This is a genomic window from Bordetella genomosp. 13, from assembly GCF_007679965.1.
GTDB lineage: Bacteria > Pseudomonadota > Gammaproteobacteria > Burkholderiales > Burkholderiaceae_B > Bordetella.
On the sequence record NZ_VEHL01000003.1, the window covers coordinates 396,746 to 451,670 of the forward strand.

The 54,925-nt window shown below is 69.9% G+C and carries 53 protein-coding genes (2 of these 53 cut by a window edge); 24 read left to right on the forward strand and 29 right to left on the reverse strand.

Going from position 1 to position 54,925, the window contains the following annotated elements; all coding sequences use genetic code 11:
- Positions 1–318, reverse strand: the 5' end (the start) of a protein-coding gene (locus FS845_RS10530) for a benzoate-CoA ligase family protein (RefSeq protein WP_144634057.1). The gene continues 1,242 nt to the left of window position 1, outside the view; only the first 318 of its 1,560 coding nucleotides appear in the window; its start codon is at positions 316–318; its stop codon lies beyond the left edge, outside the window.
- Between the two features lie 90 nt (positions 319–408).
- Complete coding sequence (locus tag FS845_RS10535; RefSeq protein WP_144634060.1) at positions 409–879, reverse strand: DUF4863 family protein; 471 nt, start codon at positions 877–879, stop codon at positions 409–411.
- A 180-nt stretch (positions 880–1,059) separates the two neighbouring features.
- Between FS845_RS10535 and FS845_RS10540 the strand changes: the two genes are divergently transcribed.
- The 5 genes from FS845_RS10540 to FS845_RS10560 all read left to right on the forward strand — a co-directional run bounded on the left by FS845_RS10540 (position 1,060) and on the right by FS845_RS10560 (position 7,766).
- Entirely contained in the window at positions 1,060–1,962 is a 903-nt protein-coding gene (locus tag FS845_RS10540; RefSeq protein ID WP_144634063.1) for a helix-turn-helix transcriptional regulator, read from the forward strand.
- Positions 1,963–2,083: 121 nt separating this feature from the next.
- A complete protein-coding gene (boxC, locus tag FS845_RS10545; protein WP_144634066.1) occupies positions 2,084–3,745 on the forward strand; it encodes a 2,3-epoxybenzoyl-CoA dihydrolase in 1,662 nt (553 codons plus the stop codon).
- 100 nt (positions 3,746–3,845) lie between these two features.
- Positions 3,846–5,273 (forward strand): benzoyl-CoA 2,3-epoxidase subunit BoxB, encoded by a 1,428-nt coding sequence (gene boxB, locus FS845_RS10550; protein ID WP_144634069.1) that lies wholly within the window; start codon positions 3,846–3,848, stop codon positions 5,271–5,273.
- A 50-nt stretch (positions 5,274–5,323) separates the two neighbouring features.
- Positions 5,324–6,574, forward strand: coding sequence for a benzoyl-CoA 2,3-epoxidase subunit BoxA (gene boxA / locus FS845_RS10555; protein WP_144634074.1), 1,251 nt, complete (start codon positions 5,324–5,326; stop codon positions 6,572–6,574).
- A gap of 442 nt (positions 6,575–7,016) precedes the next feature.
- Entirely contained in the window at positions 7,017–7,766 is a 750-nt protein-coding gene (locus FS845_RS10560) for a sulfite exporter TauE/SafE family protein (RefSeq protein WP_144634077.1), read from the forward strand.
- Between the two features lie 43 nt (positions 7,767–7,809).
- On the opposite strand, the gene FS845_RS10565 is transcribed toward FS845_RS10560, so the two are convergent.
- The 3 genes from FS845_RS10565 to FS845_RS10575 form a co-directional block, all read right to left on the reverse strand.
- On the reverse strand, positions 7,810–8,229 hold the full coding sequence (locus FS845_RS10565) for a type II toxin-antitoxin system VapC family toxin (RefSeq protein WP_144634080.1): 420 nt from the start codon (positions 8,227–8,229) through the stop codon (positions 7,810–7,812).
- Positions 8,216–8,452, reverse strand: a complete 237-nt coding sequence (locus FS845_RS10570; protein ID WP_144634602.1) for a FitA-like ribbon-helix-helix domain-containing protein — start codon at positions 8,450–8,452, stop codon at positions 8,216–8,218. Before FS845_RS10570 ends, FS845_RS10565 begins: the two co-directional genes overlap by 14 nt.
- Positions 8,453–8,695: 243 nt before the next feature.
- Entirely contained in the window at positions 8,696–9,982 is a 1,287-nt protein-coding gene (locus tag FS845_RS10575) for an MFS transporter (protein WP_144634084.1), read from the reverse strand.
- Between the two features lie 85 nt (positions 9,983–10,067).
- Here FS845_RS10575 and FS845_RS10580 point away from each other — a divergent pair, with 85 nt between their 5' ends.
- The gene (locus FS845_RS10580; RefSeq protein ID WP_144634087.1) at positions 10,068–11,024 is read left to right on the forward strand and encodes a GlxA family transcriptional regulator; all 957 of its coding nucleotides are present in this window, start codon (positions 10,068–10,070) and stop codon (positions 11,022–11,024) included.
- Positions 11,025–11,455: 431 nt separating this feature from the next.
- Positions 11,456–13,657, forward strand: coding sequence for a DUF6351 family protein (locus FS845_RS10585; protein WP_144634090.1), 2,202 nt, complete (start codon positions 11,456–11,458; stop codon positions 13,655–13,657).
- A gap of 107 nt (positions 13,658–13,764) precedes the next feature.
- Here the strand turns inward: FS845_RS10585 and FS845_RS10590 are convergent, their stop codons facing one another.
- A complete protein-coding gene (locus FS845_RS10590; protein WP_144634093.1) occupies positions 13,765–14,451 on the reverse strand; it encodes a hypothetical protein in 687 nt (228 codons plus the stop codon).
- A 250-nt stretch (positions 14,452–14,701) separates the two neighbouring features.
- Here FS845_RS10590 and FS845_RS10595 point away from each other — a divergent pair, with 250 nt between their 5' ends.
- Positions 14,702–15,115: a GNAT family N-acetyltransferase gene (locus FS845_RS10595; protein WP_144634096.1), complete on the forward strand. Its 414-nt coding sequence runs from the start codon at positions 14,702–14,704 to the stop codon at positions 15,113–15,115.
- A 216-nt stretch (positions 15,116–15,331) separates the two neighbouring features.
- Entirely contained in the window at positions 15,332–15,523 is a 192-nt protein-coding gene (locus FS845_RS10600) for a YqaE/Pmp3 family membrane protein (RefSeq protein ID WP_144634099.1), read from the forward strand.
- Positions 15,524–15,642: 119 nt separating this feature from the next.
- Here the strand turns inward: FS845_RS10600 and FS845_RS10605 are convergent, their stop codons facing one another.
- Entirely contained in the window at positions 15,643–15,990 is a 348-nt protein-coding gene (locus FS845_RS10605; protein ID WP_144634102.1) for a GFA family protein, read from the reverse strand.
- Positions 15,991–16,019: 29 nt separating this feature from the next.
- Positions 16,020–17,459: a DHA2 family efflux MFS transporter permease subunit gene (locus FS845_RS10610; RefSeq protein WP_144634105.1), complete on the reverse strand. Its 1,440-nt coding sequence runs from the start codon at positions 17,457–17,459 to the stop codon at positions 16,020–16,022.
- A 157-nt stretch (positions 17,460–17,616) separates the two neighbouring features.
- Here FS845_RS10610 and FS845_RS10615 point away from each other — a divergent pair, with 157 nt between their 5' ends.
- Both FS845_RS10615 and FS845_RS10620 read left to right on the forward strand, forming a co-directional pair.
- Positions 17,617–18,246, forward strand: a complete 630-nt coding sequence (locus FS845_RS10615) for an LON peptidase substrate-binding domain-containing protein (protein WP_144634108.1) — start codon at positions 17,617–17,619, stop codon at positions 18,244–18,246.
- Positions 18,247–18,301: 55 nt separating this feature from the next.
- Entirely contained in the window at positions 18,302–19,213 is a 912-nt protein-coding gene (locus FS845_RS10620) for a hypothetical protein (RefSeq protein ID WP_144634111.1), read from the forward strand.
- Positions 19,214–19,271: 58 nt separating this feature from the next.
- Here the strand turns inward: FS845_RS10620 and FS845_RS10625 are convergent, their stop codons facing one another.
- From FS845_RS10625 to gorA, 7 genes are all read right to left on the reverse strand, one after another.
- Positions 19,272–20,210 (reverse strand): AraC family transcriptional regulator, encoded by a 939-nt coding sequence (locus FS845_RS10625; protein WP_144634114.1) that lies wholly within the window; start codon positions 20,208–20,210, stop codon positions 19,272–19,274.
- Positions 20,207–22,480 carry a xanthine dehydrogenase family protein molybdopterin-binding subunit gene (locus FS845_RS10630; protein WP_144634117.1) on the reverse strand — a complete coding sequence of 758 codons (2,274 nt, stop codon included), beginning with the start codon at positions 22,478–22,480 and terminating at the stop codon, positions 20,207–20,209. Before FS845_RS10630 ends, FS845_RS10625 begins: the two co-directional genes overlap by 4 nt.
- A gap of 93 nt (positions 22,481–22,573) precedes the next feature.
- Positions 22,574–23,032: a (2Fe-2S)-binding protein gene (locus FS845_RS10635; RefSeq protein WP_144634120.1), complete on the reverse strand. Its 459-nt coding sequence runs from the start codon at positions 23,030–23,032 to the stop codon at positions 22,574–22,576.
- A 147-nt stretch (positions 23,033–23,179) separates the two neighbouring features.
- Positions 23,180–23,551, reverse strand: a complete 372-nt coding sequence (locus FS845_RS10640) for an I78 family peptidase inhibitor (RefSeq protein ID WP_144634123.1) — start codon at positions 23,549–23,551, stop codon at positions 23,180–23,182.
- A 149-nt stretch (positions 23,552–23,700) separates the two neighbouring features.
- Positions 23,701–24,825, reverse strand: a complete 1,125-nt coding sequence (locus FS845_RS10645) for a 3-deoxy-7-phosphoheptulonate synthase (RefSeq protein ID WP_144634126.1) — start codon at positions 24,823–24,825, stop codon at positions 23,701–23,703.
- A gap of 136 nt (positions 24,826–24,961) precedes the next feature.
- Positions 24,962–25,594 carry a LysE family translocator gene (locus FS845_RS10650; RefSeq protein ID WP_144634129.1) on the reverse strand — a complete coding sequence of 211 codons (633 nt, stop codon included), beginning with the start codon at positions 25,592–25,594 and terminating at the stop codon, positions 24,962–24,964.
- Positions 25,595–25,740: 146 nt separating this feature from the next.
- Positions 25,741–27,096 (reverse strand): glutathione-disulfide reductase, encoded by a 1,356-nt coding sequence (gorA, locus tag FS845_RS10655; protein WP_144634132.1) that lies wholly within the window; start codon positions 27,094–27,096, stop codon positions 25,741–25,743.
- Between the two features lie 264 nt (positions 27,097–27,360).
- On the opposite strand from gorA, the gene FS845_RS10660 reads away from it, so the two are divergent.
- The gene (locus tag FS845_RS10660) at positions 27,361–27,663 is read left to right on the forward strand and encodes a hypothetical protein (protein WP_144634135.1); all 303 of its coding nucleotides are present in this window, start codon (positions 27,361–27,363) and stop codon (positions 27,661–27,663) included.
- A 28-nt stretch (positions 27,664–27,691) separates the two neighbouring features.
- The gene (locus tag FS845_RS10665; protein WP_144634138.1) at positions 27,692–28,060 is read left to right on the forward strand and encodes a DUF2784 domain-containing protein; all 369 of its coding nucleotides are present in this window, start codon (positions 27,692–27,694) and stop codon (positions 28,058–28,060) included.
- 112 nt (positions 28,061–28,172) lie between these two features.
- Here FS845_RS10665 and FS845_RS10670 read toward each other — a convergent pair whose 3' ends face one another.
- Entirely contained in the window at positions 28,173–29,153 is a 981-nt protein-coding gene (locus tag FS845_RS10670; RefSeq protein ID WP_260986237.1) for an alpha/beta hydrolase, read from the reverse strand.
- Between the two features lie 158 nt (positions 29,154–29,311).
- A complete protein-coding gene (locus FS845_RS10675; RefSeq protein WP_144634145.1) occupies positions 29,312–30,958 on the reverse strand; it encodes a PLP-dependent aminotransferase family protein in 1,647 nt (548 codons plus the stop codon).
- Positions 30,959–31,025: 67 nt separating this feature from the next.
- On the opposite strand from FS845_RS10675, the gene FS845_RS10680 reads away from it, so the two are divergent.
- Positions 31,026–31,736: a GNAT family N-acetyltransferase gene (locus FS845_RS10680; protein WP_144634148.1), complete on the forward strand. Its 711-nt coding sequence runs from the start codon at positions 31,026–31,028 to the stop codon at positions 31,734–31,736.
- A 54-nt stretch (positions 31,737–31,790) separates the two neighbouring features.
- On the opposite strand, the gene FS845_RS10685 is transcribed toward FS845_RS10680, so the two are convergent.
- The 3 genes from FS845_RS10685 to FS845_RS10695 are packed head-to-tail and all read right to left on the reverse strand — an operon-like array spanning position 31,791 to position 34,332.
- Positions 31,791–32,720, reverse strand: coding sequence for a DMT family transporter (locus FS845_RS10685; RefSeq protein WP_144634151.1), 930 nt, complete (start codon positions 32,718–32,720; stop codon positions 31,791–31,793).
- A 2-nt stretch (positions 32,721–32,722) separates the two neighbouring features.
- The gene (locus tag FS845_RS10690) at positions 32,723–33,061 is read right to left on the reverse strand and encodes a thioredoxin family protein (RefSeq protein ID WP_409929282.1); all 339 of its coding nucleotides are present in this window, start codon (positions 33,059–33,061) and stop codon (positions 32,723–32,725) included.
- A 2-nt stretch (positions 33,062–33,063) separates the two neighbouring features.
- A complete protein-coding gene (locus FS845_RS10695; RefSeq protein WP_144634154.1) occupies positions 33,064–34,332 on the reverse strand; it encodes a Zn-dependent hydrolase in 1,269 nt (422 codons plus the stop codon).
- A 218-nt stretch (positions 34,333–34,550) separates the two neighbouring features.
- Here FS845_RS10695 and FS845_RS10700 point away from each other — a divergent pair, with 218 nt between their 5' ends.
- Complete coding sequence (locus FS845_RS10700) at positions 34,551–36,401, forward strand: phosphoenolpyruvate carboxykinase (GTP) (RefSeq protein ID WP_144634608.1); 1,851 nt, start codon at positions 34,551–34,553, stop codon at positions 36,399–36,401.
- Positions 36,402–36,542: 141 nt separating this feature from the next.
- Here the strand turns inward: FS845_RS10700 and FS845_RS10705 are convergent, their stop codons facing one another.
- The 5 genes from FS845_RS10705 to FS845_RS10725 form a co-directional block, all read right to left on the reverse strand.
- Complete coding sequence (locus FS845_RS10705; protein WP_144634157.1) at positions 36,543–37,373, reverse strand: polysaccharide deacetylase family protein; 831 nt, start codon at positions 37,371–37,373, stop codon at positions 36,543–36,545.
- Positions 37,370–38,236, reverse strand: a complete 867-nt coding sequence (locus tag FS845_RS10710; RefSeq protein WP_222129981.1) for a polysaccharide deacetylase family protein — start codon at positions 38,234–38,236, stop codon at positions 37,370–37,372. The genes FS845_RS10705 and FS845_RS10710 overlap by 4 nt, the downstream gene beginning before the upstream one ends.
- Before the next feature lie 14 nt (positions 38,237–38,250).
- The gene (locus FS845_RS10715) at positions 38,251–39,366 is read right to left on the reverse strand and encodes a C45 family autoproteolytic acyltransferase/hydolase (RefSeq protein ID WP_144634161.1); all 1,116 of its coding nucleotides are present in this window, start codon (positions 39,364–39,366) and stop codon (positions 38,251–38,253) included.
- 47 nt (positions 39,367–39,413) lie between these two features.
- A complete protein-coding gene (locus FS845_RS10720) occupies positions 39,414–40,394 on the reverse strand; it encodes a Bug family tripartite tricarboxylate transporter substrate binding protein (RefSeq protein ID WP_144634164.1) in 981 nt (326 codons plus the stop codon).
- Between the two features lie 67 nt (positions 40,395–40,461).
- The gene (locus FS845_RS10725) at positions 40,462–41,496 is read right to left on the reverse strand and encodes a Bug family tripartite tricarboxylate transporter substrate binding protein (protein WP_186332233.1); all 1,035 of its coding nucleotides are present in this window, start codon (positions 41,494–41,496) and stop codon (positions 40,462–40,464) included.
- Positions 41,497–41,628: 132 nt separating this feature from the next.
- On the opposite strand from FS845_RS10725, the gene FS845_RS10730 reads away from it, so the two are divergent.
- Positions 41,629–42,501, forward strand: a complete 873-nt coding sequence (locus tag FS845_RS10730) for a LysR family transcriptional regulator (RefSeq protein WP_144634170.1) — start codon at positions 41,629–41,631, stop codon at positions 42,499–42,501.
- Between the two features lie 175 nt (positions 42,502–42,676).
- Positions 42,677–43,204, forward strand: coding sequence for a DNA-deoxyinosine glycosylase (locus tag FS845_RS10735; protein ID WP_144634173.1), 528 nt, complete (start codon positions 42,677–42,679; stop codon positions 43,202–43,204).
- A gap of 83 nt (positions 43,205–43,287) precedes the next feature.
- On the opposite strand, the gene FS845_RS10740 is transcribed toward FS845_RS10735, so the two are convergent.
- Together FS845_RS10740 and FS845_RS10745 are read right to left on the reverse strand one after the other, a co-directional pair.
- Positions 43,288–44,139 carry a 3-keto-5-aminohexanoate cleavage protein gene (locus FS845_RS10740; protein ID WP_144634176.1) on the reverse strand — a complete coding sequence of 284 codons (852 nt, stop codon included), beginning with the start codon at positions 44,137–44,139 and terminating at the stop codon, positions 43,288–43,290.
- Between the two features lie 129 nt (positions 44,140–44,268).
- The gene (locus tag FS845_RS10745) at positions 44,269–45,231 is read right to left on the reverse strand and encodes a 3-hydroxyacyl-CoA dehydrogenase family protein (RefSeq protein ID WP_144634179.1); all 963 of its coding nucleotides are present in this window, start codon (positions 45,229–45,231) and stop codon (positions 44,269–44,271) included.
- A 118-nt stretch (positions 45,232–45,349) separates the two neighbouring features.
- Between FS845_RS10745 and FS845_RS10750 the strand changes: the two genes are divergently transcribed.
- Positions 45,350–46,249, forward strand: a complete 900-nt coding sequence (locus FS845_RS10750) for a LysR family transcriptional regulator (protein ID WP_144634182.1) — start codon at positions 45,350–45,352, stop codon at positions 46,247–46,249.
- A gap of 97 nt (positions 46,250–46,346) precedes the next feature.
- Here FS845_RS10750 and FS845_RS10755 read toward each other — a convergent pair whose 3' ends face one another.
- A complete protein-coding gene (locus FS845_RS10755; RefSeq protein ID WP_144634185.1) occupies positions 46,347–48,092 on the reverse strand; it encodes an IlvD/Edd family dehydratase in 1,746 nt (581 codons plus the stop codon).
- A 238-nt stretch (positions 48,093–48,330) separates the two neighbouring features.
- Between FS845_RS10755 and FS845_RS10760 the strand changes: the two genes are divergently transcribed.
- Complete coding sequence (locus FS845_RS10760; protein ID WP_144634188.1) at positions 48,331–49,347, forward strand: tripartite tricarboxylate transporter substrate binding protein; 1,017 nt, start codon at positions 48,331–48,333, stop codon at positions 49,345–49,347.
- Between the two features lie 173 nt (positions 49,348–49,520).
- On the opposite strand, the gene FS845_RS10765 is transcribed toward FS845_RS10760, so the two are convergent.
- Positions 49,521–50,291, reverse strand: a complete 771-nt coding sequence (locus FS845_RS10765) for a M48 family metallopeptidase (RefSeq protein ID WP_144634191.1) — start codon at positions 50,289–50,291, stop codon at positions 49,521–49,523.
- Between the two features lie 224 nt (positions 50,292–50,515).
- On the opposite strand from FS845_RS10765, the gene FS845_RS10770 reads away from it, so the two are divergent.
- The 5 genes from FS845_RS10770 to FS845_RS26490 form a co-directional block, all read left to right on the forward strand.
- Complete coding sequence (locus tag FS845_RS10770; protein ID WP_144634194.1) at positions 50,516–51,133, forward strand: YceI family protein; 618 nt, start codon at positions 50,516–50,518, stop codon at positions 51,131–51,133.
- Between the two features lie 191 nt (positions 51,134–51,324).
- Positions 51,325–51,504 (forward strand): DUF3311 domain-containing protein, encoded by a 180-nt coding sequence (locus FS845_RS10775; RefSeq protein WP_144634197.1) that lies wholly within the window; start codon positions 51,325–51,327, stop codon positions 51,502–51,504.
- Positions 51,504–52,991 (forward strand): monocarboxylate uptake permease MctP, encoded by a 1,488-nt coding sequence (gene mctP / locus FS845_RS10780; protein ID WP_144634200.1) that lies wholly within the window; start codon positions 51,504–51,506, stop codon positions 52,989–52,991. The genes FS845_RS10775 and mctP overlap by 1 nt, the downstream gene beginning before the upstream one ends.
- A 315-nt stretch (positions 52,992–53,306) precedes the next feature.
- Positions 53,307–54,476: a S8 family peptidase gene (locus FS845_RS10785; RefSeq protein WP_144634203.1), complete on the forward strand. Its 1,170-nt coding sequence runs from the start codon at positions 53,307–53,309 to the stop codon at positions 54,474–54,476.
- A 396-nt stretch (positions 54,477–54,872) separates the two neighbouring features.
- Positions 54,873–54,925, forward strand: the 5' portion of a protein-coding gene (locus FS845_RS26490) for a hypothetical protein (RefSeq protein WP_186332235.1). 115 nt of this gene lie beyond the right edge of the window; the window shows 53 of its 168 coding nt (coding positions 1–53); the start codon lies at positions 54,873–54,875; the stop codon falls past the right edge of the window.

A 54,925-nucleotide genomic window follows, 5' to 3' on the forward strand; every position in this document is an offset into this window, starting at 1 on the left:
CGAGCGGCTGTGCTGCAGAATGTAGGCGTAGTCGTCGGGCGTCAGCAGCGTGTTCACCGCCACCGGCACCACGCCCGCATGCAGCGCGCCCAGAAAGGCCACGGGCCAGTCGACCGTGTCGTGCATCAGCAGCAGCACGCGTTCCTCGCGGCGCAGGCCCAGGCCGCGCAGCAGGCCCGCGGCGCGCGCCACGCGCTCGGCCAGTTCGCCGTAGCTGAGCTGGCGCTGATCGTCGATGTAGGCCGTCTTGGACGCGCGCGCGGCATTGAGCGCCGCCAGGTGGCTGGCGAAGTTCAGTTCGGCGGGGCAGTGGTTCATGCGTGTCTCCGGATTTTCTTTTCTGTGTGTGCGCCCGCGCGCCGGTTCGGCCGGTCGGGCCATGCATCCCGTGCGGGACGCGCCCCGCTTCTAGTGGCGGGTGAATTCGATGGCGCCCTGCGGCAGCAGGTACAGCACCAGCGCGCGGCCGCGGCTGACGGTGGGCTGGTGCGCGGATCCAGGGCCGTAGACCAGCCAGCCGGCACCCTGGCCGTCGAAGCGCGCGTCGGCGTCCAGCGGCATGATCAGGTCGATCTCGCCATTGGGATGGGAGTGGTGCGGACCCGCCAGGTCGTCCATGTCGACCACGTCGACGGAGTACCCGCCGAGGTCGTCGGCCGGCTTGATGACGCGGCCGTAGCGGATGCCGCCGCCTTCGCGGTCGCACATCCAGCCTTCGGCGATCGCGGTCTTACAGGTTTGGAAAATGTGCTGGTACTGCGTGCTGTCCGGGCCGAACTCTTGGTTCAGCCTATCTTGCAGGCCGGCATCGAGCGTGGCGCCGGCGATGCGGTCGGTGACTTCGCGGATCAGCGCGCGGAACTGTTCAGGCGAGCTCACAGGTGTCTCCTTTACACTGTGGCGCGGGTTGCCGGGCATGAATTTCAATGCTTCTTTTTGGGCAACCCGCCGTGCGATGTACGTCGGTTGAATGGAAAAATAGTGCTTTGACGATTGTGCGTCAAGCACTATAGTGCATGAAATCGCGATTTAAGGGTTATTGCGGAGCAACGAACACCCATGACTCAAGCGCTTGATCTGGCGCCTGCCGAACCCCAGCGCGAGGCCTTTCTGGTGGCCTTGGGCGAGCGCGTGCGCCGGCTGCGCGCCATCCGGGGCATGACTCGAAAAAGCCTGGCACAGGCAACGGGCGTGTCCGAACGCCACCTGGCCAATCTGGAACACGGGGTAGGCAACGCCTCGGTATTGGTGCTGCTGCAGATCGCGCGTGCCTTCAATTGCGCGCTGGCCGAGCTGGTCGGCGACGTGACCACCGAATCCCCCGAGTGGCTGCTGATCCGCGAACTTCTCAGCGGCCGCGGCGAATCCGACCTGCAACGTGCCCGCGAGGCGTTGACGCAGTTGTTCGGCGCGGGCGGCCAAAGGCCCAACCGCTTCCAGCGCATCGCGCTGATCGGGCTGCGCGGCGCGGGCAAGTCCACGCTGGGCCAGATGCTGGCCGAAGACCTGGGCTACCCCTTCGTCGAACTGAACCGCGAGATCGAACGCGTGGCGGGATGCGGCATCCTGGAAATCCATAATCTGTACGGCCCCAACGCCTACCGCCGCTACGAGCGCCGGGCGCTGGAAGAGGCGGTGCAGCTGTATCCCGAGATGGTGCTGGCCACGCCGGGCGGGCTGGTGTCCGAACCCGCCACCTACAACCTGTTGCTGGCGCACTGCTACACGGTGTGGCTGCGCGCCACGCCCGAGGAACACATGGGCCGCGTCATGGCCCAGGGCGACTTCCGGCCCATGTCGGGCAGCACCGAGGCCATGGCCGACCTCAAGCGCATCCTGGCCGGCCGCGAAGCGTTCTATGCCAAGGCCGATCTCACCTGGCACACCAGCGATCTGGATCTCCAGGAGTGCTTCGCGGGCCTGCGCACGCAGGTGCGCAAGGCGGGCGGGCTGCCGCTGTAGCGCTCGCGGCGCCATGTAGGACATCCAAAACTGCACTTTTCTGCATCTCGGCGTTGACCGGTGAAAAAGACTGCACTATTATGCAGTCGATGCAGTATTTTGCTGGTAGAGGAGACCTCACATGAACAGCAGCGCCCCCGCGCCGGTGGAATTCCGCACCGCCCCGGATCAATACCGCCATTGGCGTCTCAGCGTGGACGGCAACGTCGCCACCCTGGCCATGGACGTGGCCGAAGACGGCGGATTGCGTCCGGGCTACAAGCTCAAGCTCAATTCGTACGATCTGGGCGTGGACATCGAGCTGCACGATGCGCTGCAGCGCATCCGCTTCGAACATCCGCAGGTGCGCACCGTGGTCGTCACCAGCATGAAAGAACGCGTCTTCTGTTCGGGCGCCAATATCTTCATGCTGGGCCTGTCCACGCACGCCTGGAAGGTGAACTTCTGCAAGTTCACCAACGAAACGCGCAACGGCATCGAAGATTCCAGCCGCCACGGCGGCATCAAGTTCGTGGCGGCGCTCAATGGCGCCTGCGCGGGCGGGGGCTACGAGCTGGCGCTGGCCTGCGACGAGATCCTGCTGGTGGACGACCGGTCGTCGGCCGTCGCCTTGCCCGAAGTCCCGCTGCTGGGCGTGCTGCCCGGCACGGGCGGCCTGACCCGCGTCACCGACAAGCGCCGCGTGCGGCACGACCATGCCGACATCTTCTGCACCCTGGTCGAGGGCGTGCGCGGCGAACGCGCCAAGGCCTGGCGCCTGGTCGACGACGTGATCAAGCCCGCGCAGTTCCAGGCCGCCGTGCAGGCGCGCGCGCAGGAGCTGGCCGCGGGCAGCAGCCGCCCCGAACAGGCGCAGGGCGTGGCGCTGCCGCGCCTGGACCGCGCCGACGATCCGGACGGCGTGGCCTATCGCTACGTGGACGTGCGCATCGACCGAGAGAAACGCCTGGCCACCTGGACCGTGCGGGGCCCGCGGGACGGCGTGGCCATCGAGCTGGACGCCATCGTGGCCGCGGGCGCCGATTGGTGGCCGCTGCGCATGGCGCGCGAACTGGACGACGCCATCCTGCACCTGCGCACCAACGAACTGGACATCGGCACCTGGCTGTTCAAGACCGAAGGCGACGTCCAGGCCGTGCTGCAGGCCGACGCCGCGCTGCAGGCCCATGCCGATCACTGGTTCGTGCGCGAGACGGCCGGCATGCTGCGGCGCACGCTGGCGCGGCTGGACGTGACGTCGCGCTCGCTGTTCGCCTGCATCGAGCCGGGCTCGTGCTTTGCCGGCACGCTGCTGGAACTGGCCCTGGCCGCCGACCGCATCTACATGCTGGACGACGGCGAGACCGACACGCCGGCCCGCATCGTCGTGGGCGAGCGCAATTTCGGCGCGTATCCCATGGTCAATGGCCTGTCGCGCCTGCAACGCCGCTTCTACCAGGAGACCGAACCGATGGAAGCGGTGCGCCGCAGCGCCGGCCAGCCGCTGTCTCCGCCCGAAGCCGAGCAGCTGGGCCTGGTCACCTTCGCGCCCGACGAGATCGACTGGGAAGACGAACTGCGCATGGCGCTGGAAGAACGCCGCGCGCTGTCGCCCGACGCGCTGACCGGCCTGGAGGCCAACCTGCGCTTCGGTCCCGTCGAGACCATGGAGACGCGCATCTTCGGCCGCCTGACCGCCTGGCAGAACTGGATTTTCAACCGGCCCAACGCGGCCGGCGAGAAGGGCGCCCTGAAGCTGTACGGCAAGGGCGAGCAGGCCGCATTCGACTGGAACCGCGTCTGATCGCCGGGGCCGCCCGCAATGGCGGCCCGCGCGTTCGGCAAGCCAGCCCGCACAGACACCCGCGCCGCCGGTCCGCCGGACGGCACCCGAGGAGACAAGCATGTCCGGCATCAACTACAGCGAGAAGATTCCCAACAACGTCAACCTGTCCGGCGACCGCGCGCTGCAGCGCGCGCTGGAGCACTGGCAACCCAACTACCTGCAGTGGTGGCAGGACATGGGTCCGGACGGGTCGCATGACTTCGACGTGTACCTGCGCACCGCCGTCAGCGTCGAGCCCGATGGCTGGGCGCACTTCGACCACGTGAAGATGCCCGACTATCGCTGGGGCATCTTCCTGGCGCCGCAGGACGGCCAGCGCAAGATCCATTTCGGCGAGAACATGGGCCGCGACGTGTGGCAGGACGTGCCCGGCGAGCACCGCGCCAACCTGCGCCGCATCATCGTCACGCAGGGCGACACCGAGCCCGCCTCGATCGAGCAGCAGCGCCACCTGGGCCTGACCGCGCCGTCGCAGTACGACCTGCGCAACCTGTTCCAGATCAACGTGGAAGAGGGCCGCCACCTGTGGGCCATGGTGTACCTGCTGCACCGCTATTTCGGCCGCGACGGCCGCGAAGAGGCCGACGCGCTGCTGCAGCGCACCTCCGGCGATGCCGACAACCCGCGCATCCTGGGCGCCTTCAACGAGAAGACGCCCGACTGGCTGGCGTTCTACATGTTCACGTACTTCACCGACCGCGACGGCAAGTTCCAGCTTTGCGCGCTGGCCGAGTCCGGCTTCGATCCGCTGGCCCGCACCACCAAGTTCATGCTGACCGAAGAGGCGCACCACATGTTCGTGGGCGAGTCGGGTGTGTCGCGCGTCATTGCGCGCACCTGCCAGGTGATGAACGAACTGAAGACCGACGATCCCGCGGCCGTGCGCGCGGCCGGCGTGATCGACCTGCCGACGATCCAGCGCTATCTGAATTTCCACTACAGCGTCACCATCGACCTGTTCGGCGCGGACCAGTCCTCCAACGCCGCCATCTTCTACGGCGCGGGCCTGAAGGGCCGCTACGAAGAGGGCAAGCGCACCGACGACCACCAGTTGAAGAACGACACCTACCGTATCCTGTCGGTCGACGGCGGCAAGCTGCGCGAGATCGAGGTGCCCATGTTGAACGCCCTGAACGAGGTGCTGCGCGACGATTTCATCCGGGATTCGATGGCGGGCGTGGGGCGCTGGAACAAGGTCATCGAGAAGGCGGGCATCCCGTTCCGCCTGTCGGTGCCGCACAAGGCGTTCAACCGCCAGATCGGCACCCTGGCCGGGCTGCGCGTGTCGCCCGAGGGCGACGTGCTGACGCAGGACCAATGGAGGGCCAACGTGGACAAGTGGCTGCCCACGCCCGAGGACCGCTCCTTCGTGGCGTCGCTGATGGGCCGCGTCAACGAGCCGGGCAAGTTCGCCAACTGGATCGCGCCCCCCGTCATGGGCGTGAATCGCCAGCCCATCGACTTCCAGTACGTCCGCTTCAACTGAGCCGGCCGGCCGCCCTGGAGCGGCCACCGCCGTAGCCCTGGAAAACCGCCATGAACGCGCCCCTGCCGCCGCAAGTTCTCAAGCAGCACCTGATCGATCCCGAGATCTGCATCCGCTGCAATACGTGCGAAGAAACCTGCCCGGTCGACGCCATCACGCACGACGGCCGCAATTACGTGGTGGACGCCTCCATCTGCAACGGCTGCATGGCCTGCGTGCCGCCGTGTCCCACCGGCTCCATCGACAATTGGCGCATGGTGGTGCGCGATCAGGCCTATACGCTGGACGAGCAGTTCGGCTGGGACGAACTGCCGGGCGAGAAGCCGCTGCCCGCGGAGGATGTGTCCGGTCAGGCCGCCGTGGCCGCCGAGGCGCTGGCGGCAGCCGCCGCATTGGCCGAGCCCGCCGCCGCCTACCTGGCCCCGGGCGCCACCGTGCCGCCATGGTCGGCCGCGCATCCGTACGTCAACCTGTATACGCACAAGGCGCCCATCGCCGCCACGGTGGTGGGTAATTACCGCGTGACGGACGACGACACCGACAGCGACATCCACCACATCGTCCTGGACTTCGGCAAGCTGCCGTTTCCCGTGCTCGAGGGCCAGTCCATCGGCATCCTGCCGCCGGGCGCCGACGCGCAGGGCCGCGCGCATCACGCGCGGCAATACTCGCTGGCCAGCCCGCGCGACGGCGAGCGGCCGGGCTACAACAACCTGTCGCTGACGGTGAAGCGCGTCACCGAGACGCACGACGGCCAGCCGTTGCGCGGCGTCTGTTCCAACTACCTGTGCGACCTGGCCAAGGGCGATTCCGTGCAGGTGATCGGCCCGTTCGGCAACACCTTCCTGATGCCCAACCATGCGCGCGCCAACCTGGTGATGATCTGCACGGGCACGGGCGCCGCGCCCATGCGCGCCATGACCGAGCACTGCCGGCGCCGGCTGGAGCAGGGCGTCAACGGCAGGCTGATGCTGTTCTTCGGCGCGCGCACGCAGCGCGAGCTGCCGTACTTCGGCCCGCTGATGAAACTGCCGCGCGACTTCATCGACATCAACCTGGCGCTGTCGCGCGAGGCCGAGCTGCCGCGCCGCTACGTGCAGGACGCGATCCGCGAACGCGCCGCCGACGTGGCGGCGCTGCTGGCCGACGAGCAGACCTATCTCTACGTCTGCGGCCTGAAGGGCATGGAGGCTGGCGTGCTGCAGGCCTTGCGGGAGGTCGCGGAGCAGGCCGGCCAGGCCTGGGAGCCGCTGCATGCGGCATTGCGCGCGCAGGGCAGGCTGCACCTGGAGACGTACTAGGTCCGGCTACCTGGGCCGCCGCCAGATCAGCGTGGGGTTTTCCTGCATGGGCGTCTCGTCCGCATGGCTGTCCAGCGCCTTGCCGATCCGGTCCATCGCGCCGGCAACCGTATCTTCACGGGCTCCGGGCAGCGGGGCACGGTCTCCTCGACGCCGACGCCGCGTCGGCATGTCCGATATACCCTGGTCCAGGGCCCCGGTCGCCCGTCGATCTTTCCAGGCGCCTGCCCGACCTTGCCCGATGCATCGAACCAGAGTTGTGCGCGCACGTCGAAATTCGCTCGCTGGACGTGCGGGTTGAGCCGTGTGACGCGCGGCGAGTGCACCCAGGCTATGTGGCAGGCCTGCGCAAGCGCCTGAGGCCTTCTCCGTACAATGCCTGCTGGCCATCGCGTGCCGGGCACCCCCGGGGATGGCCGACGACAACAATATGCAGGTGGAGATGGATACCGTTTATTTTGCTGTGGCCGCGGGCGCCGTGCTCGCGGGCTTCGTGCAGGGCCTGTCGGGCTTCGGCTTCAGCCTGGTGTCGATGTCGCTGTGGGCCTGGACGGTCGATCCCACGCTGGCGGCGGTGCTGGCGGTGTTCGGCGGGCTGACCGGCCAGGTGATCGCCGCGGTGTCGATGCGGCGGGGCTTCGACCTGCGGCTGCTGTGGCCATTCCTGCTGGGCGGCCTGATCGGCATCCCGGTGGGCGTGATGGTGCTGCCCATGCTCGAGGTGCACGTCTTCAAGGCCGCGCTGGGCATCTTGCTGGCCGTGTGGTGCCCCATCATGCTGTTCGCGCGCCATTTGCCGCCCATCACCGTGGGCGGTTCGGCCGCCAACGGCGCGGTCGGCCTGATCGGCGGCGTGATGGGCGGGCTGGGCGGCTTCTCGGGCGTGATTCCCACGCTGTGGTGCACGCTGCGCCGCTTCGACAAGGACGTGCAGCGCAACATCATCCAGAACTTCAACCTGGCGACGCTGGGCTTCACGATGCTGGGCTATCTGGTGTCGGGCACCGTGACGCGCGACATGCTGCCGATGTTCGCCATCGTGGCGCCGGCCATGCTGATCCCGACGATGCTGGGCGCGCGGCTGTACCTGGGAATCAGCGACGCCGCCTTCCGCCGCATCGTGCTGAGCCTGCTGACGATGTCGGGCGTAGCCCTGCTGGCCTCGTCGATACCGCATTTCTTCGCGGGGTGACGCGCAGGCGCGGCCAGGCACGGCGTGGGCGCTGGCGCGGCCCTCAGTGCTTGAAGGGATTGAACACGTGCACGCCCAGGCCGGTGAAATCGGCCGTGTTGCGCGTGGCCACCGTCAGGCCGTGGATGAGGGCGGTGGCGGCGATGATCTTGTCCAGCGCGTGTTGCGGCTGTGGCACGCGCATCCGGCCCCAGACCTGCGAGACGTCGGCGTCCATGGACAGGATATGCCGGGCGTAGTCGTGCAGCAATGTGCTCAGCCAGGTCTCCAGCCTTGCGGCCTGGGACGTGTCGCCGCGATGGCGCAGCAGATCGACGCCGCGCCGTAGTTCTCCCACGGTGATGACCGACAGATAGAGCGCCAGGTCGCCCTGGGCGGCGTTGCGGAAGAACGCCCGCACGCCCGAGTCGGCCTTCGCGCCCTTGCGGGCTTCGCTGATGACGTTGGTGTCAACCAAATACATGCGGCGTGCCTTCGGTGTCCTCGTGCCGGGCGAAGTCGGCGTCATCGCCCACGTTGGGCATGGCGGCGAGGACCTCGGCCAGGCTGCGCCGGGCAGGCTGGAGCAGGGCGCGAGCGAGAATGTCGCGGTGTTCCGCCTCGGCGCTGCGGCCATTGGCGGCTGCGCGTTCGCGCAGCGATTGGATCAGGGCATCGTCGATGCCGCGTACGAGAAGACTGGCCATGTACGATCTCCATGTGGTGCTATCAATGCTAGCATCGTTGGGCTCGTGCGGGCCATAGACGTTGTGGGTGTCTGACATCGGGAACTCCTGTAGAAGCAGTGTCGGACGGCATTCTCTGGGCGAATCCGGCTCCTGTCTCCCTTCCATTCTTTCGCGAATAGCCGCTCGACGAAAGCCGAATGATTCCGGCCATGCACATAGCGGCAGAGGCAGCGAACCCGTTCACCCATGTGGCATGCCAGGCTAGGCCGCCGCTTCCTTGCGCCGCTCGGCCCACGCCCACCATGCCGTCATGGCCGCGGCCAGCGCCACGATGGGCAGCATGGCGGCGCTCAGGGCTTCCCAGCCGTAGCGGTCCAGCAACGGGCCGGCGCCCAGCGTGGCCGCCGCCGTGAAGGCGTAGCGCAGCAGCTCGGCCATGCCCTGCGCCCGCGCGCGTTCCGAGGGCCGATACGACTGCGCCAGCAGCGTCGTGCCGCCCACGAACATGAAATTCCAGCCCACGCCCAGGCAGAACAGCGCGGCGTAGAAGGCGGGCAGGGACGGCGAGGACATGGCGATCAGCGAACAAGCCACGTTCAGCAGCATGCCCGCGCCCAGCACCGGGGCCAGCCCCAGGCGCCGGATCAATGCGCCGGCGAAGAAGGCCGGGGCGTACATGCCGACCAGGTGCCATTGCATGATGCCCGCGCCGTCGTCGATGCTGTGCTGGCAGGCCACGGCGGCCAGCGGCGCGGCGGTCATGATGAACATCATCGACACCGATCCGACCACGTTGTTGGCGGCGGCGGCCACGAAGATGGGCTGGCGCGCCACCACGCGCAGCGGGCGCGGCGTTTCATCCGCTGCCGCGGCCTGCGAGGGGGCCTCCACGTCGCGATAGGCCAGCGCCAGCAGCGCGGCGGAGGCCAGGCCCAGCAGGGCCACCATCAGGTAGGCGCCGGCGAACAGCGCCACGGGAAACAGGTCCTTGCTCCAGGCCGCCAGCGCGGGACCTGCCAGCGCCGCGATCACGCCGCCGGCCAGCACCGTGGAGATGGCGCGGCTCTTGGCCGGGGCGGGCACTGCATCGGCCGCGGCCAGCCGGTAGTACTGGGCGAAGGCCTGGAACACGCCCACCAGCGCGGTGCCCGCGCAGAACACCCAGAACAGCGAGTGGAACACCGCCCAGACCGAGATGAGGCCACCCGCGGCCCCGCTCAGCGCGCCCAGCACGAAGCCCGCGCGCCGGCCGATGCGCTGCATCAGTTGCGCGGCGAACCAGGTGACCACGGCGCCCGCCACGGTGATCAGCGCGAAGGGCAGGGTGGCCAGCGCCTTGTCCGGCGCCAGCATGTGGCCCGTCAGCGCGGTCAGCGTCAGGTCGATGGAGATGGCCGCGGTGAACAGGCCCTGGCAGACCGCCAGCACCCAGGCATTGCGCCGGCCCTGCGGAGGTTCGGCCGGGGACGCCGCCGGGCCATCAGGCAGCGCCGCCCGGGAAGCGGCATGTGGCGCTTCGGACGAGGTAATAGACGAGGAATGGGACATGCCGTGAAGTTGCCGCGTGGTTGACACAGCCGACTCTACGCGCCGACACTATGGCACGAATGACATATATCCCTCGATAAACGACATGACTCGCGCGATCGACGTATTGCTCGTGCCGGGCTTCCAGCTGCTGGACATGGCCGGGCCGGTGGCGGTGTTCAACATGGCCGCCGACCTCGCGCCCGCGCGGCGCGGGCCCGCGTATGCCGTCACCCTGGTGTCCGAGCGCGGCGGGCGCGTGGCCTGCACCTCGGGGGTCGAGGTCGTCACCGAGTCCTGGCGCGGCTCGCGGGCCGGCACGCTGATGGTGGCGGGCGGCCGTGGCGCGCGCACCGCGCCGCCTTCGCCCGCGCTGCTCGCGCACCTGGCCGGCTCGGCCGCCGCGGGTCGCCGCGTCACCAGCGTATGCACGGGTGCCTTCCTGCTGGCCGCGGCCGGCGTGCTGGACGGCCGCCGTGCCACCACCCACTGGCGCCACGCGGTGGAACTGCAGCGCCGCCATCCCGCGGTGCGGGTGGACAGCGACCGCATCTTCGTGCGCGACGGCGCCATCTGGACGTCGGCCGGCGTCAGCGCCGGCATCGATCTGGCGTTGGCCATGGTCGAGGCCGACCTGGGCGCCAAGCTGGCGCGCAGCGTGTCGCGCGAGATGGTGGTGTATCACCGCCGCACGGGCGGTCAATCGCAGTTCTCCACGCTGCAGGACCTGGCGCCGCAAAGCGATCGCATGCGCGCCGTGATGGACTACATCGGCGCCAACCTGGCCTGCGCGCTGACGGTGGACACCCTGGCCGACGTGGCATGCCTCGGTCCTCGCCAGTTCATCCGTGCCTTCAAGGCCGAGACCGGGCAGACGCCGGCCAAGGCGGTCGAGCGCATCCGCGCCGAGGCGGCGCGCGCGCGGATCGAGGAGGGCGGCGCGACCATCGAAGCGGTGGCGCGCCACGTGGGGTTCGAGGACGCCGAACGCATGCGGCGCGCCTTCCTGCGCGTGTACGGCCAGCCGCCGCAAGCCGTGCGGCGGGCCGCGCGCGCGGCCTGACGCGCGCCTTCCGGGCAGCATCACGACCCATCTCGCGCGCGGCCGCGCGCACTGCCCTTGGAAACGCCTATCGGCACGCTTCGGCCATGCCGCCCTTGCGCCGCGATCGGGACGTTTTGGATCAGCCTGAAAAATCTCCGTACATTTGCTGACGCGACCTTGCGCTAGAGTAGCCTGCACGTTTGGATTGCCGCCGTCCTAGGCCATATGGCCATATTGCGGCGCGCGGCGCCGAAGGTCAGATTATTCGAACAAGACAATGGGAACGGCGCCGCCACGACGCAGGCGCCGTACGGAAGGAGACACCATGAGGGCATGCGCCCAGGCATGCGCATCGCCGCGGCGGCCATCGGCGCCGCCGCGTGCGTTCGCGCGTGCCCATTCCGTATTCCCGGCGTCCGTTTTTCCCACCGAGACGACAAGAGGAAGACATGCGCAAGAACCATGGAAGACGCGGGTCCTATGGGCAAGCCAGGAATGTGGTGCTGGCGGGGGTCGTGGCGCTGCTGGCCGCCGGGTGCGGCGGCAGCGACGATGACGACGACGAACAGACGACGCCGCCACCCGCCGGCCGATCCCTGTCGATGACGACGGTGTCGTCGCCGCCGGAATACGTCAGCGGCGGCGACGCGCTGGTGCAGGTGCAGCTGCCGGACGGCGTCTCGGGGCCGCCCACCGTCACCCTGAACGGCAACAACGTCTCGCGGGCCTTCGCCGACCAGGGCCAGGGCCGCTGGCAGGGCCTGGTCGAGGGGATCGACCTGGGCGACAACACGTTGGAAGCCAAGGCGGGAGATGCCTCGGGCACGCTGACCGTGACCGGCTATCCCATCACGGGCCCCATGCTGTCGGGGCCGCACCAGCGCCCGTTCGTCTGCACGCTGACGACCTTCGGCCGCCTGGGTGGCGGCACGCTGGACGGTCCGCTGGATGCCGATTGCTCGGCCAATACGCGCATCGACTATTTCTACCGCAGGACCGGCGGCGGTAATGCGCGCTGGAACAACCCGACCACGCATCCCGCCGACATGAGCTATCTGACCATCGACGCGGGCAAGCCGACCGAGCGCCGCGTGGCGTATCTGGTGCGGCTGGAGACCGGCACGATCAACCGCGGTATCTATCAGTCGGCCATGCTGCACGATCCGCTGGTCGACGGCCCCATCGGCCCGAACAAGCATTCGGCCGGCTGGAACGGCAAGCTGATCTACCCGCTGGGCGGCGGCTGCCAGGGCGGCTGGTATACGCAGGGCGACACCTTCGGTTCGCTGATCAACGACGAGTGGATGCAGCGCGGCTATGCGGCGGTCACGTCCACGCTGAACATCTTCGGCTCGAACTGCAACGACCTGCTGTCGTCGGAAACCGTGGCCATGACCAAGGAGCGATTCATCGAGGCCTACGGCGTGCCCACCTATACCATCGGCACGGGCGGCTCCGGCGGGGCGTACCAGAGCTTCCAGACCTCGGACAACTATCCCGGCCTGTTCGACGGCATCATCGTCAACTCGGTGTTCCCGGACGTGACCTCGGCCACGCTGTTCAAGGTGTTCGACTCGCGGCTGCTGCAGAACTACTTCACGCGGCCGGGGGGGCTGGCCTACAGCGACGACAAGAAGAAAGCCATCTCGGGCTATCTGCAGGTCGGCAACATCGCCGCGATGAGCGGCAGCGCCGGGCGCCTGGACCCGCTGGTGTCCTTCCCCGCCAGCTTCCCCGCCGAGCTGAAGTACAACCCGGCCACCAATCCCACCGGGTCGCGCGCCACGGTGTACGACCACACCGTCAACGTGTACGGCAAGGACGAGCGCGGCTTCGCCCTGCGGCCCATCGACAACGTCGGCGTGCAGTACGGCCTGCAGGCGTTCAACTCGGGCGCGATCACGGCCGACGAGTTCCTGGACCTGAACCAGAACATCGGCGGCCTGGACGCCGACTTGAAGCCCACGGCGCAGCGCACCACCGGCGACCTGCCGGCGATCCGGCGCGCCTACCAGTCAGGCCGCATCACCAACGGTGGCGGCGGGCTGGCGGGCACGGCGATCCTGGAGCGGCGCGATTATTTCGACAACGCGGTCGCGGGCGACATCCACAACAAGATCCACTCGTACTCGGTGCGCGAACGGCTGAAGAAGGCCAACGGCAGCTTCGACAACCACGTCATGCTCGGACCGGGCACGGTGCCGGTCAACCTGTTCGACATCATGGATACGTGGCTGATGGCGGCCGTGGACGGAGATCCGGAAACGAGCAAGTCCGAGCGCATCATCGGCGCCAAGCCGGCCGACCTGGTCGACGCGTGCTGGGACGCGGGCGGCGCCAAGATCGAGGAACCGTCCACGCCCTCGGGCGGCGGCCAGTGCAATACGCTCTATCCAGCCGGCACCACGCCGCGCATGGTGGCGGGCGGGCCGTTGGCCGACGACATCGTCAAGTGCCAGTTGAAGCCGATCGATCCCGCGGACTATGCGGTCGTGCTGACCGGACCGCAACTGACGCGCCTTCAGGGCATCTTCCCGGAAGGGGTGTGCGACTGGAGCAAGCCGGGCGTGGAACAGCAGGGGCTGCAGGGCACGTGGCTGTCGTTCGGGCCGTCGACGAAGAAGCAGGTGTTCGACGTGAGCAAGCCGTAGAAAGCGCGCCGTTGTGAATGAACCGACCCCCGAAAGTTGGACGTGGATCCAACCTCCGGGGGTCAGTTCAGGACGCGGCGCGTTTTCTTGGGATACGGATCGGGCCTTCAGCCTGCCTGGCCACCCGCCAGGCAGCTTTGCAGGGCGCGGTTGTAGCTTTCCACGCCCACGCCGGTGGTCCACGCCGACTGGTTGGCCGGGTCGTAGCCGCTGTAGTTCACGGCGTAACGCTGGCACTGGGCCTGATCGGGCGCGTTCGACACGGTACGCGGGGCGGCGGCGGGCTGCCGGGCCTGGGGTTGCGTGTGTTGCGGGTGCTGGTACTGCTGCTGCTGATATTGCGGCTGAGGGGCGGGCGGCGGCGTGTACACCGGCGCCTGGGCCCGCGGCAAGGGTGCGCCCACGTCCGCGGGCGGGTTGTAGCCGCTTTCCGGCACCGAGTACGCGGTGGGCGGGGGCGAGGTGTAGTAGTAGCCGGTCTCGGGCTGCGCGTAGGACGGCTGCGTGTACGAATACGAACCCGACGGCGGATAGTCTGGCGTATCGTCGTTGGCCGCGGCCAGCACCAGGCCCGTGGCCACCAGCGCCAGCGCGCCGCCGATCCACCAGCCATCGGAACTGCCGCCACCGCCGTGATAGCGATGGCCATAGCCGCCGCCGTGATGGCTCCAGCCGCCGCCATGGCGGCCACCGCCCCAGGCGCCGTGGCCGCCGCGATCGGCGAGGGCGGGGGTAGCCAGGGAAACCAGCAAGGCCGCGATGGCGGTGCGGCAAAGAATTCGAGAGGTGCGCATGATCAGGCTCCTGTGCCGGGGCGGCTGCGCCATGCGCGTCCAGCCCGGCTGATGACCCACTTTACCGCGCCTGCAGGGGCCTGTACCGCCTGCGTCGTGTAAAGGTAATGCAATGCGTTTCAGGCCCGGGGCAGTCGGCCTCGGGTAGCATGGCGGACGCGGCCGCCTGGCTGGTTCGGGCGTTCCGGCCCCGATAACTTGCCAGTCGCGCCTGCAGCGAACACGATGTGCGCAGCACGAAGGAACACCCATGACCGCCGCTCTCCAGACACCCACCCTGACCCTGCGCCAGGCCACCGAGGACGACCTGGCCTACCTGCTGGACCTGCGCCGGCGCACCATGGGGCCGCACGTGCGCCAGGCCGGCTTGCCGGACGACGACCAGGCGCATCTGGTGCGGCTGCGCCTGCATTGGGACGCGGCCCGGGTGATCCTGCTGGACGGCCGGCCCGCGGGCCTGTTCAAGGCCTTTCGCGAACCGGATCACTGGTACGTGCAGCAGGTGCAGGTGGACCCTGCCTGGCAGGGCCACGGCGTGGGCGCGCGCGTGTTGGGCGAGCTGCTGGCGGCGGCCGACCGGGACGGGCTGGCGGTGCGGCTGTCGGTCCTGCACGCCAATCCGGCGCGTCGCCTGTACGAACGGCTGGGCTTTCGCATCGCGTAAACGACCGAGTCCGAATACGTGATGCAGCGCGACGCGCGCGCCGCGTAAACGGGAGGGGCAACGGCGCTTCGTGCGCGCCAGGTCCAAGCCATCCGTCCGGGCCGTCCAGCCCCGTGCCGCATTCGCGCTTCCGATATCATGGCGATGGCGCCGGCCACAGGCTGGCCCGCCGGCCCGCGGTGCGCGCCGGCAGCCTCATCACAGCCGATCTCACCTATGCGACTGCTACTGGCGATTTTCCTGCCCTTCATGGTCTTCTTCACGATCGGCCGCCCGATCGCCGGCGTCATCTGCCTGATCCTGCAGATCACGGTGATCGGCTGGATTCCGGCGGCGCTGTGGGCCGTCTACGCGCTCAGCCAGTACAACACCGACAGGAAAATCCGCGAGGCGTCCGCCGGCCGCTGATCCGTACCGGGCGGGCGCATCCAGGCGCCCGCGATTGCGGTTGTCCGGGAATGCGGCGCGGCGTCGATCGTGCCGCAGCCCGGAGGTTGGGGCATACAACCCCGAACCCGGCCCCGAGCCTAAGCTGCGCGTCCGTCGTACTGCCGGACCGCAATCTTCGACAGGTCCAGGCCGTCCAGGCAACGCAGGTTGATCGCCGCCATGGCCGTGCCGTCGGGCATCGCGCCTTCGCCGTACGGATGGATGCCGCACGTCTTGCAGAACTGGTGCTTGATGACGTGCTTGTTGAAGGTGTAGGTGCCGATGGCGTCGGGCGCGGCGCGCACGTGCAGCGCCTGGCGCGGCACGAACCACATCAGCGCGCCCTTGCGCGTGCACATCGAGCAATTGCATTCCATCGCGCCCTGGATGTCGCCGCTGACCTCGAACGAGATCGCGCCGCAGTGACAGCTGCCTTGGTAGTCCATGTCGCTTCTCCTGGGTGGTGCGCGGGGCGTCAGGCCGCCGCGCCGGAATCGGAAGGCGCCGCGAGGCCGCGCGTGCGCACCAGCGCCAGGGCCAGCACGCCGCCCAGCGCGGCGAAGGCCGCGCCCACGCCGAAGGCCAGTTGATAGCCCGCATTCAAAGCCGCCGCCTGCGCGGCGCCGCCGGCCAGCGCCTGGCCGGTGCGCGCCGAGGCCAGGCTGGCCAGCACGGCCAGGCCCAGCGAGCCGCCCATCATGAAGGCGGTGTTCACTACGCCCGAGGCCAGCCCCGATTCGTGGGTGTCGACGTCGCTCATGGCCGCCAGCAGCAGGGGATTGAAGGCGATGCCGCCGCCCAGGCCCAGCAGCAGCATGCCCGGCAGCACGTCCAGCGCGAAGCCACCGTCGGCCGGCGCGCGCGCGAACAGCAGCAGCCCCAGGGCCGCCAGCAGCAGCCCGCCGGCCAAGGGCAGGCGGATGCCCAGCCGCATTACCAGCCGGGCCGACAGGCCCAGCGAGAACACGGCCATGACCAGGTTGGCCGGCAGGAAGGCCAGGCCCACGCCCATGGCGTCGTAGCCCAGCACCAGTTGCAGGTACAGCGCCGAGATGAAGAACCAGGCGAACAGGCCGGCGGCCCACAGCACGCCGATCAGGTTGGCGGCCGCCACGTTGCGCAGGCGGAACAGCGACAGCGGCATCAGCGGCGCCTGCACGCGCGATTCGATCATCAGGAAGGCCGCGAACAGCACGGCGGCCGCGGCCAGGAGGCCGATGGATTGCGCGGACGTCCAGCCGGCCTCGTTGCCGCCCACCACGGCGTAGACGGCCAGCATCAGCGCGGCGGTGATGGTGACCGCGCCGCCCACGTCCAGCCGCGCGCCCGCCGCCTGGCCCTGGCCGCGCGGCAGCAGCATGACGCACATCGCATACACGGCCATGCCGATGGGCAGGTTTACCAGGAAGATCCAGTGCCAGCTGAGGGAGCTGGTGAGCAGGCCCCCCAGCAGCACGCCGATGCTGCCGCCGCCCGCGCAGACGAAACCGTATACCCCCATGGCCTTGGCGCGCTCGGCGGGCTCGGTGAACAGCGTCATGATCAGCGACAGCGACACCGCCGACACCACCGCGCCGCCCAGGCCCTGTACGGCGCGGGCGGCCACCAGCACGTGCTGCGAATTGGCCAGGCCGCAAGCCAGCGAGGCCAGGGTGAACAGCGTGAGGCCCGCCAGGAATACGCGGCGATGGCCCAGCAGGTCGCCCAGCCGCCCGCCCAGCAGCAGGAAGCCGCCGAAGGTGAGCATGTAGGCATTGACCACCCAGACCAGCGAGGTCTCGGTGAAACGCAGGTCGTCGCGGATGGAGGGCAGGGCCACGTTGACGATGGTCGTGTCCAGCACGATCATCAGTACACCCAGGCACAGGACGGTCAGCGCCCACCAGCGTTTGCGGCCTTCGATGCCGTGCGTCATGCAGGTCTCCGTGGGGCCTGTCGACGGGCCCTGATACGGCGCGCCGTCGATCGGCCATGCGCCTGGCAGCATTAGACGGGCGTCGATCCCGAAAGGCAACCCGCCGGCGGACGACGGGGACGCCATCCCCGGGGCGCTTTCATGTCATCATTCCGGCATGGCCGAGATTCCTCTCTTCCCGCTCTCCAACGCGCTGTTTCCGGCTGGCGTGCTGCACCTGCGCATCTTCGAGGTGCGCTACCTCGACATGATCCGGCGCTGCCTGGCCGACGGCACGGAATTCGGCGTGGTGGTGCTGCTGGCCGGCAACGAGGTGCGCACGCCCGAGGGCAGCGAGACGCTGGCCACGGTCGGCACCATGGCGCGCATCGTGCAGTGCGACGCGCCCATGCCCGCCTTGCTGGAAGTGGCCTGCGCGGGCACCACGCGATTTCGCCTGGTGTCGGCGAAGCGGGCGCAGTACGGACTGTGGCTGGGGCAGGCCGAGCCCTTGCCCCAGCCGCCCGAGGCCGAGGTGCCGCACGACCTGCAGCCCAGCGCCGACGCGCTGGGCCAGCTGATCGCCGGCATGCAGCGCGACGGCGTGCCGGCGGCGTCCATGCCGCTGGCGCCGCCGTTCCGGCTGGACGAATGCGGCTGGGTGGCCGACCGCTGGGCCGAGCTGCTGCAGCTGCGGCCGGCCGAGAAGGCGCGGCTGCTGGGCCTGGACGATCCCGTGGCGCGGCTGCGTGCCATCCAGGACGCCCTGCAGGGCCTGTCGCCGGCGCCGGACGACGACGCGGCCTGAGCCTTCCCGCGCGGCGTCTGCACGCGTGGGGCCTGAACGATGACTTTGCTGGACTATGACGACGATACGTATCGAAGAAGAACTGCGCGCCTATATCGAGCCGCTGACCCCGGACGAGTACGCCACGCTGGAGCGCAGCCTGCTGGCCGAGGGCTGCCGCGACGCGCTCGTGTTGTGGGGCGACCTGCTGGTCGACGGCCACAACCGCTACGAGATCTGCACGCGCCACGGCATTGCCTATGGCACCGTGCAGAACGAGCATTTCCGTAGCATGGACGACGTGCGGCTGTGGATGATCGAGAACCACCTGGGCCGCCGCAGCGTGTCGGATTTCCAGCGCGGCGTGCTGGTGCTGCGCAAGAAGGAGATCCTGGAGATGCGGGCGCGGCAGGCGTCCGCGCAGCCGGATGGCGCTTCGGCCGAGCCCGCTGTCGCGGCGCCGGGCGGCGAGCCCCCGGCGCCCTGGGATGAGGGCGAAGGTCCCGCGCCCGCTTCCCGTGCCTTGCAGGCCGCGCGCACGGCCGCCGCCGTGCCGGTGCCGTCGCGCCAGGCCATGGCGCGCGAGGCGCGCCTGAGCAGCATCGCGCTGGGACAGATCGAGAAGATCCGGCGCCAGGCGGCGCCCGAGGTGCTGCGCGCGGTGCAATCGGGCGGCCTGTCCATCAACGCGGCCGCCGCCGTGTCCGGCCTGCCGCCGGAACGCCAGGCCGCGGCGGCCGAGGGCGGCCCCAAATCCCTGCGCGAGGCAGCGCGCGAAGCCCGCGCCATGGCGGCCGCCGCCAGGCCGCTGCCCGAGCCGCCGGAACCGCCGCCGCTGCCCGCGAACGCCGAGGAATATCCCGAGGCCCTGACCCGGCTGGCCCAGCGCGTGGCCGAGCTGACGCAGGAGCGCGATGCGCTGAAGAAGAAAGTGGCGCAGCTGACGGTGGCGCTGTCGCAGGCGCGGCGGGGCGAGGCGCAGTCGTAGGCGCGCTTCCGTGCGCCCCGCGGGCCGGGCCGCTACCCTGGCCGGCTGCGGCGTTCCGCTACCCCGCCCGGCGCAACCTTCCCACGTCCCGCAGCGGCGGCGCGCCGTACAGGCGGCTGTACTCCCGGCTGAACTGCGAGGCGCTTTCGTAGCCCACGCGGTGCGCCGCCGTGCCGGCGTCCAGCATGTCGGCCAGCATCAGCCGGCGCGCCTCGTGCAGGCGCAGCTGCTTCTGGTACTGCAGCGGGCTCATCGCGGTCAGCGACTTGAAGTGGTGATGCAGCGACGAGGCGCTCATGTTCACGCGCTGCGCCAGGTCCTCGATGCGCAGCGGCGCGCAGTAGTTGCGCTTGAGCCAGTCGATGGCCCGGGAAATCTGGTTCATCGCGCCGCAGTCCATCACGATGTGGCACAGCCGGTGGCCCAGTTCGCCCTTTAGCAGGCGGTAGTGGATCTCGCGCTCGACCAGCGGCGCCAGCACCGGGATGTCGTCGGGCGTGTCGAGCAGGCGGGCCAGGCGCAGCAGGGGTTCGGCCAGGTCCTGTTCCATGGGCGCGGTGGCCATGCCGCGCGGCGCCTGTGCACCCTCGGCGCGGCCGGCGTCGCCCATCTGCGTCATCAGGTCGGCGATGCGCTGCGTGTCCAGGTCCAGCGCCATCGACAGATACGGCGTGCCGCTGCTGGCCAGCGTGACGCGCGAGGCGATCGGCAGGTCGACCGAGGTCAGAAGATAGCGCGCGGGGGTGTATTCGTGCACCTCGTTGCCCAGTTCCACGCGCTTGGCGCCCTGCGCCAGCACGCCCAGCGCGGGGCGGTACACGCCGTGCGTCTTCTCGGCCGGCGCCGAGGCGCGGTGGAAAGTCAGGCCCGGCACCGCCGTGGCGTACGAGCCGTCGTCCGGCGTATGGCGGGCGATCACGGCCGCCAGTTCCTGCAGGGCGGGCACGGCGGGAGGCTGTGCGGCGGGCAGCCGCAGGGTGGCGAGTTCGGCGCTCATGATCGGGTCGCTTCGTGCGGGGCCTGCCGCGGCTGCCCCGGCGGGGGCGGCGCGTCGGGCGGGATGGCGGAATTGTCCGCCCTGGAAGGGGATACGCCAAGGGCGGCGCAGAACGGCAGGGCATGCAGGCGCCGCGCCACGGCGGCATACAGGGCATTGCCGACGGCCGGCGCGATGGCGGCGCAGGCCATGTCGGCGGCGCCGCCGGCCGGCGCCTCGGACGAGGGCAGGACGTGCACGTCGACCACCGGCATCTCGTCCATGCGCAGTACCGGGAAATCGTGGAAGTTGCCTTGCTGCACCGCGCCGTCCTTCAGCGTGATGGCGCCGTGCAGGCAGCCGGCCAGCCCGAAGCCGATGCCGCTTTCCACCTGGGCGCGCACCACGTCGGGATTGATGGGCACGCCGCCGTCGACCGCGCACACCACGCGGTCGACCTTGATGCGGCCGGGGCGCACCGTCAGCTCGGCCACCAGCGCCATGGCGCCGCCGGCGCAGGCATGCAGGGCGATCCCACGTCCGCGCGGCGCGTCCGGCGCGCCGCCCGGCAGCGGCTGGCCCCAGGACGATTCCCGCGCCGCCCGCGCCAGCACGCGCCGCAGGCGCGGATGCGCGGACAACAGCGCGTCGCGGTAGGCCACCGGGTCCTGGCCGGCCGCGTGGGCCGCCTCGTCGATCAAGGTTTCGGCCGCGAACACCGCGTGGGTCGCATCGTCGGCCCGCCACGGCGCCGGCATGCCGGCCTCGCGCGGCGCGTGCTGCTCGATGCGCAGGTGGGCGACGGCGTAGGGCACGCCGGCGTGGGTGGCGGCCCAGGCGGGATCGGCCTTCGCCGATGGCGCAGCCAGGGATGCGCCCACCATGCGGGCGTGCCAGGCGGTCGGTTTGCCGGCGGCATCCAGGGCCAGCCGGGCGCGCTGCAGGCGCATCGGCCGGCAGTGCCCGCCGCGCATGTCGTCCTCGCGCGTCCAGACCTGTTTGATGGGCGCGTCCAGCCCCGCGCGGCGCGCCGCCCGGGCGATGGCCACGGCCTCGATCAGGGCGCCGGCCTGCGAGGCGCCGCGTCGGCCGAAGGCGTCCGCCGCGTGCAGCGCGGTCAGGGCGACGCCGCCCACCGGCAGCTTCAGGTAACGGGCGATGGCCAACTGGTCCGCGGCCTGGACGGGCTCGCCGCTCCAGATGTCGCAGCGGCGGTCCTCCAGGCGCACCAGGCAGCTCAGGGGCTCCATGGCCGCCCGGGCCAGGCAAGGCAGATGGAAATCGGCCTCGATGACGCGGGCCGCGGCGGCGAAGGCGGCCTCGACCTCGCCGCGCTGGACCACGACGTCGCCTGCCCGCTGCGCGGCCGCAAGGTGGCCGGCCAGCATCTGGTCGCTGTTGGCCGTATCTGCCTGGCTGTCGTCCCAGCGGACCCGCAGGGCATCGCGGCCGATGTGCGCGGACCAGGTGTCATCCGCCAGCACCGCCACCAGGGCCGGATGCTGCGGCGTGGCCGCGACCTCGACCACGGCGCGCACGCCGGGCAGCGCGCGGGCCGCCTGGCCGTCATAGCTCGCCAGCCGGGCGCCGGGGCGCGGCGGACGCGCCGCCAGGGCGACCAGCATGCCGGGCAGCTTGAAGTCCTGCGCGAACACCGCGGTGCCGTTGGTCTTGGCCGGATTGTCGGCGCGGCCCACGCCTTCCTTGCCGATCAGGCGGAAGTCGGCGGACGGCTTCAGCGCGGAGTCCTGCGGCGCGGGCAGGGTGGCCGCCGCGGCGGCCAGGTGGCCGATGCCGGCCTGGCGCTGGCTGCCCGGGTGCCGCACGATGCCTTCATGCACGACGATTTCCTCGGCGGGTACGCGCCATTGCTGCGCGGCGGCCGACACAAGCATGGCGCGCGCCGCGGCGCCGGCACGCCGCAGGGGCAGGTACGACTCGGCCATGGCGGCCCCGCGCGAGGCGGCGGGCGGGATGTGCGTGCCTTCCACGCGCACCTGGCGCCAGTCGGCGTCCAGTTCCTCGGCCACCAGCGTGGCCAGGCCCGCGTGCACGTCCTGGTCGACTTCCATGTGCCGCGCCAGCACGGTCACCCAGCCGTCCGTGCCGACGCGCACGAAGGCGTTGGGCGAGAAGGCTGCCGTCACCTGGCGGGCATTGGCTGCCGCGGCGGCGCGCGCGCCGGCCGGGCCGATGCTCAGGCCCAGCACCAGGCCGCCCGCCGCCGGCATGAAGCGGCGGCGGCTGACGTTGTGGATGGGGTGTTCCGGCAAGACGACATAGCTGTCCATGCGCGCTCCTGATGCCAATGAGAAAAGTCCGCCGAATGCGGGTACAGGGCCTTGCGGGGTGCCGCCGTCGCGGCCGGGCGGTTTGTCGCGCCGTCAGGCCAGGGCGGCGGCGGCGTGGTGGATGGCGGCCCGGATGCGCACGTAGGTGGCGCAACGGCACAGGTTGCCGCGCATGGCCTGGTCGATCTGCGCGTCGCTGGGATGGGGATGGCGGCGCAGCAGGCCGACCGCCGACATGATCTGGCCGGACTGGCAGAAACCGCATTGCGCCACGTCCAGTTCGCGCCAGGCGTTCTGCACGGCTTGCCCAACCCTGTCGGCGCCCACGCCCTCGATGGTGACGATGCGCTGGCCGCAGACGGCCGAGGCGGGCGTGACGCACGAATGGATGGGCTGGCCGTCGGCATGGACGGTGCAGGCGCCGCAGTGCCCCGCGCCGCAGCCGTACTTGGTGCCGGTAAGGTCGGCGGCGTCACGCAGGGCCCACAGCAGCGGCATCTGCGCGGGCACGTCCAGCGAGGTCGTCCTGCCGTTGAGATCGAGGGTGAGCATGGCGGATTTCCTGTTTCCTGAAAGCGGCCGTTCGGTTGGAACGGTCCGGATAGGATAGGAAATCCGCGTGTTGCACCGCAATGCCGATTACTGCGCGATTCTTGCCTGATCCTGCCAGGCCCGGCTTGCGAAGAGGAAGACGCGGCGTCAGCCGCAGCGCAGCGCGTCGATGGCGCCGCTGGTGTTCAGGATGACGTTGATGCGGCTCTCGTCGTATTCCATGGTCATGACCTGGCCGGGCTTGAGCACCCGCACGTTCTTGGAGCCCGAGCCGCTGCGCACCGACTGTCCCACGCTGTCGGAATAGGACTGGCCCACCATGTTCTGGACCCGCTGGGAGTCGCAGACCTGCCGGGGGGCGCCGGCACCGGAACCGCTGGTGGGAGCGCTGTAGCTCGGCGTGCTGGACGCCGACTGGCCCGAGGATGAGGCCGTCGTGCCGCTGGTGCCTTGCGTGCCGGGGGTGCCGCAGGCGGCCAGGCCGGCCAGCAGGGCGACGGAAATCAGTTTCCGGATCATGGGGAGAGCTCCTTCGTCGTACTGGGGTGAAACCGAATCGTCATCATAAGGGAAGGACGACGGCCCGGCGCTCCCGCCCACGCCCCGGGTGTTACCTTTCGCGACGCGCGTTAGCGACGTGCGTTAGCGACGCGCGTGGCTGACGGTTGTCAGCGAGCCGCCGCGCGGCGCGCCCGCACCGCGGCCGCCAGCTCGTCCAGCACCGGCCCGGTCTGGGCCCAGCCCAGGCAGGCGTCGGTGATGGACACGCCATGGCGCAGCGGCACGCCCGGCTTCTGGTCCTGCCGGCCGCCTTCCAGGTGGCTCTCGATCATCACGCCGACGATGCGGCGGTCGCCCGAGGAAATCTGGCCGGCCAGGTCGCGCGCCACGTCCACCTGGCGCTCGTGCGACTTGTTGGAGTTGGCGTGCGAGCAGTCGACCATGACCTGGGCGGGCAGCCCGGCCTTCTGCAGCGCGGCGCAGCAGGCGTCGATGCTGGCGCGGTCGTAGTTGGTTCCTTGCTTGCCGCCGCGCAGGATGATGTGCGTGTCGTCGTTACCGCGGGTTTCGAAGATGGCCGCCATGCCCATCTTGGTCATGCCCATGAAGGCATGGCTGGCGCGCGACGCCACGATGGCGTCGGCCGCCACCTGGATGCCGCCGTCGGTGCCATTCTTGAAGCCCAGCGGGCAGCTCAGGCCCGAGGCCAGCTGGCGATGGCTCTGGCTCTCGGTGGTGCGCGCCCCGATGGCGCCCCAGGCCACCAGGTCGGCGATGAACTGCGGGCTGAGCAGATCCAGGAATTCGGTGCCCACCGGCAGGCCCAGGCCGCCGATCTCCAGCAGCAGTTCGCGCGCGCGGCGCAGGCCCTCATTGATGCGGAAGCTGCCGTCCAGGCGCGGATCGTTGATGTAGCCCTTCCAGCCCACGGTGGTGCGCGGTTTCTCGAAGTAGACCCGCATCACGATCAGCAGGTCCTGCGACAGCGCGTCGGCCGCCTGCTTCAGGTGGCGCGCGTACTCCATGGCCTGGCCATGGTCGTGGATGGAACAGGGCCCCACCACGGCGATCAGGCGGTCGTCGCGGCCGTGCAGCACGTCGGCGATGCGGGCGCGCCCGTCCTCGACCTGGGCCAGCAGCGCGTCCGACACCGGCAGCTCGTCCAGCAGCAGCGCGGGCGAGATCAGCGGGCGCACGGCCCCGATGCGCACGTCGTCGATGCGGGTGGTGTCCTGGGTGGCGTCGGCTTGGCCGACTTCGTGGTCGCGGGTGGGGTCGTCGATACGGGTCACGGCTATGTCTCCGGCGCGCGGCGCGCGCGCATCCCGGGGATTATCGCATTGCACGGGCGGCCGGGCGCGGGTGCCCGCCAACGGAAACGCAAGGGCGGGCCCGTCGCCGAGGTGGTTTGAAAACCTCGGCTGCGGCTCAGCGCCGCGAATCCAGCGCCAGCCGCACCGCCAGGCCCGCCAGCACGGTCCCCATCAGCCAGCGCTGCGCGGCCAGCCACAGCGGGCGGCGCGACAGGAAGCCGGCGATGCTGCCGGCCGTGACGGCGATCAGGCCGTTGACGCAGATGCTGATGGTGACCTGCGTGAAGCCCAGCGTCAGCGCCTGGCCCAGCACGCTGCCGCGCTCGGGGTCGATGAACTGCGGCAGCAGCGACACGTAGAACATGGCGATCTTGGGATTGAGCAGGCTGGTGACCAGGCCCATGCCGAACAGCTGCCGCACGCTGCTGTGCGGCAGCTTGCGCACCTCGAAGGGCGAGTGGCCGCCGCTGCGCACCGCCTGCCAGGCCAGGTACAGCAGGTAGGCCGCGCCGCCGATGCGCAGCGCGTCGTAGGCATAGGGCACCGACAGCAGCAGGGCGGTCAGGCCGAAGCCTGTGCAAAGTACGTAGAACATGAAGCCCAGCGCCACGCCGCACAGCGACACCAGGCCCGCGCGGCGGCCCTGCGACAGCGAGCGCGACACCAGGTAGATCATGTTGGGGCCGGGCGTGAGCACGAGGCCGAACGCCAGCAGGGCGAAGGTCAGCAGGGTGGTGGTGTCGGGCATGATGGCGAAGCGGGTAAGGGCAAGACAGGAAAGATAGCCGCGATCTGTATCGGCCGGGGCCGGCGACCTGTTTCGGCGGGACGACGGTGGTTCCCGGCGCGGCCGGCAGCGTCCCGGGTACGCGCCGGAACGCTGCCGGCGTGCCGTCAGGCCACCGCGGTGCGCATGGTGACGAATTCCTCGGCGGCCGTGGGATGGATGCCGATGGTCTCGTCGAAGACCTGCTTGGTGGCGCCCGCCTTCAGCGCCACGGCCAGGCCCTGCACGATCTCGCCCGCGTCCGGACCCACCATGTGGCAGCCCAGCACGCGGTCGGTGTCGGCGTCCACCACCAGCTTCATCAGGCTCTTTTCCTGCGAGCCGGTCAGCGTCAGCTTCATGGGACGGAAGCGGCTTTCGAACAGGCGCACCTTGTGGCCGGCCGCCTGCGCCTGCTCGGTCGTCAGGCCCACCGTGCCGATGTTGGGCAGGCTGAACACGGCGGTGGGGATCAGGCTGTAGTCGACCTTGCGGTATTCCTCGGGGCGGAACAGGCGGCGCGCGATGGCCATGCCTTCGGCCAGCGCCACGGGCGTCAGCGGCACGCGGTTGATGACGTCGCCCAGCGCGTAGATGGAGGGCTCGGCGGTGCGGTACTCCTCGTCGACCATGATGAAGCCCTGCGTGTCGAGCTCGACGCCGGTGTTCTCCAGGCCCAGGCCGTCGGTCATGGCGCGGCGGCCGGTCGCGTAGAACACGCAATCGGTGTCGATGTGCTCGCCCGTCCTCAGCGTGACGCGCAGCGAGCCGTCTTCCTGGCGGTCGATGCGCGCCGGGTCGGCGTTGAAGCGCAGGTCCAGGCCCTTCTTGCACAGCTCGTCGCGCAGGTGCTCGCGGATGCCGCCGTCGAAGCCGCGCAGGAACAGTTCGCCGCGGTACAGCTGCGTGACCTGCGCGCCCATGCCGTGGAAGATCGAGGCGAACTCCACCGCGATGTAGCCGCCGCCCACCACCACCACGCGGCGCGGCAGTTCCTTCAGGAAGAAGGCTTCGTTCGAGGTGGTGACGTGCTCCTTGCCCGGCAGATCGGGCACCATGGGCCAGCTGCCGGTGCCGATGAGGATGTTGGCGGCGGTGTGGCGGCGGCCGTTCACCTCGACGGTATGCGGGTCGATGATGCGGGCATGGCCTTCGTGCAGCGTCACGCCGCTGTTGACCAGCAGGTTGCGGTAGATGCCGTTCAGGCGCTCGATCTCGCGGTTCTTGTTGGCGATCAGCGTGGTCCAGTCGAACGAGGCGCGGTCCAGCGTCCAGCCGAAGCCGGGGGCGTTCTCGAAGTCGTCGGCGTACGACGAGCCGTACACCAGCAGTTTCTTGGGCACGCAGCCCACGTTGACGCAGGTGCCGCCCAGGTAGCGGCTCTCGGCCACCGCCACGCGCGCGCCGTAGCCGGCCGCGAAGCGCGAGGCGCGCACGCCGCCCGAACCGGCGCCGATGACATACAGGTCGAAATCGAAATCCATGGTGTTCCTTCCGGCGCTGCGGCGCCGTGATGCGTGATTGTTCTGCAAGACGTATCAGACCTGCGTATTAAACCGCGTTTCCCGCTGGCTGCCTGCGGGCGGAGGGCGCCAGCTCGCGCGGATGACCGCCGGGCGGCAGCCGGATGGGATATAAAGAGCGCTGCGGCCCGGGCGGGCCGTCCCGGGATGTGGCGGCCTGCGCGCGCGTCCTGCGCGGACGGCCCGCCGGCGGGCCGGATCCCATGACCGCCGCGACGGAGCAGCATGCAGACGGAAGACAGTTTTTTCGGGTCCCTCGGGGCCTTCCTGGGCGGAGTCATCCGCGCCATCGTCGACGCCTTGCAGGCGGTATTCGGCGGCCTGGGCACCGCGCTGGCCGAGTTCTTCGCGGGCATGGCGCGGGCGCTGGGCATGGGGCCGTCGGTCTTCAATTTCGCGCTGTTGCTGCTGGGCCTGCTGCTGCTGTGGACGGCGCTGCGCGCGTTCATGCGGCGTTCCATCATCGCCGGCATCTTCTGGCTGTTCCTGGCCCTGCTGTTGCTGGGCGCGCTGATCGGAGGGGGCTGAGGGCGGCAGCGCCCGCGGCCCGTGCACAATGATCTACCGGCTGCTGGCGGACCTGACCCTCGCGGTGCACGCGGGATTCGTGCTGTTCGTGGCGCTGGGCGGCCTGCTCGCGCTGCGCTGGCCGCGCGTGGCGTGGCTGCACCTGCCCGCCGCCGCCTGGGGGGCGGGCATCATGTTCGCCGGGGCCATCTGTCCGCTGACCTACCTGGAAAACCACTTCCGCGTGCTGGCCGGACAGCAGGGCTATCCGGACGGCTTCATCGCGCACTACCTGCTGGGCTTCGTCTATCCGCAGGGCATCACGCGCGGCGCGCAGGCCGTGCTGGGGGCGTTGGTGCTGGGGGTGAACGCGACGGTGTACGCCGTGGTGTGGCGACGGCGGCGGCGGGCGCGTTAGGCGGTCCATCCCTGGCGAGGGCCCTGTCCGGCCAGGGCGGCGGCGCACGCGATGCGCATCCCGCGAGGCGCGTTGTTGCGAGCGGGGCGGCCGGGCCCTGCGCCGGGCGGCCTCAGCGGGCCGGCGGGCCGAACAGCGCGGCCTGGCCTTGCGGCGAACCGAACATCCTCTTGCCGTCGTGTCCCACGCCGGGCACGGTCACCACCCGCTGCGCCAGCCCGTCGGGATGGCGGGCCCGCAGATAACGGTAGTAGGCCTGGCCACGCGCCAGCCGCCAGGCGCCCTGGGCCTCGGCCTCGCAGCCCTTGTCCAGCGCCGGATGGCGGGGATCGGTGTCCTGCTCGCCCAGCAGGTAGGTGACGTCGCGTTGCGCATAGCGGCGTTCCAGCGCGGCGGCATCGGCCTGGCCGGCATAGGGCGGCAGATCGCGCATGCCGTATTTCCAGGTATCGAAGCCGGGGCAGGCCTGTGCGTCGACCGGCCGCGGCCGGTCGGCGCTGAAGTACGCATACGACGAGGGATTGGCCACCACGTAGCGCAGCGCGATGCCGGCGTCCGCCAGGGCCTGGCCGCCCTGGCCCAGCACGGCATAGCGCTGCACCACCTGGCCGCCGCCCGAATGCCCGGCGATGACCACCTCGCGCAGGTTGGGCAGGCGCGCGCGGTCGGCCAGGCGGGCGAGGATGGCGTCGAACACCGCGAAGCTGCTGATCGGCGCCGGCCCCTGGGCGGGCAGCCCGCTCATCCAGCCGCGCGGTGTCCAGCGCAGCAGCGTATCGGACAGTCCGTGGCGCGCCACGTCGGACGTGGCCAGGAACTGTGGCGCGATCAGCAGGGTGTCCCCTGCGGCGCCGGCGGCGCGCGCGGCCTGCCTGCCGCCGTCGAAGTACGTGACGGCGTTGCGCAGCTTGCCGTGCACGATGATGACGGCACGCCGGATCTCGGGATGCGGCTGGTTCCAGTCGGCGGAGAGCTGCAGCGCGGCCGTTCCGCGTCCCTGCGGACCGTCGACGTCCAGGCGGCCGGGGGCGATGCGGCCCACGCCGTCGGCGTGAGCGGCGCCGATGAGGGCGCACAGGAGGGTATTGCTCATCAGGAGGCGGGCGTGACGCATGCGCAGGTCCGGTGACGAAGGGCCGCGCGGGATGCGCGGCGTGCAGCCGATCTTATGGCCTCGCGGCTGACCGCGCGCCGTATCGATGCGCGCGGGAAACGCGTTGAAACCGGGACGCACGGAAATGATCCGCCGGATCAGGCGTCGTCCCGGCCCGCCCGCGCGATCACCGCCGCGAGCTGCCGCACCAGCGGATCGATGCACTCGACCGGCGTATTGCCATAGCCCAGCACCAAGCCGTTGTCCGGCGCGCCGCCGTCCAGCGCGAAGCCCGACAGCGGCGCCGGCGCCATGCCCAGCGCCTGCGCCGCCAGCGCGATGCGGCGGTCGGCATGGCGCGCGGGCAGGCGCACGGTCAGGTGCAGGCCGCAGTATCCGCCCAGCACTTCATGCGGCACGGCCAGGTGCCGCGCCAGCGCCGCGCGCAGGGCCTGTTGCCGATGGCGGTACAGGCGCCGCATGCGTCCCAGGTGGCGCGCGAACTGGCCGCTGTCGATGAAATCGGCCAGGGCCAGTTGCGCATGCCGATGGCCGCCGCGCAGCAGTTCGCCCAGCGCGGCCCGGGCCGGCCGCGCGATGGCAGCGGGCAGTACGGCGAAACCCAGCCGCAGCGCCGGAAACATCGTCTTGCTGAACGTGCCCACGTAGAGCACCGGCGCGTCGGGCACCATGCCCTGCATCGCGGCGATGGGCTCGCCCTGGTGGCGGAACTCGCTGTCGTAGTCGTCCTCGATGATCCACGTGTCGTGCGCGGCGGCGCGCGCGATCAGGTCGAGCCGCCGCGCGGCGCTCAGCACCGCGCCCGTGGGGTATTGATGCGAAGGGCTGACGTAGATCAGGCGGGGCGGCGCGTCGCGCCACAGCGCGTGGCCGGCGGCCAGGCCTTCGGCGTCGACGGGCACGGGCACCACCCGCAGGTCCGCCGCGAGGAAGGCGCTGCGGGCGCCGCGGTAGCCCGGGTTCTCGATCCAGCCGGTCTCGCCCGGGTCGGCCAGCAGGCGCACGCACAGGCTGATGGCCTGCTGCGCGCCGTCGGTGACGACCACTTGGTCCGGCGTGCAGCGCACGCCGCGCGACACGCCCAGGTGGGCCGCGATGGCGGCGCGCAGCGCGGGTTCGCCGGCGGGCGGGCCATAGCCCAATGCGGCGGCCGGCGCGGCGCGCAGGGCGCGGTCCAGCGAGCGCCGCCACGCGGACACCGGAAAGCGCGCCAGGGCAGGCGTGCCGGGACGCAGCGGCAGGCCGCTCTCGCCCGCGGCGAAGGCGGGGGCCAGCGTGGCCACCCGCGCGGCCAGGCGCGGCGCCGTGGCCATGCCGTCGCGCGACGCCGCGGGGGAATGGCTGTCGTGCGGACGCGGCGCGCGTGCACCGCCGTCGTCCGGCGATCCGGCGCTGGGCGTGCCGCGCCCCTGGGCGATGGCCGTCGAGGCAGCGGACGCGGCCGCGTCGTCTGGCGTCCCGGGCGTCCCGGGCGTCCTGGGCGCGGCCAACTGCGCCACTCGGGTGCCTTGTCGGTCGGCCTGCACGTAGCCCTCGGCGGCAAGGTGTTCGTAGGCGATCAGCACGGTATTGCGCGAGATGCCCAGTTGCGCGGCCAGTTCGCGCGACGCGGGCAGGCGCGCGCCGGGCGGCAGGCGCCCGTCCATGATCGCGAGCTTCAGGCGTTGCAGCACCTGGCGCTGCAGCGGTCCCGCGGCGGCGGCGGGCTGCAGCGGCGCATCCAGCAGGGCGGGTGACGGCATTCTGGCTCCATGATTCATGCTTGGCGTGGCGCTTTTCACCATGCCACGCGGGGCCTTATCGTACCCCCGATGGCCGCCGGCAGGCGGCGGCCCGCACCCGGAAACCAAGATGTCCGCCACCCCCTCGACCAATGAATACGGCCAGCCCATCGGCGCGCCGCTGCCCGACTGGCAACCTCGGCCGCTGCCGCCGCGCACGCCCATCCAGGGCCGCCTGTGCCGGCTCGAGCCGCTGGATGCCGCGCGTCACGGCGACGACCTGGCAGAGACCTTCAGCCAGGCGCCCGACGGACGCGGCTGGACCTATCTGTTCAAGGGCCCGTTCTTTTCCCGGGCCGAGCATCTGGACTATGTCGCGCAGCAGGCCGCCAGTCCGGACACGCTGCATCACGCCGTGGTGGACCAGCTCACCGGCAGGGCCGTGGGCACGCTGGCGCTGATGCGCATGGACCCCGCCCATGGCGTGATCGAGGTGGGCCACGTGAGCTTCTCGCCGGTGCTGCAGCGCACGGCGCTGTCCACCGAGGCGCAGTACCTGCTGATGCGCCGCGTGTTCGACGAACTGGGCTATCGGCGCTACGAATGGAAGTGCGACAGTCTGAACGCCCCGTCGCGCGCCGCCGCGCAGCGGCTGGGCTTCCAGTTCGAGGGCATCTTCCGGCAGGCGGTGGTGTACAAGGGCCGCACCCGCGACACGGCCTGGTTCTCGATCATCGACAGCGAATGGCCCGCGCGCAAGGCGGCGTTCGAGCGCTGGCTGGCGCCGGAGAACTTCGACGACCATGGCGTGCAAAGGCGCCGCCTGGGCGAACTCCCCTGATCCTGGCGGCGCGCACAAATGGGGCCGACACGCCGTGCCGCCTGGCCCCCCCGGTCAGCGGCCGCGCCGCCGCTGCTCGTTCAGCAGTCCCGCGCCGCTGACCAGCAGGATGCCGCCCAGCACCAGCGCGGCGCCGACGGCGAAGCCCGGCGCGATGGGCTCGTGCAGGATCAGCACGCCGAACGCCACGCCAAACAGCGGCGTGGCGAAGGACAGCACCGACAGCCGCGTCGCCAGGTAGCGGCGCAGCAGCCAGAACCACGTCAGCAGGCTGGCCAGCGCCACCACCAGGGTCTGGAACGCCATGCTGGCCACGGCGGGACCGCTCCAGACGGGCGCCGGGTCGCCCGAGGCCGCATGCCAGGCCGTCAGCAGCGCGGCGGCCACGGCCATCTGGTAGAACAGGGTCTTGGTGGGCGCCACGTCGGACAGGGCCGATCCGCGGATGGCCACGGTGGTGGCGCCCCAGGCCAGCCCGGCCAGCAGGGCCAGCAGGTCGCCCAGCAGCATGTCCGGCGCCGACGGCAGCACCGTGTCGCGCTTGCCCAGGAAGGCCACCGCGATGCCGACGAAGGCCAGCAGCACGCCCAGCCACTGCAGCGGCAGCAGGCGTTCCTCGGGCTGGCGCAGATGCAGGCCCAGCGCCGTGAAAATGGGCGCCGTGTACAGGAACACTGCTACGTGCGACGCCGTGGTGTAGCGCAACGCCAGCCCGATCAGCAGGAACTCGGCCGCGAACAGCGTGCCCACCAGCAGCCCCGCGGGCAGCGTGCCGTCGCGCAGCAGCGCCAGGCCTTCGCGGCGCAGCACGAACAGGCCCAGCACGCAGGCCGCGAACACCGAGCGCAAGCCGATCTGCAGCGTGGGCGTGATGTCCGCCGCCACCAGCTTGATCGCGATCTGCTGGAAGGCCCAGCACACGCACAGCAGCAGCATGATGCCGGTGGCGGCCGGGTCCAGCGGACGGCGGGCGACGGGCGGCATGGTCAGGGCAGTTCGGCGGGATAGTTGTCCAGCGCCAGGGCCAGCTGCTGCTCGATGTCCCATTGCGCCAGCTGTGCGCCCACCGCGCCGTAGAAGGTGCCGTCGCGCACCACGAACATCGCGGGCAGGTGGAACACCTCGTAGCGCTCGACCAGGCCGCCGTTGTCGCCGGCGTCGATCCAGCATAGCCGCTGCACGGGCAGGTCGAAGCCGGGCAACTGCTCGCGCGCGACGCGGCAGGTGCCGCAGGTGCGGCTATGGAACACCAGCAGCGAGACGCCCTTGGCGTCCAGCAGGAAGCGGTCGGCGGTGCCGTCGTCCAGGTCGTGTTGCTCGATCATCGTCAGGGTTCGCGCGACAGCCGCGCGTCCAGTTCCAATACGGTTTCGTAGAGCACCCGCGTGCCGTCCAGCAGTTGCGCGGGCTCGATCCATTCCTCGGGGCAATGGCTGCGCCCGTTCAGGCAGGGGATGAAGATCATGCCCATGGGACCGATGTGGGCCATCTGCACCGCATCGTGCCCGGCGCCGCTGGGCAGGCGCATGGAGGCATAGCCCAGCCGATCGGACGCGGCCTGCACGGCGTCCATCACCAGGTCGCTGCACTGGGTGGGCTTCGCGCGCGAGACTTCGTCCCACGCCAGTTCCAGGCGCAGCGCGGCCATGTCGCCCGCCACGCCGTGCGCCAGGTCTTCGACGAAGCTGTCCAGCACGGCCTGGCTGTCGCTGCGCACTTCCAGGATCATGTCCGCGCTGCCGGGCACGGCGTTGGTGGCGTTGGGCGTGACCGCGATGCGGCCGATGGTGGCCACCACGTAGTGCCGCGCGCCCGTCAGTTCGCTGGCGCGGCGGTGCGCGGCGTCGATCACGCGCGCGGCGCCCACCAGCGCATCGCGGCGGATGTCCATGGGCGTGGTGCCCGCATGGTCGGGCTGGCCGGTGACGCGGATGCGCGCCCGGCGGATGCCGACGATGTGCGTGACCACGCCGATGGGCAGTTGGCGCGCCTCAAGCACCGGGCCCTGTTCGATGTGCAGTTCGACGAAGGCCGCCGTGGCGCCGGGCCCGCGCAGGGGCCCGGCCAGCGCGAGGGGATCGCCGCCGATGCGGGCGAGCGCATCTGCCAGGCGCTCGCCGGTGGGATTGGCCTTGGCCAGCATCTGGGCGTCCAGCGTGCCGGCCAGGGCTCGGCTGCCGATGCAGGACACGCCGTCGTAGTCGCTGGGCTCCTCGGACAGGAAGTCGACTACTTCAAATGGATGACGCAGTTGCACGCCCTGTTCGTGTAGCGTGTGGGCTACCTCGATGCCGGCCAGCACGCCGATGATGCCGTCGAACCGCCCGCCGCCGGGCACCGTGTCGCAATGCGATCCGGTAACGATGGGTTTGCGCAGGCCGTCGGCGCCATCGCGCCGGCCCATCAGGTTGCCGCCCGCGTCCTGCGTCGCCGCCAGGCCGGCCGCCGCGAATTCCTCGCGCAGCCACTGCCGCGCGGTGACGAATTGCGGCGAGAAGGCGCGGCGTGTCCAGGGTGCGTCGGGCAGGGTGTGGCGGGACAGGGTTTCGACGCGCGACCACAGTCGGTCGGCGTTCAGCGGCGGAAAGGCAGGCATTGCGCGCAAGGAAGAGGACGGGAAATGGGCAGCCGATTATGTCATAGGGCCCCGCCGCGATCGGCGCGCGGTGACGCATTCGGCGCGGCGCACGTTGCTTTTGCTTGCATTCCCGTTTGGGCTACCCTTGCTGCCCAAGTATGATGATTCGGTTTCAGAGCCCGGCGCCGTGCGTTTCGCGCCGGGCTTGCCTATAAATCCAGGAGATCCCTCATATGATGTCTCGTTCCGCTACCGCCACGGCGCCTTCCATCGACCTCAACGTCCCGTCCTACGTCAAGCACCAGCGGCTGATCTCCTGGGTGACGAACGTGGCCGCGCTGACTCGCCCCGCGCGCGTGGTCTGGTGCGATGGCTCGCAGGAAGAGTACGACCGCCTGTGCGACGAGATGGTGCAGGCCGGCACGCTGCGCCGCCTGAATCCCGCCAAGCGCCCCAATTCGTACCTGGCCTGGTCCGACCCCTCCGACGTGGCCCGCGTCGAGGACCGCACCTTCATCTGTTCCGAGCGCCAGGAAGACGCCGGCCCCACCAACAACTGGGCCGATCCTGACAAGATGCGCGACACGCTGGGCGGCCTGTTCGACGGCGCGATGGAAGGCCGCACCCTGTACGTGGTGCCGTTCTCGATGGGCCCGCTGGGTTCGCCCATCGCCCACATCGGCGTCGAGCTCTCCGACAGCCCCTACGTGGCCGTCAACATGCGCATCATGACCCGCATGGGCCGCGCGGTGTTCGACGTGCTGGGCGACCAGGGCGAGTTCGTGCCCTGCGTGCACAGCGTGGGCGCGCCCCTGCGCGACGGCCAGGCCGACGTGGCCTGGCCCTGCAACGACACCAAGTACATCGTGCATTTTCCGGAGACGCGCGAGATCTGGAGCTACGGCTCGGGCTACGGCGGCAACGCGCTGCTGGGCAAGAAGTGCTTCGCGCTGCGCATCGCCTCGACCATGGGCCGCGACCAGGGCTGGCTGGCCGAACACATGCTGATCCTGGGCGTCACCTCGCCCGAAGGCCGCAAGTTCCACGTGGCCGCCGCCTTCCCGTCTGCCTGCGGCAAGACCAACTTCGCCATGCTGATCCCGCCGCAGGGCATGAACGGCTGGAAGGTCAGCACCATCGGCGACGACATCGCCTGGATCAAGCCCGCCGCCGACGGCCGCCTGTACGCCATCAACCCCGAGGCCGGCTATTTCGGCGTGGCCCCGGGCACCGGCGAGAACACCAACCCCAACGCCATGGCCACCCTGAAGGCCAACGTCATCTTCACCAACGTGGCGCTGACCGACGACGGCGACGTGTGGTGGGAAGGCATGACCGACGAAGCGCCCGCGCACCTGATCGACTGGCAGGGCAAGGACTGGACGCCCGACTCGGGCCGCAAGGCCGCGCACCCCAACGCGCGCTTCACGGTGTCGGCGCAGCAATGCCCGTCGATCGATCCCGACTGGGAGAACCCGAAGGGCGTGGCCATCGACGCCTTCATCTTCGGCGGCCGCCGCTCGACCACGGTGCCGCTGGTGACCGAGGCGCGCAACTGGCGCGAAGGCGTCTACATGGCGGCCACCATGGGTTCGGAGACCACCGCCGCGGCCGCCGGCCAGCAGGGCGTGGTGCGCCGCGATCCCTTCGCCATGCTGCCGTTCTGCGGCTACAACATGAGCGACTACTTCAACCACTGGCTGAAGCTGGGCGACAAGCTGCAGTCCGCCGGCGCCACGCTGCCGCGCATCTATTGCGTGAACTGGTTCCGCAAGGGCCCGGACGGCAAGTTCGTCTGGCCGGGCTATGGCGAGAACATGCGCGTGCTGCGCTGGATCCTGGGCCGCCTGGAAGGCAAGGCCGACGGCAAGGAACAGCTGTTCGGCATTTCGCCCGCCTACGGCGACATCGACTGGACCGGCCTGGACTTCAGCCAGGAGAAGTTCCAGCAGGTGATCTCGGTGGACCTGCCTGCCTGGAAGGACGAACTGGCGCTGCACGACGAGCTGTTCGCGCAGCTGAAGCAGGGCCTGCCGCAGGCACTGCCGGAAACGAAGGCCGAGATCGAGAAACGCCTGGCGGCCTGACGCCGGACGGGACGCGTGGCCGCGTCCCGTTTCCCTTGAAGATGCAAGAAGACGCGGGCCTTTCGGCCCGCTTTTTTTCGTGGACGGCCCGCTCGCGGGGGGCGGTTCAGGGCGAGCCTCGCGTGCGCCCGCCCGCTTGCGCTAGACCTGCGGCGCCGGCGCGCGCGGGTAGGGCTCGCGCTCGGGGCGAGCTTGCGCCCACAGTACCGCGAGATCCGCGGCGCGGTAGAACCCCACGCCGGGCCGGCCTTGCAGTATGCGCAGGAAGTCCGCCACCAGGCGCATCTGCGGCAGGCGTCCCGAGCCGACGTCGCCGCGCGTGTGCAGCGTGAAGTTCACGTAGCCGCCGGCGCAGTACTGCGCATCCGCTTCCTCCGTCCAGGCCTTGGCCGCCCGCTGGTGCGTATGGCGCTGCGCGAAGAAGGGTGCGTCCGTGAGGTAGTCGAACACCGGCAGTTCCACCAGCACATCGCCGCCGTCCTGCATCACGTAGGGCTGGTCGTCGTCCTGGAAACTGCTGTCGTAGCGGTATCCCGCCCGGGCCAGCGCGGGCAGCGTGGCCTCGGTGACCAGGCCGTTCAGGGCGCGCCAGCCGGCCGGGGCGCTGCCGGTCAGCGCCTGCAGCGCCTCGCGGTCGCGCGCCAGGGCGTCCAGCGTTTCCGCATCGCCGGCCTTTGCCTGCACCGTGCCGCGCACCGCGATCTCGTGTCCGCCGTCCAGCAGCGCGCGCGTCAGGCCGGGATGCCGCCGCAGGTCGTCGGGCGCGCAGAAGAAGGTGGCCGGAATGCCCAGTTCGGCGTACAGGTCCAGCATGCGCCAGACGCCTTCGCGCACGCCGTAGCGGCCATACGAATAGCGTCCGAACAGGCCGGCCTGGCCCGCGTTGGCGTGATCCACGGTCTCCACGTCGACGTTCACGCCGATGACGACGGGACAGGGTTGCAGGGTCATGGAAGCGGTTGCGTCGGTCATACCCGCACCTCGTCGTGCCGGTCGGCGGACTGGGACACCCAGGCCTGGATCTCGGACAGGCGCGCGAAGCGCACGCCGGCGTGCTGCTGCATGTGGCGCAGGGTGCGCTCGATCGCGGCCGTGCGGCTGGGCGTGCCCGAGCCCCAGCCGGCGCGCGGGTGCACGGTCAGCATGAAGAAGCCGCCCTCGGCGTAGCGCGCGTCGAATTCGGCTTGCCACTGCGCCTGCACCTCGGAGACCGGCGTCATCGAGAAATGGAAGAACGGGAAGTCGTCCAGGCTGTAGGTGTTGTTGGGGATCTCCACCATGCTGCGGCCCTGGCCCAGGTCCAGCATGTATGGCGTGTCGGCGTCCTTGTCGCTGCTGTCGTAGGCATAGCCGAGCTCGTGCAGCACCGGCAGCGTCACGCTGGTCTTCTGGCCAGAGGGCGAGCGCCAGCCGCGCGGCGCCCGGCCCAGCAGGTCGCCCAGGATGCCGTGCGTCAGCCGCAGGCGGCGCGTTTCCTCGTCGGGCGCCATCAGCGTGCCCTCGTGCACGTAGCCGTGCGCGCCCACTTCGTGGCCCTGCGCCGCGATGCGCTTGACGACGTCCGGCGCGCATTCGGCGTCGTAGCCCGGCACGAAGAACGTGGCCGGAATGCCCAGCCGGTCGAGCATGCCCAGGTGGCGGTCCACGCCGCGGCGCGCCGAGTAGCGTCCGGCCGAATGCATGCCGTAGGGCGCGAAGCCCTTGCCGACCTCGTTGCCCATGCCGTCGAAGTCGACGGTGAAGGCGGCCAGGCAACGGACGCCGTCGGGCAGCGGGGGCGGGGCCTGGCGCGCGACGCGCCGGTTCCTCGCGATGACGGGGTAGGTCATGGACATCACGGTCTCCTCTGTCAGTCCGTGAACAGGTAGGTGGTGAAGGGCGATTGCAGCGCGGGCAGGGGCGCGATCTCCATGATGCGCCGCGCGGGCTGCATGACCACCGTGGCCACGGTGGCGCTCAGGTTGTTGGCCAGGTTCATGCGCGGCGGCCGGCATACCGACCAGGGCGTGGCGAAGTCGTCCAGCAGCGCCGCCTTCACCTGGGCCACGCCGATGTCCTTGCCGTGCGCATCCAGCAACTGCCGCACGCGGATGTCGCGGTACAGCGTGTCGGGCGTGGACATGATGCCCGTGTCCTTGAGCTTGCCCAGCGCCACGGGGCTGAGCCAATGGTTGGCGTGCACCAGCAGGCCATTCTCGGGATGCAGCGTGAAGGTCTCGTCGGGCGCGCACTCGAAGTTCAGCGCGCAGCCGCCGGCATGACCCACCATCATGTTGTTCGAGCCCGACTTGGCCGTGACGTAGGCCGCGCGGTAGGCCAGGGGCAGGTGCTCCTGCTCGAGGATCTTGCGCCGGATCAGCGCCAGCGGCACGCCGATGCGCTGGAAGTCGATGCTCGATTCCAGGAAGTTGGCCGTCAGCGAGATGCCCGCGTCGTTCATGCCCGAGCGCGCCAGGCCGCCGGCCTCGGTGAACGTCAGGATGTCCGGGCCGTCGTCGCGGCGGATGCGCAGCACCACCGAGGTCTCGGCGCATTCCATCTTCCAGTCCCAGTTCTGCGCGTGGATCAGGTGCGCGTCGGCCGAGCGTTCCGGCATCACCACCACGCCGGTGCAGCCGTCCGCGTCGTCCAGGCGCATGGTCTCGCGCAGCGCCGGCTTGGCCGCCAGCTTCAGGATTTCCGTGCGCGCATTGAGCAGCATCACGTCCTCGAACGAGATGTCGGCCCCGCGCGCGATGCCGCGCATCTCCTCGACGTAGCCGGCGTCGAAGCGCTCGATCACGGGCAGGTAGTCGCGCACCACCTTTTCGAGGTCGGCGCGCTGCAGGGCCAGCTTCTGCAATTGCGCCGCGTAGTGGCTGGCGCCCAGGTGGATGCGTTGCGCGGCCTGACGGCCGTATTGCAGGCCGCGCTCGGCGGCCGTGCCGGAAAGTTCAACCAGGGGAAACGGGGTGGCTGTGGTCATCGGATGAAGGTCCATCGGCCCGCGGGCCGTGTCGGATAGAACAGGATTCAGGAAGGAATGACGCCCGCGCGGCGCAGCAGCTCGCCCGATTCGGCGTAGACCTGGCGCGCATAGGCCTGGAAGCCGGCGGGGTCGCGATACCACTCGGGCTGGTTCAGCAGGTCAAGCACGGCCGAGATCCCGGGTTCGCGCATCGATGCGCGCAGCGCATCGTGCAGCCGCTGAACGACCGGTGCGGGGATGCCGCGCGGCCCGATCAGGCCCATGGGCGAGCTGAGCACCAGGTCATAGCCCTGTTCGCGCGCGGTCAGCACGTCGGGCCAGGCCTTGAAGCGGGCTTCGCCCAGCGCGGCCAGCAGGCGCAGCTTGCCGGCGCGGATATGCGGCACGTAGGTGCCGACCGAGTCGATGACCACGGCCACGTGCCCGCCCAGCAACGCCGTGGCCATCTCCGAGCCGCTGTTGAATGGGATGTGCTCCAGCTTCACGCCGAAGCGCGCTTCCGACGCCTTCAGCGTGACCGGCCCCAGCGTCGTGGGATCCCCCGCGGCGTACTGCGTGCCCGGGTGTGCGCGGGCATGGGCCATGAAGTCGGCGAACGTGCGCCAGGGCGAATCCGCCCGCACCACCGCGCAGAACTCCAGGCTGGTCATGCCGATGACGTAGCTGAAGTCCTCCAGGGGCGAGAAGCCGATCTGCGGCTGCAGCCAGGGCGCGCGGAAGGTCGAGCCGCTGGTCATGGCCAGCGTGTAGCCGTCGGGGCGGGCGCGCGCCGCCATGGCCGAGGCCAGCGCGCCGCCGGCGCCGGGCTTGTTCTCGATGATGATCTGCTGGCCCAGTTGTTTGCCCAGCAAGGGCGCCAGGACCCGCATGTACTGGTCGACCGAGCCTCCGGCCCCGAAGGGACACAGCAGCGTGACGGGGCGCGAGGGAAACTCGGCTGCCCGCGCAAGGCGTGGCGCCAGGCCGGACAGCGCGAGGCCGCCCAGCGCCCGCAGCGCGCGGCGGCGATTGCAATCGATGTGCATGTCAGTGGTCCCGTGTCATGTGCAATGGCCTGTTGGCCGGCGCGGCCGGCCGCGCGCCGTGCGCGGTTCAGGCCGCGGTGATCTTGCCGGCCTTGACCAGGCGGCCCCACTTCTCGGACTCGCGCGAGATGAAGGCGGCCATCTCGTCCGGCGTCGTGTATTGCACCTCCAGGCCCGCCGACGTCAAGTTGTCGAAGGCGTTGGACTGCGCGGTCTTCTTCATGGCGGCGTTCAACTGCTCGATCATCGACGCGGGCGTGCCGGTGGGGGCCATGACGCCGCCCCAGCCGATGGCCACAATGGAAGGAAAGCCGCTTTCGGCCACCGTGGGCACGTCGGGCAGCACCGGCGAACGCTCCGCGCCCGTGGTGGCCAGCGCGATCACCTTGCCTGCCTTGATGTGCGGCAGCTGGTTGATCACCGTGTCCATCAGAACGGGATACTGCCCGCCCAGGAAATCGGTCACGGCGGCCGACGCGCTGCGATAGGGCACGCCGGGCAGGTCCAGCCCGGCCTCGCTCTTGAGCAGTTCCATCGCCAGGTTGCTGGAGCTGCCGTTGGCCGTGATGCCGTAGAACTGGCGTTCCTTGGCCGTGCGCACGCGCTCGATGAACTCGGCGAAGGTGCGGGCGCCGTAGTCGGGCCGCACCACCAGCACGTTGTTGTACCGGCAGGCCAGCGAGACCGGCACGAAATCCTTGACCGGGTCGTAGGACAGGTTGGGGTACAGGAACTGGTTGACCGTATGCGTGCCCGTGATGGCGAAGAACAGCGTGTAGCCGTCCGGAGCCGCCTTGGCCACGTACTGCGCGCCGATGGCGCCGGCCGCGCCGGGCATGTTCTTCACGACTACGTTATGGCCGAGATGGTCGTTCAGGCCCTTGGCCACGACGCGCGCCACCACGTCGGTGCCGGCGCCCGGCCCGCCGGGCACGATCAGCTCGATGGGTTGATTGCCGGAGTAGCCGCCCTGCGCGGCGGCCGCGCGTTGCAGTCCGCCCAGCCCTAGCAGGGGCAGCGCGCCCATGCCCGCCAGGATGCGGCGCCGCAGCACGCTGCGACAGAGTGCGCCCTGCGGCGCCTGTAGGTTCGAGATCGCCATGCTTGCCCCTTGTGGTCTGCCCGGTCGGTCGCCGCCGCCGGTGTATGTGTGGGGCATGATGGTTTCTCCGCTAGGGAAAGTAAATCTAGAATAACTTTTGCCAGACTAAAGAAACTGTTTATTCGAGGGGCGATGAGCGGCATACGCAATTTCCGGACTTTCATCGAGGTCGTGCGCCACGGCTCGTTCGCGGCCGCCTCCGAGCACGTGTGCCTGACGCCGGCCGCGGTGGGCCTGCAGATCCAGGCGCTGGAGAACGAGCTGGGCTTCGCGCTGTTCGACCGCGTCGGGCGCAGCGTCACCCTGAACCGGCGCGGCCATGCCATGCTGCCCATGGCGCGCCAGATGGTGGCGCTGTACGAGAGCATGCGCGCGCAGGATCCCGAGCAGCAGGAGCTGGCCGGCACGATCCGGCTGGCCACCATCGCCACCTCGATGAAAGTGGTCGTGCGCGCGGTGCTGGCCATGCGGCGCGCCTATCCGCGGCTGGAAGTGCAGCCCGGCATCAGCTACTCGGGCGACCTGATCGAACGCATCAAGGAAGGCACGCTGGACGCCGCGCTGTCGGTCAAGGGCCACCACCGGCCGCCCGCCGGCGTGCTGTGGACGCGGCTGTACGAAGAGCCCATCGCCTTCATGTGCAGCGCGCAGGCGGCGCGCCAGGCCGGCATGGAGGAACTGCTGGCCACGCGCATGTTCCTGCGCGTGTCGCGCTCGTCCACCACCGGCACGCTGATCGACGAGCTGGTGCGCGGCCTGCACCTGAAGCACGGCGAGTTCATCGAGATGAATTCCATGCGCACCATCGCGGACCTGGTGCGGGACGACCTGGGCGTGACCATCCTGCCGGTGCCCAGCAGCGTGGACTGGGAGCGCGATCCGCAACTGCACGTGCAGCGCCTGGACGACGCGCGCGCCAGCCGGGTGGTGGGATTGTTCGAAGGGGAAGGCCGCACTTACCTGACCAGCGTGCTGCGCGAGCATCTGCTGGCGCAGCAGGCATGAGGGGGCCGCTCGCGGCGCTGGGCGCGGGCCCGCCGGCGACCCGTCCGATGCGGGCGGCGTCCGGTCCGGCGGGTGCGCTTCCGCATCCCTGCCGCAAAGGCCGCGCAGCAGGCGCATGGATGACCGGCCGCCTCGGGCGGGGCCGCGGCCGGTGCCGATGCGGCACAATGCCGCCATGAATGCGGCAGACTCCTTTCCCTGCGTCACGGGCTTCGCGCCCGAGTCCCGGCCCGACGCACGCGTGCTGGTGCTGGGCACGATGCCCGGCGTGGCATCATTGACGGCCAATCGCTACTACGCGCATCCCCGCAACGCGTTCTGGCCCATCGCGGCCGCCTTGCTCGGTTTCGATGCGGCGTTGCCGTACGAGGCCCGCATCGCCGCCCTGAACGGCGCCCGCGTCGCGCTGTGGGACGTCCTGGCGGCTTGCGTGCGCCCCGGCAGCCTGGACGCCGCCATCGACGCGAAATCCGCGCAGGCCAACGATTTCGCGGGCTTCCTGGCGGCGCATCCGGGCATCGTGCGCATCTGCTTCAACGGCGGCGGCGCGCAGGGACTGTTCCGCCGCCACGTGCTGCCGGGACTGTCGCAAAGCCACCCGCACCTGGAATACGCCGCCTTGCCGTCCACCAGCCCGGCCCATGCGGCGATGCCGTTCGCCGCCAAGCTGGCTGCGTGGCGGCCCATCGTGCCGGAACGCTAGCGCCGCCGCCCGTGCATGCGGCCCGCGCTGGCGCGCAAGCACCGACCGCCACGCCGGGTGCCTGCCTGGCGCCGACAGACGGATCAGCGCACCGCGCCGTAGATCTCGCGCGCCTGGTCCGCATCGGCGATAGGCCGGCCCAGCACGCGGCCGCCCTCCGCCGCCTGCGCCACCAGCGCCGCGTTGCCCGGCGCCGTCGTGCCATCGCGCAGCAGCAGGTTGTTCTCGAAGCCCACGCGCATGTGCCCGCCGAACGCGGCCGCCGTGGTCACGCAGGCATTCTCCTCGCGGCCGAAGGCGCACACCGCCCAGGGCAGGCTGAAGTCGTAGGCCTGCAGGAACGGCAGCAGGTCGCGCGGCGACGAGGTCTGACCCGCGCTGTAGCGGCCCAGCACGAACAGCACCGACCACGCGCCCGCGGGCGCCAGGCCTCGCGCGCGCAGGTCCTGCCAGCGCGCCAGGTCGGCGGCGTCGTACAGGATGATCTGCGTCATGATGCGTTCGGCCGCCAGCCAGGCCAGGAACCTCGCCAGCTCGGCCTCGGGCACGTCGGGCACGGCGATCTCGCGCAGGCCGATGGAAACGGCCTGGGGGCGCAGTTCGCGCACCATGGCGATCTGCTCGGGGGCCCGATAGACGCCGGCGGCCTCGCTGGTCACCTGCACCAGCACGCGGTCGCCCACCGCGTCGTGCACGGCCTTCAGGGCATCGCGATAGGCCTGCGCGTCCAGCAGGTGCTTGCCGTCGGGCTTGCGCACGTGCATGTGCATCATGGCCGAGCCGGCCGCCAGGCAGGCGCGCGCCTCGGCGGCCAGCGCGGCGGGCGTCATCGGCACGGCCGGGTGGTCCTTCGCCGTCTTGTAGGCGCCGTTGGGCGCCACGGTGACGATGACGGGGGAGTCCGCCAGGCTGGCGGGGGTGGAAAGCGTGGTCATGTTGGTTTTCTCGGGTCTCGTTGTCGTGGGCGCGCGGTGCGCGCAGCAATCGCCGTCAGTGGCGGCCGTCGGCCTCGCGCAAGGTGCATCGCTTGGGCCGCGCGAGGCGCGGGGTGGGCGCCCCGGGCTTCAAGGCTTGATCTCGGGCAGCTCCGCCGATACCAGGTCCAATCCCGCGCGCAGCAGCCTGTCGTAGCGCGCGCGCTCGGCCTGGATGGCCTCGGGCGTCCATTTGTAGAACCCTTCCCCGGCCTTCATGCCGTGGCGGCCGTCCTGCGCGCGCTCGGTCAGGCAACGCGCGGGCACGTCCGAGTTGCAGAACGTGGGGTACATGGTGGCGCCCGCGGCCGCGTGCACCTCGATGCCAGCGTGGTCGCGCTGCATGACCGGCCCTGCCGCCAGGAAGCGGAAGCCGAAGCCGAAGCGCACGGCGGCGTCCACATCCTCGGGCGTGGCAATGCCGCGGTCGATCAGGTCGAAGGCCTCGCGCGACAGCGCGTGCTGCAGGCGGTTGGCCAGGAAGCCGGGCAGGTCCTGCGCCACGCGCACCGGCACCATGCCGCAGCGGCGCATGAAGGCGATCAGCGCGTCGGCGCAGGCGCCGTCGCTGGCGGCGCCCAGCACCACTTCGACCAGCGGCACCAGGTGCGCGGGCATGAAGAAGTGCAGGCCCAGCATGCGGCCGCGCGTGTCCAAGCCGTCGCCGATGGCGCTGATCGGGAAGCTGGAGCTGTTGCTGGCCAGGATGGCGTCGGGCCGCGCGCGGCGCACCAGGTCGGCGAACAGCACCTGCTTGAGGTCCAGGCGTTCGGGGATGCATTCGATCACCAGGTCGACCGTGGCCCAGTCCACGTCGTCCAGCGTCGGCACGACGCCGATGCGGTCGGCGCCGGCTTCGCGGCCGGCCGCCCGCAGATTGGCGCGGGCCCGCGCGGGCAGGGCCTGCGCGCGGCCGGCGTCGGGTTCGATCACGGTGGTGCGGCACAGGGCGCGCGCCAGCACCACGGCCACGTCGGCGCCCATGGTGCCGCCGCCTACCACGACGGCATGCGAGGCGCCGGGCGCGTCCAGGCGGGGAGTTGCTGCGTTCATGGCAAAGCTTCCTTTCTACAAAGTTGCGGCCAGTGTAGAGAAGCGGATTTGATAGATGAATCAGATTCTTTGGATAGAATGATCGGAAATCAAGATCAATAAATCCGGCGAGACATCCATGCAGATCAACCTGTCCATGCGCGACATCGACACCGTGCTGGTGCTCGGGCGCATGCTCAATTTCCGCCAGGCGGCCGCGCAGCTGCACCTGTCTCAATCGGCGCTGTCCACGCAGATCCTGCGCATCGAGGACAGCCTGGGCGTGCGGCTGTTCGACCGCACCACGCGGTCGGTGCGGCTGACGGCCGCCGGAGAGGTCTTCATGCAGCAGGCGGCCACGCTGCAGGTGGCGTTTCGCGAGGCCATCGCCGCGGTCAGCGGCATCGCAGGGGCCGAGCACGGGCAGGTCGCGGTGGCGGCCTTGCCCTCGCTGGCCGCGCGCTGGCTGCCGCGCGTGCTGATGGCCTATCGCCAGGCGCACCCGGGCGTGGCGCTGAAGGTGCACGACACGCTGTCGGGTCCGGCCTTCGACCTGGTGCGCGCGGGACAGGTCGATTTCGCGTTGACGGCGGCCGACCCGCAGCACGCCGACCTGCACTACGTGCCGATGATGTCCGACAGCTTCATCCTGCTGATCCCGCCGGGCCACGCGCTGGCCGCCGGCAGGGGGCCGGTGCGCTGGGCCGACACGGTGGACCAGCCGCACGTGTCCATGGTCACGCCCAGCAGCGTGCGGCAATACACCGAGTGGGCCTTCCTGCAGAACCGCATCCGCTTCCAGCCCGCCTTCGAGGCAGAGCACCTGGCCACCATCGTGGCCATGGTGGAGTGCGGCTTCGGCGTGGCCGCGCTGCCCGAGACGGCCGCCGAGGCGGTGGCGCATCCCGGCATCGTCGAGCGCAAGCTGATCGCGCCCGTGGCCGAGCGCTCGATCGGGCTGGTCACGCTGCGCAGCCGCAGCCTGTCGCCCGCGGCCTCGGCGCTCGTGGAGATGCTGCGGGACAGCCTGTCGGTCTGAAGATCGGCCTGAAGCACCCGGCGCCTGTCCAAAGAAAAACCGCCGCTGCCCCATGCCGATTGGCCGGGCAGGGCGGTTCGTCATGCTCGGGCGGGCATCAGCGCTTGCGCGGCACCTTCTCCTGGGTCTCGGTGGCGCGCAGGAAGTCGAAGTCGACACCCTGGTCGGCCTGCGTGACCGTCTGCAGGAACAGCTTGCGGTAGCCGCGCTCGGCCGACGGCCGCTCGATCTTCACCTCGGCGGCGCGCCGCGCCAGTTCCTCGTCGCTGATCAGCAGCGAGATCTCGCGGTTGGCCACCGACAGGCGGATGCGGTCGCCATTGCGCACGTGCGCCAGCGGACCGCCGATGGCGGACTCGGGCGTGACGTGCAGCACGATGGTGCCGGCCGCGGTGCCGCTCATGCGGCCGTCCGAGATGCGCACCATGTCCTTCACGCCGGCGCGCGCCAGCTTGCGCGGGATCGGCATGTAGCCGGCCTCGGGCATGCCCGGCGCGCCCGTGGGGCCGATGCGCTTGAGCACCAGGATGTCCTCGGCGGTCACGTCCAGGTCGTCGTTGTCGATGCGCAGCGCCATGTCCTCGGCGTCCTCGAACACCACCGCGCGGCCCTCGTGTTCCATCAGCTTGGGGTTGGCGGCCGACTGCTTGATGATGGCGCCGCCCGGGGCCAGGTTGCCGCGCAGCACGGCCAGGCCGCCCAGCGGATAGATGGGCTTGTCGAACGGCCGGATCACGTCCTGCGCGAAGGGCGCGGGCGCCTCGTCCAGCATCTCGCCCAGCGTGCGGCCGCTGACCGTCAGCGTGTCCAGGTGCAGCAGCGGGCGCAGCTCGCGCAGCAGGGCGGGCATGCCGCCCGCCTTGTGGAAGTCTTCCATGTAGTGCTGGCCCGAGGGCTTCAGGTCCACCAGCACCGGGGTCTCCTTGCTCATGGCATCCAGCCCAGCCAGGTCGATGTCGATGCCCAGGCGGCCGGCGATGGCCGTCAGGTGCACGATGCCGTTGGTGGAGCCGCCGATGGCCAGCAGCACGCGCAGGGCGTTCTCGATAGCCTTGCCCGTGAGGATGCGGTCGGGCGTCAGGCCCGACTTCGCCATGGCCACGGCAGTGGTGCCGGTCTGCTCGGCCACGCGCACGCGGTCGGCCGTGACGGCCGGCGCCGAGCCGCCGCCGAACACCATCATGCCCAGTGCCTCGGTCACGCAGGCCATGGTGCTGGCCGTGCCCATCACCGAGCACGTGCCCACGCTGGCCACCAGCTGGTTGTTCACGTCGCTGATCTCGGCGGCGTCGATCTCGTCGGCGCGGTAGCGGCCCCAGTAGCGGCGGCAATCGGTACAGGCGCCCACGCGCTCGCCGCGGTGCGCGCCCGTGAGCATCGAGCCGGTCACCAGCTGGATGGCGGGCACGTTGGCCGAGGCGGCGCCCATCAGCTGGGCCGGGACGGTCTTGTCGCAGCCGCCGATCAGCACCACGGCATCCATGGGCTGGGCACGGATCATTTCTTCCGTGTCCATGGACATCAGGTTGCGCAGGTACATGCTGGTCGGATGCGAGAAGCTCTCGTGCACCGAGATGGTGGGAAAGTCCACGGGCAGGCCCCCGGCCAGCATGACGCCGCGCTTGACGGCCTCGATCAGCTGCGGCGCGTTGCCATGGCAGGGGTTGTAGCTGCTGCCGGTGTTGACGATGCCGATGACCGGGCGCGACAGCGCGTCGTCGGTGTAGCCCGCGCCCTTGATGAAGGCCTTGCGCAGGAACAGCGAGAAGCCGGTGTCCCCGTAGTTCGTCAGTCCCTTGGACAGGCCCTTGCCCGCGGCGGGCGGCTGCTTTTTCTGGCTCATGTCGTGTTCCTACTGTTCCGATAATATTATTGATAATTCAGCCGGCCATCATAGCCAGCGCGGCTCGGGCGCGGCAAGCACTTTCTCCAGAGGCCGAAAATTGATCGAGTTTCCGGATCATTCGATAGAAAAATACTGATTAATCAATCAAGCCATGCCGCCTACACTGCCCGGCAAGCGAACCGGGCACAACATCCACCCATCCTTCAATAATCCGGTTCCGGAATGGAGACAAGCCATGTCCGCTTTTCGCTCTACCGCGGCCGGGCGCATGCACCGCCGCGCGTTCGTCTGCTCGCTGATGGCGCTGGCCGTGGGCGCGGCCTGTGCCCCGGCCGCGCAGGCCCAGGATACCTATCCCGACCGTCCCGTGCGCATGATCGTGCCGTATCCGCCCGGGGGCGCCACCGACGTGATCGGCCGCGTCATGGCGCAGGAACTGACGGGCGCGCTGGGCCAGAGCGTGGTGGTCGAGAACCGCGCCGGCGCGGCGGGCAACATCGGCGCCGACCAGGTCGCCAAGGCCGCGCCGGATGGCTACACGCTGCTGCTGGGCGCGCTGACCAGCCACTCCATCAACGCCGAGCTGTACAAGGGGCGCGTGCCGTACGACATCGAGAAGAGCTTCTCGCCTGTGTCCATCGTGGGCACGGTGCCGCTGGTGTTCGTGGTCAATCCGTCGGTCAAGGCCAACACGCTGCAGGAGTTCATCGCGCTGGTCAAGAGCAAGCCGGGCTCCATGACCATGGCGTCGTCGGGCAACGGTTCGCCGCAGCACCTGGCCACCGAGATGTTCAAGCGCGTGGCCGGCGTGGACGTGCTGCACGTGCCCTACAAGGGCAGCGGTCCGGCCATGACCGACCTGATGGGCGGCCAGGTGCTGGGCATGATCGAGACGGTGCCCGCGGCGCAGGCCCACGTGAAGTCGGGCAAGCTGCGCGCCCTGGCCGTGACGGCCTCCGCGCGCGCCGAGGCGCTGCCCGACGTGCCCACGTCCGCCGAGGCCGGCCTGAAGGGCTTCGAGGTCAGCTCGATGTTCGGCATCGTCGCGCCCGCCGGCACGCCGGCGCCGGTGATCGACAAGCTCAACGGCACGCTCAAGACCATCCTGGCCAAGCCGTCGGTGCGGGAGGCCCTGCTGGCCCAGGGCGCCGTCGCCACCTGGACCACCCCGGCCGACGCCGCGGCGCGCATCAGCGCCGAACGCAAGCAATGGGCGGACGTGATCCGCGAGGGCAACGTCAAGCCCGAGTGACCCTGGCCGCGGCGGGCCGGGACCCGCCGCGCGGCCGATCGCCGGTGCGGCACGGCCGAACCGCGGCCGTCCAACCCGTCCGGGCCCTCGATACGCCCGGCAAAGAAACGGGGCGCACCGAACGGTGCGCCCCGCTTGTCCCGTCGACGCGGGCGCCCGTGGGCGCCGCGTGCTTACTTGCCGTTCTTCAGGCGCGATTCCATGCGCGCGGCACGGTCGGGCGAGGAGGGGTGCGAGCTGAACATGTCGCTCTTGCCGCCGTCCAGCTTGGCCAGCTTCTGGAAGGCCGTGACCAGGCCCTTGCGGTTCATCTTCTTCTCGGTCAGCAGGTCGAACGAGTAGTCGTCGGCCGCGGTTTCCTGCGACTGCGAGAACTGCGCGTTGATGAACTTCTCGGTCAGGTCGCCCAGCTGCGAGGCCGACAGCGAGGCCACGACACTGCCGCCGGCCGCGGAGGCGGCGTTGCGGGCGGCGCTGACCGTGTAGGCGGTCTGCATGGCCTTCTTGCTGTGGCCCAGGGCGACGTGGCCCATTTCGTGGCCGATGACGCCGCGCAGTTCGTCGTCGTTCATCATGTCCATCAGGCCGCTGTAGACGCGCACGCAACCGTTGCCCATGGCCCAGGCGTTGACGTCCTTGGTCAGGTAGACCTTGTAGTCGATCTTGTTGCCGTTCAGGTCCATGTCGCCGAAGCCCTTCATCACGCGGGTCAGGCGCGTGGCGTACTTGCTCTTGGGCGCGGCCACCTTGGATTCCGCGTCGCTCTGCTTGCAGGCCGCATCCGACATCTGGACGATGTCGGCGTCGGACAGCGTGGCCGCCTGGTACATGCTGGCGCCCGCCGACATCAGGCCGTCGGTATTCTGCAAACCACCCGCGCCGTTGCAGCCTGCCAGCAGCAGGGCCGCGGCAACAGCCGTCGTGCCGAACGTGATCTTACGCATGGAAGTCCTCTTTCTGAAGTTTGCTTATGCTTGTGTGCAGCGGCCTGGGCTTTTCGTCCGTTATTGGACTGAAGTGGCGCGGGCTAGACTTTAAATAGGCGGTCGATGTCGCCGGGTATTTTTGCTTATCAGACTGCAACAAATACCAACGGCGGCGCTCCGGGAATATTTCTGCAAGGGATGCCGTCTATAGTTGTGCGGCCCAAACCCGACGAGCGCCCTGGATGCCCATCCGCCTTGCCTTCGTGCCCCTGTTGCTGGCCGGCCTCGCCGGCACGATGGCCGCGCGTGCCGAACCGGTGTCCTACGCATTCGACCAGCGCAACGCCGTCATCGAGTTCTTCCCCCGGGTGGGCGGCCTCCTGCGGCCAACCGGCGAGTTCCAGCAGTTCCGGGGCAGCCTGTCGCTGGATCCGGCGCAGATCACGCACAGCCAGGCCACCGTGCGCATGAGCGCCAGCCTGATCCGGGTGGGCATGCCTGGCGGCGCCAGCAAGCTGCGGTCGGCCGATTATTTCGACGCGGCCCGCTATCCCGAGATCGACTTCCGCAGCACGGGCCTGACCCGCGGCGATGCCGGGCACCTGACCATGACGGGCCTGCTGACCATCCGCGGCCTGACGCGGCCGCAATCGCTGGACGTCGCGCTGGTGCCGGGCGAGGCGGGCCGGGGCCCCGTGGCCTTCGAGGCCCGCGGCAGCATCCGCCGCAGCGACTTCGGCATGGTGGCCGACCACCGGATGGTCGCCGACGAGATCGGGCTGAGCATCAAGGTCGCGCTGGACGAAAGCGCCGTGGCCTCGCTGCGGCAGGCCGACGCCGACCCGCACATCGAACCCTGACGGCGCCGGCCCCTGGACGCGCCCCGCCGAATACCCCTTGGTGCGAAATGGGCTATTCGGCGGGTGAAGTGCGACGAGGGTATCGTTGCGCCCCAGGACGCGGCCGATCCCGCGTTCCGGTCGAAGTCCCGCCCATCGGCGGGCAGCCAGGCTCTGCCACGACATCAACTTCGAAGAGACAGCACGTCATCATGTGGATATTGCTTCTATTGCCATTCCTGGGCCTGTTATGGGTGCCTTTCTATAACAAGGCCCTGCCCGCATTCATGGGCTTCCCGTTCTTCTACTGGTATCAGCTGCTGTGGGTGCCGATCACGGCGATCCTCACGTGGGTGGTGTACCGCCACTACCGCAAGGGCGGGGAGGAATGATGGAAAGCCACATCAACTGGGCCGCCCTGTCGGTCTTCATCTTCTTCTTCCTGCTGGTCACCGTGATGGGGTTCGGGGCCTCGCGCTGGCAGCGCGGCGAAAGCCACGCCAACCTGGACGAGTGGGGCCTGGGCGGCCGCCGCTTCGGCACCTGGATCACCTGGTTCCTGGTGGGCGGCGACTTCTACACCGCCTACACCGTCATCGCCGTGCCCGCGCTGGTCTATGCGGTGGGCGCCTACGGCTTCTTCGCGCTGCCGTACACCATCCTGGTGTACCCCATCGTGTTCGCCATCATGCCCAAGCTGTGGAATGTCGCGCACAAGCAAGGTCATGTCACCGCGGCCGACGTGGTCTATGGCCGCTATGGCTCGCGTCCGCTGGAACTGGCCGTGGCCGTCACCGGCGTGGTCGCCACCATGCCGTACATCGCGCTGCAGCTGGTCGGCATGGAAGTGGTGATCAAGGCCCTGGGCCTGACGGGCGAGCTGCCGCTGGCCGCCGCCTTCATCATCCTGGCGCTGTACACGTACTCGGCCGGCCTGCGTGCGCCCGCGCTCATCGCCTTCGTCAAGGACCTGATGATCTACATCGTGGTCCTGGTGGCCGTGGTGCTGGTGCCGCTGAAGCTGGGCGGTTACGGCGCGGTGTTCGAGACGGCGGGCAAGGCCTACGCGGCCAAGGGCAGCGGCGGCCTGACGCTGGCGCCCGCGCAGTTCCTTCCGTACGCCACGCTGGCCCTGGGCTCGGCGCTGGCGGCCTTCATGTACCCGCACACGCTCACCGGCATCTTCGCCGCCAAGAGCGCGGACACGATCCGCAAGAACGCGATCTTCCTGCCGGCCTACACGCTGCTGCTGGGCCTGATCGCGCTGCTGGGCTACATGGCCTACGCCGCCGGCATCAAGCCGGGCAGCAACAACGACGTGGTGCCGATGCTGTTCAACACCCTGTTTCCCAGCTGGTTCGCGGGCTTCGCGTTCTCGGCCATCGCCATCGGCGCGCTGGTGCCGGCGGCGGTGATGTCGATCGGCGCGGCCAACCTGTTCACGCGCAACTTCTGGAAGGCCTACGTCAACCCCAACGTCACGCCGGAAGGCGAGGGCAAGGTGGCCAAGCTGGTGTCGCTGGTGGTCAAGGTGGGCGCGCTGGTGTTCATCCTGTTCATCCCGACCCAATTCGCGCTGGACCTGCAGCTGCTGGGCGGCGTGTGGATCCTGCAGACCTTCCCGGCGGTGGTGTTCGGCCTGTTCTCCCGCTGGTTCGGCGGCACCGCGCTGCTGATCGGCTGGGCGGTGGGCCTGGGCGGCGGCACGGCGCTGGTGTTCGCCGACGGCGTGAAGCCGGTGCACTCGATGGTCATCGACGGCACGACCTACACGATGTACACGGGCCTGCTGGCGCTGGTGGTCAACATCGTCGTGGCGGTGGTGGCGCAGTTGCTGCTGGGTTCGCGTTCGCGCGCCGTGGCCCAACCGGGCGCGTGATGCGCATCGGGCCGCCCGCGTGGCGGGTGGCCTGAATCTCCCGTGGTATCGAGTTTGCCGGCCCCTCTGCGGGCCGGTTTTCATTCGGGGTCCGCTACCGAAGCCTGGTGCTGGTGTACGTACATCGGAGCAAGCGGGATCGGTCTCGAAGAAGGATCCCGCGCTGAACGGATGGCCCGAACGTCCGGTGGGTGGAGTCCGGCTCGCCAATCCGGTCGATGGCGCATGCGGTGCTTCGAAGATAGAGTCGGGCGGCTGCTGTCTTCGAAGCCCGCGCGCGGCTTCATCACGAGTGATCGGACGGGGAGACTTGCCATGGGAAAGTACATCGTCTTGCGCGGGGCGCCGCCACGCAGTGGTGGGCCGGCCCTCCCTCCGGGAGTCCTCACAGCGGAAGGCGCGGGGGCCGACATGAGGATCGAAGTCGAGAACGTGGAGCCCGGGGACGTGGCGGAGTTGAGCCGCGATCCCACCGTCAGGTTGCTCACGCCGGCCATGGCGACCCGCCTGATCAAACCGCTCGCCGGCCAGGCGTCCGCCGCCGGCGATGCCTGGGGGATTGCGGCGGTGGGCGCCGACGTCTCCTCCTGTACCGGCATGGGCGTCACCGTGGCGGTGCTGGACACGGGCATCGACGCGTCGCATCCCGCTTTCGCGGGCATGACGCTCGACATCAACGATTTCACCTCCACGGGCCGCCACGATGGCCATGGGCACGGCACGCATTGCGCGGGCACCATCTTCGGGCGCGACGTCGACGGCCGCCGGATCGGCGTGGCGCGCGGCGTGCAGCACGCGTTCATCGGAAAGGTGCTGGATGACCAGGGCAGTGGCAGTTCCGACATGATCTTCCAGGCGTTGCAGTGGGCGTTGCGCCAGAGGGCCAACGTGATATCCATGTCGCTGGGCTTCGATTTTCCCGGCAGCGTGCAGGAGAACGTGGCGCGCGGATCGCCCATCGACCTGGCCACCTCGCAGGCACTGGTCGACTATCGCGCCAATCTTCGGATGTTCGACGTGCTGATGGCAGCGTTCAGGGCGCACAACGCGTTCGGCGCCGCGCCGGTCGTGATCGCCGCATCCGGCAATGAAAGCCGGCGGGACATCCACAGCGCGTACACCGTCTCGGCCTCCCTGCCGGCGGCCGCCGACGGCGTGATTCCCGTCGGGGCGGCGTACCCGATGGACGTGCAGAAGTACGCCATCACCGTGTTCTCGAACACCATGGTCCATCTGGCCGCCCCGGGGCTGGACGTCCTGTCGGCCTGGCCGGGAGGCGGGTTGCGGGCATTGAACGGCACCAGCATGGCATGCCCCCACGTGGCCGGCGTCGCGGCGCTGTGGTGGCAATGGGCGACGCAGAACGGCCAGCCGCTGCTGTCGCAGGCGGTGTCCGCGCGGCTGACCAGCAGCGCCCGGCCCATATTCGCTCCTGAATTCAACGCCAGCGACTTCGGCTTCGGGCTCGTCACATCGCCGCCATAGTCGCCTGCCGTGGCCAACTTCATGGCAGCCCGTCATTGCTGCCGCCATGGCCGCGAAGGGTCGCAAAGAGGCGGCGAATGGCGGACCGCGCCGCGGCGAGATAGGCCGCGCCAGATCCTGTTTGTTCAGCTTGCGTTATGGATAGCTGACGATGCCCTGATAAAGACAGCCGATTCGCGTTTTTTATCGGAAGAATTATAGAAACCGAATTGACGGGCGCGTTTGTGCGGGCGCAACATGGATCATCCCTTGCCGCCGTATCAGGTGCCCCCAGGAACGGCGGCTCGGTCTTTCATGGTTTGCCGCGCGGTCGTACCGAGGCGAAGCACCTGCCTCGGTGCGGCATTATTTTTGGCGCGCGGTTCGTTATGTATCTCGTCAAGCAGGAGCTATACGATGGAAAAGACAAACTTCCTGGATGCGCTGGTCACCGCCGAACTCTCCCTGTT

What these genes read in the sequence shown, in the direction of transcription:
- FS845_RS10660 (WP_144634135.1), top strand. Translation starts at nt 27,361, where the DNA reads ATGCAGACGGAAGACAGTTTTTTCGGGTCCCTCGGGGCCTTCCTGGGC.
- FS845_RS10750 (WP_144634182.1), top strand. Translation starts at nt 45,350, where the DNA reads ATGCAGATCAACCTGTCCATGCGCGACATCGACACCGTGCTGGTGCTC.
- FS845_RS10715 (WP_144634161.1), bottom strand. Translation starts at nt 39,366, where the DNA reads ATGACCACAGCCACCCCGTTTCCCCTGGTTGAACTTTCCGGCACGGCC.
- FS845_RS10630 (WP_144634117.1), bottom strand. Translation starts at nt 22,480, where the DNA reads ATGGACAGCTATGTCGTCTTGCCGGAACACCCCATCCACAACGTCAGC.
- FS845_RS10615 (WP_144634108.1), top strand. Translation starts at nt 17,617, where the DNA reads ATGGCCGAGATTCCTCTCTTCCCGCTCTCCAACGCGCTGTTTCCGGCT.
- gorA (WP_144634132.1), bottom strand. Translation starts at nt 27,096, where the DNA reads ATGGATTTCGATTTCGACCTGTATGTCATCGGCGCCGGTTCGGGCGGC.
- FS845_RS10785 (WP_144634203.1), top strand. Translation starts at nt 53,307, where the DNA reads ATGGGAAAGTACATCGTCTTGCGCGGGGCGCCGCCACGCAGTGGTGGG.
- FS845_RS10725 (WP_186332233.1), bottom strand. Translation starts at nt 41,496, where the DNA reads ATGGCGATCTCGAACCTACAGGCGCCGCAGGGCGCACTCTGTCGCAGC.
- FS845_RS10685 (WP_144634151.1), bottom strand. Translation starts at nt 32,720, where the DNA reads ATGCCGCCCGTCGCCCGCCGTCCGCTGGACCCGGCCGCCACCGGCATC.
- FS845_RS10765 (WP_144634191.1), bottom strand. Translation starts at nt 50,291, where the DNA reads ATGCGTAAGATCACGTTCGGCACGACGGCTGTTGCCGCGGCCCTGCTG.
- FS845_RS10635 (WP_144634120.1), bottom strand. Translation starts at nt 23,032, where the DNA reads ATGCTCACCCTCGATCTCAACGGCAGGACGACCTCGCTGGACGTGCCC.
- FS845_RS10705 (WP_144634157.1), bottom strand. Translation starts at nt 37,373, where the DNA reads ATGACCGACGCAACCGCTTCCATGACCCTGCAACCCTGTCCCGTCGTC.
- FS845_RS10585 (WP_144634090.1), top strand. Translation starts at nt 11,456, where the DNA reads ATGCGCAAGAACCATGGAAGACGCGGGTCCTATGGGCAAGCCAGGAAT.
- FS845_RS10775 (WP_144634197.1), top strand. Translation starts at nt 51,325, where the DNA reads ATGTGGATATTGCTTCTATTGCCATTCCTGGGCCTGTTATGGGTGCCT.
- FS845_RS10560 (WP_144634077.1), top strand. Translation starts at nt 7,017, where the DNA reads ATGGATACCGTTTATTTTGCTGTGGCCGCGGGCGCCGTGCTCGCGGGC.
- FS845_RS10575 (WP_144634084.1), bottom strand. Translation starts at nt 9,982, where the DNA reads ATGTCCCATTCCTCGTCTATTACCTCGTCCGAAGCGCCACATGCCGCT.
- FS845_RS10650 (WP_144634129.1), bottom strand. Translation starts at nt 25,594, where the DNA reads ATGCCCGACACCACCACCCTGCTGACCTTCGCCCTGCTGGCGTTCGGC.
- FS845_RS10730 (WP_144634170.1), top strand. Translation starts at nt 41,629, where the DNA reads ATGAGCGGCATACGCAATTTCCGGACTTTCATCGAGGTCGTGCGCCAC.
- FS845_RS10570 (WP_144634602.1), bottom strand. Translation starts at nt 8,452, where the DNA reads ATGGCCAGTCTTCTCGTACGCGGCATCGACGATGCCCTGATCCAATCG.
- FS845_RS10540 (WP_144634063.1), top strand. Translation starts at nt 1,060, where the DNA reads ATGACTCAAGCGCTTGATCTGGCGCCTGCCGAACCCCAGCGCGAGGCC.
- FS845_RS10740 (WP_144634176.1), bottom strand. Translation starts at nt 44,139, where the DNA reads ATGACCACGCTTTCCACCCCCGCCAGCCTGGCGGACTCCCCCGTCATC.
- FS845_RS10680 (WP_144634148.1), top strand. Translation starts at nt 31,026, where the DNA reads ATGTCCGCCACCCCCTCGACCAATGAATACGGCCAGCCCATCGGCGCG.
- FS845_RS10710 (WP_222129981.1), bottom strand. Translation starts at nt 38,236, where the DNA reads ATGTCCATGACCTACCCCGTCATCGCGAGGAACCGGCGCGTCGCGCGC.
- FS845_RS10595 (WP_144634096.1), top strand. Translation starts at nt 14,702, where the DNA reads ATGACCGCCGCTCTCCAGACACCCACCCTGACCCTGCGCCAGGCCACC.
- FS845_RS10665 (WP_144634138.1), top strand. Translation starts at nt 27,692, where the DNA reads ATGATCTACCGGCTGCTGGCGGACCTGACCCTCGCGGTGCACGCGGGA.
- FS845_RS10745 (WP_144634179.1), bottom strand. Translation starts at nt 45,231, where the DNA reads ATGAACGCAGCAACTCCCCGCCTGGACGCGCCCGGCGCCTCGCATGCC.
- FS845_RS10610 (WP_144634105.1), bottom strand. Translation starts at nt 17,459, where the DNA reads ATGACGCACGGCATCGAAGGCCGCAAACGCTGGTGGGCGCTGACCGTC.
- FS845_RS10600 (WP_144634099.1), top strand. Translation starts at nt 15,332, where the DNA reads ATGCGACTGCTACTGGCGATTTTCCTGCCCTTCATGGTCTTCTTCACG.
- FS845_RS10760 (WP_144634188.1), top strand. Translation starts at nt 48,331, where the DNA reads ATGTCCGCTTTTCGCTCTACCGCGGCCGGGCGCATGCACCGCCGCGCG.
- boxB (WP_144634069.1), top strand. Translation starts at nt 3,846, where the DNA reads ATGTCCGGCATCAACTACAGCGAGAAGATTCCCAACAACGTCAACCTG.
- FS845_RS10675 (WP_144634145.1), bottom strand. Translation starts at nt 30,958, where the DNA reads ATGGTGAAAAGCGCCACGCCAAGCATGAATCATGGAGCCAGAATGCCG.
- FS845_RS10695 (WP_144634154.1), bottom strand. Translation starts at nt 34,332, where the DNA reads ATGCCTGCCTTTCCGCCGCTGAACGCCGACCGACTGTGGTCGCGCGTC.
- FS845_RS10770 (WP_144634194.1), top strand. Translation starts at nt 50,516, where the DNA reads ATGCCCATCCGCCTTGCCTTCGTGCCCCTGTTGCTGGCCGGCCTCGCC.
- FS845_RS10670 (WP_260986237.1), bottom strand. Translation starts at nt 29,153, where the DNA reads ATGAGCAATACCCTCCTGTGCGCCCTCATCGGCGCCGCTCACGCCGAC.
- FS845_RS10620 (WP_144634111.1), top strand. Translation starts at nt 18,302, where the DNA reads ATGACGACGATACGTATCGAAGAAGAACTGCGCGCCTATATCGAGCCG.
- mctP (WP_144634200.1), top strand. Translation starts at nt 51,504, where the DNA reads ATGGAAAGCCACATCAACTGGGCCGCCCTGTCGGTCTTCATCTTCTTC.
- FS845_RS10625 (WP_144634114.1), bottom strand. Translation starts at nt 20,210, where the DNA reads ATGAGCGCCGAACTCGCCACCCTGCGGCTGCCCGCCGCACAGCCTCCC.
- FS845_RS10565 (WP_144634080.1), bottom strand. Translation starts at nt 8,229, where the DNA reads ATGTATTTGGTTGACACCAACGTCATCAGCGAAGCCCGCAAGGGCGCG.
- FS845_RS10590 (WP_144634093.1), bottom strand. Translation starts at nt 14,451, where the DNA reads ATGCGCACCTCTCGAATTCTTTGCCGCACCGCCATCGCGGCCTTGCTG.
- FS845_RS10580 (WP_144634087.1), top strand. Translation starts at nt 10,068, where the DNA reads ATGACTCGCGCGATCGACGTATTGCTCGTGCCGGGCTTCCAGCTGCTG.
- FS845_RS10640 (WP_144634123.1), bottom strand. Translation starts at nt 23,551, where the DNA reads ATGATCCGGAAACTGATTTCCGTCGCCCTGCTGGCCGGCCTGGCCGCC.
- FS845_RS10700 (WP_144634608.1), top strand. Translation starts at nt 34,551, where the DNA reads ATGTCTCGTTCCGCTACCGCCACGGCGCCTTCCATCGACCTCAACGTC.
- boxC (WP_144634066.1), top strand. Translation starts at nt 2,084, where the DNA reads ATGAACAGCAGCGCCCCCGCGCCGGTGGAATTCCGCACCGCCCCGGAT.
- FS845_RS10605 (WP_144634102.1), bottom strand. Translation starts at nt 15,990, where the DNA reads ATGGACTACCAAGGCAGCTGTCACTGCGGCGCGATCTCGTTCGAGGTC.
- FS845_RS10735 (WP_144634173.1), top strand. Translation starts at nt 42,677, where the DNA reads ATGAATGCGGCAGACTCCTTTCCCTGCGTCACGGGCTTCGCGCCCGAG.
- FS845_RS10755 (WP_144634185.1), bottom strand. Translation starts at nt 48,092, where the DNA reads ATGAGCCAGAAAAAGCAGCCGCCCGCCGCGGGCAAGGGCCTGTCCAAG.
- FS845_RS10720 (WP_144634164.1), bottom strand. Translation starts at nt 40,394, where the DNA reads ATGCACATCGATTGCAATCGCCGCCGCGCGCTGCGGGCGCTGGGCGGC.
- FS845_RS10690 (WP_409929282.1), bottom strand. Translation starts at nt 33,061, where the DNA reads ATGATCGAGCAACACGACCTGGACGACGGCACCGCCGACCGCTTCCTG.
- boxA (WP_144634074.1), top strand. Translation starts at nt 5,324, where the DNA reads ATGAACGCGCCCCTGCCGCCGCAAGTTCTCAAGCAGCACCTGATCGAT.